The organism is Amniculibacterium aquaticum, assembly GCF_003852705.1.
GTDB classification, from domain to species: domain Bacteria; phylum Bacteroidota; class Bacteroidia; order Flavobacteriales; family Weeksellaceae; genus Amniculibacterium; species Amniculibacterium aquaticum.
On the sequence record NZ_REFA01000009.1, the window covers coordinates 1 to 55,700 of the forward strand.

A 55,700-nucleotide genomic window follows, 5' to 3' on the forward strand; every position below is an offset into this window, starting at 1 on the left:
TCTTTTGCATAGAGAAATTTGTAGTTATTTTTCCTCTAATATACTGAATACCAGTCTTTTAAACAAATAATTAACGCCTTTTTTTAAAGGTGTTTATCGATTTTTTTACTTTAAACAAGTTCATTATGAAAAATTTAGCTTTAGGACTGTTACTAACGGTCGGTACAGCAACAAGTGTGTTTGCTGGAAAAATAGAGGAAAAAGAAGTAATTAAAAGTGTGTCTATGGAAAAGGACTGTATCACATATCAACTTAAATCTTCATGTAATCCAAATGTTACGGATTATGATACGATTTGTTATGGAGGAAACACGGGGATTACAATACAACAAGCACAACAATGCATGATTGAAAATATGGATATGTATCATGAAGCAGCTTGCAGAAAGGTCAAATCTGAACTGATACAAGACATTAATTAATAATTAATCCAAAAAGAACTATTATGAAGAAGATTCAAGTTTACTTATTATTCGCATTCGTACTGATATCTGGTGTTTTGTATTCACAAAAAATAGATAGTACTTATATGGTTTGTTATTACAAAATGACTTTTCAAAAAGATTCTACCAATCCAAAGTCCAAATACGAAGAACTCACCGTATTGAAAATAGGTAAAGAATCTTCTATTTTTAGGAGCTATGTAAAAGAGAAGAGTGACTCAATTATCGCAGATCAGGTCAAAAAAGTTTTTGAAAAGGGTTCTAGCGGAGGTATCGCAACATACGATGCAGGAGCAGTTCCTCAATACGATTTTAAACCCGAAGTGTACAGAAATGGGAATAAAATTACTGTTTTTGAGAGGGTAGGAATGGATCGCTTCGCTTTTGAATCTCAAGAAAATATTAAATGGAAATTGCTAAATGAGGAACGGAAAATCTCGAATTTTATTTGCAAAAAAGCCATTGGAAAATACCGCAATAGAACTATTATTGCTTGGTATACTAATGAAATGAATATACCGGAAGGACCTTATAATTTCAAGAATTTACCAGGTCTGATTATAGAATTACAAGATGATAAAGATACGATTCATTTTACATTAGCCGGGTTGAAAAAAATGAAACTTCCCATTGAGCAGAAAATGAATGGTATTTACCTTACCACTTATGAAAAGTTTAAAAGAAATAGAGAAGAGTTTGCAAAAGACCCTATATCTAAATTAGCAAATACGCGAATGTTTAAGTTTCTTACTCATGAAGATCGAGAAAATTTGTCTAAATCTCTTAAAAGTGAAAACAACCATTTGGATTAACCCTCATCGTCATAATTATAATGTTGTGACGATTTTTTTAGGTTGAATTTTTAACCAAAAAAATCCTATATTTAACCTATAAATAAAAGGACTGTTCCATGGTTTCCATCATCAATTCCATACTCGACAACGATTTTTATAAAATCACCATGCAATGTGCAGTGGTCAAATGTTTCCCCAACGAGAGGGTGAGGTATCAATTCATCAACCGTGGGCATCATGTTTTTCCGGATGGTTTTGCCGAAAAATTGCAGGAAGCTGTAGCCGAAATGGCCAAGTTGAAAATGACCAATGAAGAAAAAAAATTCTTGCAAAAAACCTGTCCCTACTTGGATTTGCCTTACATCGATTTCTTGGAAGGTTACCGTTACGACCCGACAGAAGTGAACATTTCGCAACACGGATCCGAACTTTCGGTAGAGGTAGAAGGGCTTTGGTACAGGACCATCCTCTGGGAAGTGCCTTTGCTTTCGATCATCTCCGAAATTTATTACGATCTCACCCATCAACAACGATGCCTGGATCTGGAAGTGAAAAAAATAACGGAGAAAAAAGCCGAAATTATGGAAAAATTGGGCGTTACCTTTGCCGAATTTGGCACCAGAAGACGGCATTCCTACAAGGTTCAGGATTTGGTGCTCAGTGAGTTGAGCCAAGAGAAAAACCACTTTTTTATTGGAACTTCCAATGTTCATTTTGCCATGAAATACGGTGTGAAACCCATTGGTACTCATGCCCACGAATGGTTCATGTTTCATGCAGCCGTTTTTGGTTTCAAAATGGCCAATCAAATGGCGCTGGAAAATTGGGTCAATGTCTATCGCGGAGATCTGGGTGTGGCGCTTTCCGATACCTACACCTCGGAGGTTTTCTTTAAACAATTTGATAAAAAATTTGCAAAACTTTTTGACGGTGTCCGTCATGACAGCGGAGATCCTTTGAATTTCGCCGACCAGACCATTAGGCATTACCTTTCGCACGGCATCAATCCCATGCACAAATACATTATTTTTTCGGACGGACTCAACATTCAAAAAGTTCAGGACATCACAAAATATTGCCAAGATAAAATCGGAATTTCCTTCGGGATCGGTACGCATTTGACAAACGATGTGGGACTAAAACCCATGAACATTGTGATGAAAATGGTTGGGGTAGAGTCTCACAACGGCGGTTGCATCCCCACGGTAAAACTGTCCGATGAAAAAGAAAAATACACCGGAGATCCCAAAATGATAGAGCTTGCCAAAGTATTTTTAGGCATTAACAATTGATTTTTTAAAATGAATTTTCTGGCACATTCCTTCCTGTCCTTTTCCGACGAGCAAATCGTTGGACAGTTTCTCAACGATCATATCAAGAACAAAGATCGGTTGACCTTGCCAAAAGGGATTTTTCAAGGGGTCGTTTTGCACAGATCCATCGATTCATTTACCGATAGCCATCCGGAAATTTCTGAAGCCAAAAAGATTTTCGCGCCCTTGGTTAGGTTGTATTCCGGAGCTTTTGTCGATGTGGCAATGGATTATTTTTTAGCGAATGATCCTAAAATTTTTTCGCCTGAAGATTGGAAAAACCATGCGGAAAGGGTCTATGCAGTTTTGGAAAATTATTTGGATTTTTTTCCTGAAAACTTCAAAAACATTCTGGATAGGATGAAGTCCGACAATTGGCTGTACAATTACAGAGAAGATTGGGGAATTGAATTTAGCCTAAAAAATGTCTTGAACCGTGCGCGATACTTGGATCGAGGTCTTCCTGTTTTTAATGTTTTTTTAGAAAACAAACCTCAATTGAAAGAGCATTACGATGCTTTTTTTCCGGACTTACAAAAACACATTTTTGAGCTGAATGAAAGCTTCTAAAAATCCTTTGATAAAAAGGTTTTTGGATAGTTCAGTCTGTCGCTTTTTCTTTTCCCGTTCACGATAATGTGGATGATGTTCATCTGGTCATCGTATAAATTATAGATAAAATTGGTGCTTACTTCTACCTTTTTTGGTGGGGTAGTTGTGCTGCTTTCCATGTAGATTTCCACACTTTCCTTGTCTTCTTCATAACCCAAGTAATTTAGGCTGATGTTTTTTTGGTTCGCTTTTATCTTTAATGCATTCAGACAATAGTTTTTTAAAGCCTCGTTCATTTCTTTTTCGGTTTTTTTATTCTGAAACTGAAGGTGTTTGCCGCTTTTTTCAGACACGGCATTTTCCAGGTCATCAATAAAAAAACGACCGGTGATCTCAAACGATTTCGATTTGTTGTTGTAATTTATTTCCACAGACCCCACATGATACGGATGAGGTTGGAACGAAGTTAGCGAAAGACAGAAAAAACCAAAAATAACAATTTGAAGGAATCGGAACATGATGTGGTTATATAAAAAACAAAAATAATCATTATTTTCGTACCCGTTTAAGTAATCAGATCAATTTAAACTCGTATTTTCATCTAACATCTATTTTATGCAAGATTTCCTCATGTTTCTTCGTTTGGGTTGGGAGCACATCATTTCTATGGATGCTTTGGATCATCAACTTTTTGTTTTGGTTTTGGTGGCAGTATATTCGTTCTCCGATCTCAAAAAAATATTGATTTTGGTAACGGCTTTCACCATTGGTCACTCCATAACTTTGGCGTTGAGTGTTACCGATCTGCTAAGAATTCCAAGCGATTGGGTCGAGTTTCTCATCCCGTTAACCATTGCACTGACCGCCCTAGACAACATCTTGATGCGAAACAAACAAAACCAATTGATGAAGCTTAATTATTATTTGGCACTGCTTTTCGGGTTGATCCATGGGATGGGTTTTGCAAACACGGCAAGAATGATGCTTGCTAAAGAGCAGAGTCTTTTTACTCCGCTTTTGGGCTTTAATATTGGATTGGAGTTGGGTCAGATTTTTGTGGTGGTGATCATCTTAATTGTACTTTTTGTATTGTTAACTATTTTTAGAGTCAATAAAAAAGATTGGATCATGTTTGTATCCTCCGGAGTTTTTGCCCTGGCTTTACAAATGTGTTTGGAAAGAATTCCAGCTTAATTCATTTGAAAGAGGTGTTTTTCCTATTTTAAATAGGTTTTTTGACTGTTTTAATTAAGATGAAAGAGTAGTAATTTTGGTTGTACAAAAACCAATGTTATGAAAACAACCTTATTTATTTATGCTTTTATGGTCTTGGGATTTTTATCTTCTTGTAGAAGCGATGACCCGACACCTGTGCCTGTTGTTTATCCTGAGGAAAATTCATTATCTGGTTTAATGACCTCAACGGGATTTGATCAAAAGAACACCGATATGGGAATTGTTGGTACTTATTTTGAGTACGGAATGGTATTTTCACCATCTTATAATGGAGTTTTGAAGTCTTTTGTTATTAATATTCCAAAAGCAGAATCCAATGTACGAATTACTTTGTGGGATACAACAACCATGACCGTAGTTCATTCCTTGACAATAGCTTCGGTAGCCGCCAACACAACCACTTATGCTACACCGTCAGGACCCATTGCTTTGGCAAAAGATAAAAAATATACACTGACCATGAACACCTACTCCTATCATTATCGTGAACGGAACGATGGAGCTTCAATTACCTATCCTATTGCTGTTGGTAGTATCGTTTATCACAATTATGTTTGGGATTCTGGAAGTGCTCAAGTCTATCCGGCTTCTACGGCAAATTTCTATTACGCAGGAGATTTAAGTTTTATTTACCAAAGAACCAATTAGAGCTGTATTATAGAGAGCAAAGGCTGTTATCCCATGGGTTTAACAGCTTTTTTTATTGTTACTAAGCCAATATTTACTCATGAGATTTATCATAAATTGTGTAGTTTTGTTGTCTTAATATAATTTTATGAAAATAGCCAATCTGTTAGCAACTTTAATGTTTGTCTATTGCGGAGCGCAAAATATTCAGAACAATCCAGGGAGTAACCATGGAAATAAATTTGAACAATTGGGAATTATATTACCCACCCCAAATGTTTATCGCTCGGCTTCTGGAGCACCTGGACAAGGGTATTGGCAAAATAGAGCCGATTATTCCATAAAAGCCTATTTGGATGAAGATAAAAAAATACTGAAAGGCTCAGAAACCATAACTTATTACAACAATTCACCGGATAATTTGGACTACCTTTGGTTGCAACTGGATGAAAACCAACAGTCCAATGTTAAAAATGCCGATTTCGGTTTTTCTTCTTATCTACCAAAAGAATCCAATGTCGAAAAACTTAATGTTTCTCAGCTTCCTGCAAAAGATAACGGCTATGGAGTTAACTTGCACAAAGTCGTAGATGCCAATGGTAACAAATTGCCTTTTGTGGTCAACAAAACCATGATGAGAATTGATCTTCCAAAGTCTTTGAAGAAAGGAGATAAATATGTATTTTCTATCGATTGGAGTTATAACATCCCCAACCGTATCGAAAAAGGAGGTCGTGGAGGCTATGAACATTTTGCTGAAGATGGCAACGATCTTTTTACCATAACCCAATGGTATCCAAGGATGTGTGTGTACAGTGATTTTCAAGGTTGGCAAAATCATCAGTTTACAGGTAGGGGAGAGTTTGCTTTGGCTTTTGGAGATTTCAAGGTTGAGATGGATGTTCCTGCAGATCATTTGGTGGCCGGAACAGGGGTTTGTAAAAATTATTCGGAAGTGCTTTCTGCGGCTCAATATTCAAGATATCAGCAAGCTGAAAAATCTTCTGAACCATTGGAGATCGTAACCTTAGAAGAAGCGAATAAAGCCGAAAAATCCAAATCCAAATCCAGAAAAATATGGAAATTCGAAGCAGATGAGGTTAGAGATTTTGCATGGACTTCCTCCAGAAAATATATTTGGGATGCGATGAAGGTTGTAATCCCTGAAAACAACAATCAGGTGATGGCAATGAGTCTTTATCCAAAAGAAGCTTACGGTTTGTACAGGAAATTCTCCACTAAAGCTGTGGCACATACCATAAAAACCTATTCGGAATTTACCATTCCATATCCGTATCCTGTAGCGCAATCTATAGAAGCTGCCAACGGAATGGAGTATCCCATGATTTGTTTTAATTATGGTCGAACGGAGAAAGACGGAACCTATTCCGAAGCCATAAAAAACGGAATGATCGGAGTGATTATCCACGAAGTAGGACATAATTTTTTCCCGATGATCATCAATTCCGACGAGAGACAATGGTCGTGGATGGACGAAGGCCTCAATACTTTTGTGCAATTTTTAACCGAATACACTTGGGATCCAGAATTTCCGTCAAGAAGAGGTCCGGCTTGGGCCATTGTCGATTACATGAAACTTCCAAAAGATCAGTTGGAACCCATCATGAGCAACTCAGAAAACTTAGCACAATTTGGTCCCAATGCCTATGCAAAACCGGCTACAGGACTTAATATCCTTCGGGAAACCATTATGGGCAGAGAATTGTTCGATTCTGCATTTAAGACTTATGCCAAACGATGGGCTTTCAGACATCCAGAACCGGCAGATTTTTTCAGAACCATGGAAGATGCCAGCGGCGAAGACTTGGATTGGTTCTGGAGAGGTTGGTTTTTCGGTACCGATCCGGTCGATATTTCTATCGATAAAGTAAGCGTAGCAACACCGGATTTGGCAACCGTACCAAGGGAGGCTAGAACGATAAAATATAAAGTAGAAGGGCCACAGAGAAACAATTTCGAGGACATTTCTAAAAAAAGAAATTTGGCCGATAAAAATCTCAAATATTATGTAGATGAAAATAAAGATCTTCAGGATTTCTACTATCAATACATGAGAGGCCAGAAAAAAGTGGATGCCAACAAAGAGTATTCTTTTGAAACGGAAGCTTCTTCTCCATTGACCAAAGCAGATCAAAAAAAGTTTGAAAACATTCGTGCTTATCAGATAGACTTCACCAACAAAGGAGGGATGGTAATGCCAATTATTTTGGAATTTACTTTTGACGACGGTTCAAAACTTTATGACAAATCGTCGGCACAAATCTGGAGACACAACGAGCAGAAAGTTTCTAAAACCTATGTTTTCGATAAAAAACTGAAATCGGTGCAGTTGGATCCCATGAGGGAGACCGCAGATATTGATATCAATAATAATTTTTGGTCCAATGATGGATTGGACGAAGCCAACGCTTCGAAATTCAAACTCTTTAAGCAAAAGCAACAAAATGCTGCAAGAGGAGCTTCCAACGGAAAAATTAATCCTATGCAAGCTGGGAAATAGTAAAGATAAAACCGCTACTTTTTGATAGCGGTTTTATTATTATTAGTGGCTTAGTTCTTGAATCAGTCTTTTAAACAAAATGCTTGATTAAGGTGTATTGGGCTTAGCATATATGCGCTATCAACAACTGTTTTCATCTCCATCACCAATGTAATATTTCCACAATTTTTGGTTGTAGATGTGATGACTTTAAAATCACCATTAGTAACATTGGTGGTTCTCACGATCGATGTGGATTCTGAAGGATTAATTATTTGTGGGGCTCCATCCAATTTGAGCTCAGTAAATGTTCCTCCTGATATACCTAATGTATATTTGTACATGAAATTGTCCACTGCAGAGAATTTTCCTAAAATAGGATCTCCTTTTTTGAAGTGTACACACTCACCTTCGTCATTAATTTTCAATGAAATTGAAGGTATTGTATTGTCCATTTGAATTATTTGTGAGTCCAAACTTCCATCTTCATGTTCAATGACAATATTCAATCGATCGCTGGATCCTGGTGAGAATAATGCCAATTGACTGGTAATGTTTAGATTGTATGGTTGATAGGTGTAATAATGTGTTGTTGGATCTGGATTGATTACAGAATGAACAATATTGCCAGAGGCATCATAGCCTATAAGGTTCAGAGGATCATTGATATAATTAAATGAACCATTGGTCATGTTGATAACTTTTATTCTGTACTTCATTCCTGTAAATGGTGCAGAAACACCATGAATGGCAATTTTACCCATAAATCGGCTTCCGCTGATCACTGGATTTTGGTTGATTTCAAATTTAGCTGAAGGTAGTGTGAGTCCAGTTACGCTGTCGATATTGTCTGCAGAGATACCACCTACAAGGATAAGTTTAGGATTCTTGCCAATCCAATTTTTAGGAGAAAGTTGAATGTACGATTCTTTAAAGTTTCCCCAATATGGAGTGTCTAAACCTGTAGGTTCCACATTCCATGATAATACAGCTCTTACTTTCACTACTTTTGGATTTTGACAAACTTGCTTAAAGCTTGAAAAATCATAGGGTAAAATGGCAGAATAATTCAGCCCTTTGTGATCGGGAATGTCATGCAGGTTCACTATAGAAGTGCCAATTTTTTTCCAAGTACAATGGGTAAGTTCATCCTGAATCCAAAAGGTTACATATTCTTTACTACCATTGCTACAAAGATTTCCTCCATAACCAAAATTTTTCTTGGCTGTAAATGTAGCAATCAAAGCTTCATTATGATAGTCCAAAGCAACACAGCCTATTTCTTCGTAGGAAGTATTGCCTTTTGATGCCAGAAGATCAGTTAAGGCTTTTGTATAATCCAATTTGTTTTCTGAAAATACCAAAGAAGAATTTTTGATCAAATTGACATCTTTTGTGAAAATTGCTTCTGCCAAAAATTTGAAACCAGCTCGTTGGGGTTCTACATTTGCTTTCGCAGTTTTGTACTCCGATATGAGTTGACTAAAACTGGTTTTGTTTGCTGTTAATAAGGCATTGGCTTCTTTAAGGCTTTTGGTTGCGAGTGGATTGTTTGCTACCAAAGTTTTCAATGGAATGGTTGGGTTTAAAATGGATTTTTCAAGTATCGCTGTAATGTTCGGATTGATGGTTATCAATTTTATAGGTTTAATTTGAATTTGAGCTTCCTTAACATTGCCCCAAACATATCCAGGTTGTGCCAAATTAGGATCGTTTGCAGGAGGTATCGTTTGCCAAAGTAAGACCGCTTTCATTTTTGGTAAAAATGGTTTGGCGCAGCCTTGGTTTTTTGGGTTGATTTTTAAGCGAACTGCAAACTCAATAGGTTTCTCTATTTTTTTATCACAATCATTGGTGTCCAAGATATCGTGTACATTTACACCAATATATCCTTGATCTTGGTATCCTCCACCAAAGTCAACATAGAATCTAACATATTCTATAGATCCCTTGGTGCATAGGTTTCCACTATATCCTGATGATTTTTTAATTTTAATAATGGCTGTTAGTTCTTCAGAATTAGGATTGTAGCCTATGCAACTCAGTTCTTCATAATCTGTATTGAATTTTTGTTCGAAAAATGCAATAGGAGTTAAAAGATTTAGTTTAGTCTTGGATGCAATATTGGCCATAAACATTGGCGTCTCAATTCTTGCATCAATCAATTGTTTTTCGTTTAGTTTAGTTGGCATTGTGTTTTTCTTTTAAATGTTATGCTTGATTTGTATGTGTTTTAGCGCTCACATTTTATTTCGAGAAACAAAGTTAGTGGATTTAGAAAGGGTATAAAAAGTGTTTTTAACGGTTTTGATATCGTGAAATCACCCATTGTTAGGATTGTTTTTTTGGTATAAAAGTGAAGAAGAAATATGAAAAACTGCCAAAATTTCACTTTTGCATTTTGTTTTTCTGCCAAATAGTGTAGTAGTTTGGGACTTATTTTTATGGCATGGATTTAGAGAATTACTGCACAGAAAATTTAATTTAACAAAAAAAGATAATATATGTCAGTAAATTTTAAACCATTAGCAGATAGAGTGTTGGTAGAGCCTGTAGCTGCAGAAACGAAAACCGCTTCTGGAATCATCATTCCGGATACTGCAAAAGAAAAACCACAAGAAGGGATTGTTGTTGCGGTGGGTCCTGGTAAAAAAGACGAACCAACGACTGTGAAAGTAGGCGATAAAGTGCTTTATGGTAAATATGCAGGTTCTGAATTGAAACTCGAAGGTAAAGATTATCTGATTGTGAAAGAAGGAGACCTACTAGGAATTTTGGGATAAAATTGTACCGTGTACAAAGTGAAATGTACATTGTATTTAAGGAAAATTAAAATTTAATATAAAAAGTACTTTGTACATGATACATCGTACATTAATACAACAAAAAAAATGGCAAAAGAAATAAAATTCGATATTGAATCTAGAGATGCCCTAAAAAGAGGGGTAGATGCATTGGCAAATGCTGTAAAAGTAACTTTGGGACCTAAAGGTAGAAATGTAGTCATTGAAAAATCTTTTGGTGCTCCGCATGTTACCAAAGACGGAGTTTCTGTAGCAAAAGAAATTGAGCTGGAAGACAAAGTGGAAAACATGGGCGCCCAAATGGTGAAAGAGGTTGCTTCTAAAACCAACGACATCGCCGGTGACGGTACAACTACCGCTACGGTTTTGGCTCAAGCCATCGTAAGAGAGGGACTGAAAAATGTTGCTGCAGGTGCCAATCCAATGGATCTGAAAAGAGGAATTGACAAAGCGGTTACGGCTGTGGTTTCTAACTTGAAATCTCAATCGCAATCCGTAGGCGATTCTTCTGAAAAAATTAAACAAGTAGCGTCCATCTCTGCCAACAACGATGATACCATCGGTACTTTGATCGCTGAAGCTTTTGGGAAAGTAGGCAAAGAAGGGGTAATTACTGTTGAAGAAGCCAAAGGTACAGACACTACTGTTGATGTGGTGGAAGGTATGCAATTCGACAGAGGTTACCAATCTCCTTATTTCGTGACCAATCCTGAGAAAATGGTGGCCGATTTGGAAAATCCATACATCCTTTTGGTGGAGAAAAAAATCTCTTCCATGAAAGAATTGCTTCCGGTTCTTGAGCCTGTTGCACAACAAGGTAAAGCTTTACTCATCATCTCTGAAGAGGTTGAAGGTGAAGCGTTGGCAACTTTGGTGGTAAATAAATTGAGAGGTTCTCTAAAAATTGCTGCTGTAAAAGCGCCTGGTTTTGGCGACAGAAGAAAAGCCATGTTAGAGGATATTGCAATTCTAACAGGGGGTACAGTAATTTCAGAAGAAAGAGGATTTACCATGGAAAATGCAACCATCGATATGTTGGGTAGAGCCGAAAAAATCTCCATTGACAAAGACAATACAACCATTGTAAACGGTGCTGGAAACGAAACCGAAATCAAAGGTCGTGTAGCTCAAATTAAAGCTCAAATGGAAGCGTCAACTTCCGATTATGATAAAGAAAAACTTCAGGAAAGATTGGCTAAAATGGCCGGTGGTGTTGCGGTACTTTATGTAGGTGCAGCGTCTGAAGTGGAAATGAAAGAGAAAAAAGACCGTGTTGATGATGCCCTACATGCAACAAGAGCTGCTGTAGAAGAAGGTATTGTTGCTGGTGGAGGTGTAGCTTTGGTTAGATCCATCGCATCTTTGGATAGCCTAAACGGTGAAAACCAAGACGAAACGACCGGTATCAAAATCGTGAAAAGAGCAATTGAAGAGCCGTTAAGACAAATTGTTGCCAACGCAGGTGGCGAAGGTTCTGTAATCGTTGCTAAAGTAGCAGAAGGATCTGCCGATTTCGGTTACAATGCAAAAACCGACGAGTATGTAAACATGCTGGAAGCGGGTATTATCGACCCAACAAAAGTAACCCGAGTAGCTTTGGAAAACGCAGCTTCTGTTGCCGGGATGTTGCTTACAACGGAATGTGTGATTACCGAACTTCCAAAACCTGAGGCTGCTATGCCACCAATGGGTGGAGGTATGCCGGGGATGATGTAAAATATACCTCAAAAACAAAATAAAAAATCCGTTCTGTAACAACGGAGCGGATTTTTACCCACTTAAAAAATTTCAAAACCAATTATAAAATAATTAAAATGAGCATCGAAAACAATCATGTAGTGACCCTACACTACACTTTGAATACCGTAAACGAAAACGGAGAAAAAACCTTTATCGAAGAAACTAAAAAAGAACAACCTCTTACCTTTTTATACGGTGTGGGAATGATGTTGCCAAAATTTGAAACCGAAATAAACGGAATGGCAGCAGGTGAAAAAAAATCATTCACCGTTTCTCCAGCGGAAGGCTATGGCGAAAGAGTAGAAAACGCATTTACACAATTGCCGGTAGAAATGTTCGAACAATCCGGAATGCCACCGGTAGGGGTAATCTTGCCTTTGCAAGACCAAAACGGAAACCATGTTTCGGCAACTGTTTTGGAGGTGACGGACGCTGCAGTTACTGTAGATCTTAACCACCCAATGGCGGGTAAAACCCTTAATTTCGACATCGAAATCGTAGATCATAGACCGGCAACAGAGGAAGAACTTTCTCACGGTCATGCTCACGGAATTGATGGTCAATCGGGACACTAATTATCGCTTAATCACATTTAAAATCTGCATAAAATTTAATTTTTATGCAGATTTTTTTTATTTTATTCGGGTTATGAAATGCTTTATTCCAGCTTCATAAAGTACAAATCAATTTCGTTAGCCCAAAAATCTTTTTTTATTTCTAAGAGCTTGAATCCTTGTTTTTCATAAAATTTATATGCAAACTGAGAAGTTCTCACTGTAATTTGTTCAAGGGTATTTATAGACTTCAGCAATTGTATTCTATGGTCTAACAATTGTTTTCCCAACCCTTTTCCATGGTAATCCACTTGGATGAAGTCCCAACTTATTTTGCCAATCTTCATATCTGAAGAGAAGTTGATGCCGCCAGCACCTATTATTTTATCATCTTGTTCTATTACAAAATATTTTTCAATTTTATTGTCGAGATATTCTTTATAGTCCTCAATTTCGGTTTCGTCAAAATACTGTGGTACATTGCTTTTTAAAATGTTGATCAGGATTTCTTTATCATGAATTGTGTATTCCCGAATGAGTGCGCGGTCTTTCATAGATTTTTTAGTGTAATTTTTTTCAGAATACCGTTGTCGGATTCTAGTGGTTTTCGGTATAATTTTTAAAATTGTTCAATATGGCTTGCCAACCTTGTTGTTGTAATTCAAGACTATTTTCAGCTTCCGGGTCGAAAAGTATTTCTACAAATGTTTCAGCCCCTTGTTCTTTAAAAGTAACTGTTGCATGTCTACCACCAAACTCATACGAAAAATTTTGTTTGGGATTTACCGCTGTGTAAACCGCTTCAAAATCGAACCCAAAACTACCATCTTTGGCTTCCATTCTTGACTTATAAATACCTCCAATTTTCATATCATTTTCTGCAATTGGGCAGTGCCAGCTTGGATCGGCAAAGTTCCAATTGACTATATGTTTCGGACTGTTGTAATAGTCCCAAACCTTATCCAATCCTGCTTTTATATGGGTTTGAACTTTGATTTTATTTTCCATCTTTTTTTATTTTAGTTTGAAACCTGACCTTTGCAGTTTGGATTGTAATCTATCATCCATTCTATGCCGTATTGATCTCTAAACATTCCGAAATACGAACCCCAAGGGCTATCATCCATTGGGCATTCTATAGCACCACCGGCGGAAAGTCCGTTGAATAATCGATCGGCTTCTTCTTTACTTTCAGTAGCAAGAGAAAGTTTGCTTCGATTTTCATTTTCATTGACTGTTCCCATGAATGTAGGAACATCGTTGCCCATGAGTACATTGTGTTTTCCGATAGGCAAAGCAATGTGCATAATTTTGTCTGCTTCTTCTGGATTGCTGGGCATATCCGGATTACTGGGTAAATCTTTGAAACGAACCAGAACGGCAAATTCGCCACCAAAAACAGATTTGTAAAAATTAAATGCTTCTTCGGCATTGCCGTTGAAGTTGATGTGTGGATTGATTAAAGGCATTGTTCTATTTTTTATAGTTAATGAATATTAAGCATCCGGGATATTGGGTTCTACCAATTTTTTTAGCTTGTCTAAACACTCTTGCCAACCTAAATAGCAGAACGCAACAGGGATAGCATCAGGAATATTTTCTTGAAGAATATTAATTTCAGTTCCACAAATGACGGGATTAAAGGTTATAGTGGTGATCATTTGACCGGGAAGATTGGGATCATCAAACTGGTCAACAAATTTTATGATTTTATACTTCTCGATTTCCAAATACTCCCCATGAAATGGTTGCTTACTCCCTGTAGAGAAATTGGTGAAAGCCATTCTGAATTTTCCTCCCACTTTAAAATCCATTTCTTGTATCGTACAAATAAATCCATAAGGAGGATACCATGCAGCTAAAGCATCGGCATTACTAAATGCTTTAAAAACTTTTTCTACTGGAGAGAGAAACACTCGATGCAACTGAACTTGATTTTTCATTTTTTCATTTTTTTATTTCCGCAAAATTTTTTCCATTTTTCTTCCTTTTGCCAATTCATCAACAAGTTTGTCCAAATATCTGGCTTTTCGGGTAAGTGGATTTTCTATTTCTTCTATTCTGTATCCGCAAATGGTTCCGGTGATTAATGAGGCATTAGGATTCAATTGAGCATGGTCAAAAAAAGATTGAAATGTAAGTTTTTCATCAATCAATTCTTGAATTTTTGTGGCGTTAAACCCCGTGAGCCATTCTATCACTTCGTGCAATTCCTCAACCGTTCTGCCCTTTTTTTCTACTTTGCTTACATAATGTGGATAGACCGATGCAAAGGTCATCTTGGCAATTCTTTCGTTATGTTCCGGTGTTGTTTTCATTTTCTTTGTCGAGGTTTATTTTTTCTAATTTTCCTTTCCTCTTTACCAAATTTTTATAATCCCACTGTATGTTTTTGGATTTCTCTAACCAGCGTTGGAGTTCCTGCTCATCAATTTCATTACTATTGTTGTAGAAGATTGAGGCATCTTTAAATTTACCTGTACCCATTTTCAATTTTTCTTCTTCGAAATCTGCTCCACTCCAAAACATCAATCTGATCCCTGCTTTTTGTTTGCTATATCCCACGATAGGATTACCATTTATAAACCATACCGGGTGGGCATGCCAGATTTTAAAATCAGCCATGGTTAAGTTTTGCCGGATGATACGCTCCAATAAATTACAAAGAATTTGGTCATCATCAGATAAGTTTTCTACATAAGATTTTAGGGTATTGGACATTGGTCTAAATTTTTGAACCATTTTGCATTTTTGGGATTTCTGTGTGGGCAACCCGGCCAACAGCAAGGTTTCTTTTTGCCATCTTTCAAATCTGCTACCATTCTTTCCAGATGTTCTTCTCTGGTTTCTTGTTTTTTTACAAGGCTTACCCAACAAATCCATTCATTGCGTTGTATGGGTGTGAGCGTATTCCAAAGTTCGACTAAGGACTGGTCTTGCGAGAGCATTTCCTCAATATCTTTGGGTATTTCATGAAAAATACTTGGGGAAAGAGATCGGTTCATGATGATATATTTAATCAAAATTACTAATTAATTGCTTTATTTAACTGAATTATTTTAATAAAAGCGTCGTATTGAGAGGCTGTTTTTATATTTTTGCGATAACTAACTATAAACAAAAATTTATGAAGAAATTGTTATTTTCTGTCGGTATATTGCTGTGTGCACAAAGTAATGCTCAACAAAACAATGAAGTTGAGTCTGCCGAAAAACAAAAAATGAACATCATCAAGTCCAATGTAACTGCTTATGCTTTCAGAAATATCAATTTATCCTATGAAAGAGCGATAACCTCATGGTTTTCAGTTAATGTAGGATTTGGGACAATGCCAGAAGGGGAAATTCCGTTTTCATCATCCTTTTTAAAGGGAGAAGCCGAAAAGGAGATACAAAATGTAAAAGTTGGCCTTACCCACTTTACAGTGGAGCCTCGTTTTTACATAGGAAAAGGCTATGGAAAAGGGTTTTACTTTGCGCCATATTTTAGACATAGTAATTTTTCTACCAACGATTTTCATTTTGAATACGATTATGAAGCCGCTCCAGGAATCTCATATACTGTTCCTTTAACTGCTAAAGGAAAAGCATCAGGAAATTCAGCAGGCTTAATGGTTGGAGCACAATTTTTCCTTAATAAAAAACAAAATTTTGTATTGGATTTTTGGATCTTAGGGGCGCATTACGGTAGTGGAAATGGCGATTTTACTTTGGTGAATGCTCTAGGTCGTCCGCTAACTCCACAAGAGCAACAACAGTTGAAATCAGAGTTGGAAAATTTAGATATTCCGATGGTGAAGTATAAAGTGACCACAAATGCCAACGGTGCAGATGTCGCTTTGGATGGTCCATGGGCGGGGTTTAGATCTGGACTTTCTTTAGGGTATAGATTTTAATTCTTTTTATTAACTAATTTTAGAAAAAGCCATGAATTAATTTCGTGGTTTTTTATAATTGTGTTAATATTACTTTGTTTGCTTTTCTGAATTTGTTAACTTAGATTCATCAATTGGATTCTTTAGTACAATCATTAATTCTAAAATTATCTTCTATGAAAAGTCAAGTTGTTTTGCTTTGTTCTACCTTGGTTTGGAGCATTGCTGTACCCGCTCAAGTGCGATTAAATAATTCGAATAAGGTAGAAAGGATAAAGAATGCTAACGAAATACGATTAAGTTCACCCCAAATTACGAATCTCAAAAATCAGTTTGATGTCGGTGTTTCTGAATTTTATTTTGCCAGTCAGAGTATTTCAGACCCGGATTGTAAAGGGGCGCATTGTTGGGTTTGGAGCTATGAAACCTCTGTTTGGCGTAATCTAGATAAAGATACAAACAATAAAGACTGGACCGAGATGGTTTTTTGGAGGAAAATCCCCAAAACAGCAGTGTATGGAAAGTTCGAAATCTCTACTTCTCCTTTTTCTGGTAATGATGATACTATTGTACAATCAGGAATTGTTGAAACCAATGGGCAAAATGAACTGAAATTCAATATTCCATATTCCGTAAGTAATGAAAGGAAAAGTACTCCAAAACCCGGTGATCAGGTTACGAGAGTCAAGCCAGGAGAGAACCAAGAGATCAAGCTTTCTAATGTATATAAAAATCTTATCAAAAACAATCCGTCTCCAATAGTTAATCCCGTGTACTTTGTGAGGATAACTCCTTTGGATGCCTCTAAAAATCCTATCGGCATTAGCTCTAACAGCATCAGTCTCACTCAAGTATTATACAAGTTTTACAATCCTCCTAAAATAACCTATGATCGCTATAAAGATTATGTAATAACCGGGATTAACTATGTACCGGTACAACAGCCTAATGGGAATTTTATGGGTTGCAACATTGTGACAAGCTATAATCCGGATTATTTTGGAAATAGTCCTGTTGGTATTAATTTCGCCAGAGATTTTCAAAAAGCATTTCCTATTGGAAGTATGATATGCCCTGATCATTCCAGAGAAGAATCTTCTTGGTATGAAAAAGCATTTAATGGGGTGACGGGTTTTGCCATTAGTCTTGTCAATGGTGCAGCGGAATTTTATAACAGTTCTAAAAATTATGTAAAAGGAGAAATTGCATCTTCGGTTTGTTCTGTGGCACCTTCTGGTGTACAATCGGAATGCGAATTTGCTGCCGGTGCAGCTTTTGACGGAGCTATGATTGCTGCGGGAATTCCGCCATCTTTACCCAATACCGACGATCTTATCCAAATGGCAGAAGGACAAATTGTAGATTTGGCTTGTGACCAAATTGAACAACAATATTCATTTCCTATTCCGGAATATGCCAGAGAAAAAGTAAAGAATGAATTTCACCAAGAACTGAAAAATTCTGCCAGTAAAGGAACGGTCAATTGTGGTTTTCTAAATGTTAAACCTCATCCTGAGAGTCAATTTAGAACGGCCTATTTAGTAATAGAAGTGACCAAAGTGAGCAATCGCTTTCCAGATACTAAAAATATTGTTTTCTCAATTGAAAATCAAAGCGAAAGAAAAGATATTTATTGTGAAAATTGCAGTCCTGGATTTAGTTCTAATACTTTGAAATTCAATCAGTTCGAGGAGGCGTTTGTTAGGGTTCCAAACTTGGAGAATGTTGGGGACAAAACCAAAATTTTAGTGGTATTAAAACCACAAGAAAGTTGGGTGGATAGAGATCCTAAAACCAATAAAATACGATCGATTGGGAAACCATTGCCATATAACGAATTTGTGACTCCTGTCAGTCCTACTTATGAAGGGGCAACCCATTCTGAGGGGTTTTACACTCTCAATACCAAAAGTCAACTGACTTTCAAAATAAGTAATTTGAAAATAGCAGATGGTGTAAATACGGTTTTCAATCAACCTTAAAAAAAATAACAACCCTTTCTTTGGAGAGGGTTGTTATCTGTTGCGCTACCGTGTAGGCTTAGTTGTGTTTTTTTCTGTAAATGGTTCTGTCCAATTGCCGGTCTTGTTTTGCTATTTTAGCCCGTTCAACTCTTGTTATGTGTCCATCTTTCAAAGCTGATTTTTTAGCTTGTTTCACATCTTTAGCTTGCTTATTGATGGCCACGACTTCTTTAGGTTTTAGTTCGCCGGATTTTATCCCTTGTGCTACTCTGTGTCGTTCACCTCTCAAGTTGAGGTCTTCTTTTTGTTGAGCAAAATTCATTATCGAAGATAATAAAGCAATGCTTAAAATTAAATTTTTCATAATAGTTGATGTTTTGGTTTTCAATTAATATGATGAACGATGCAAGTTAAAGTTAAATTGTTTTAAAAAAAAAACTGAGCAAAAAGCTCAGTTTATCGTTGTGGAACAATTAGGTTAATGTCCTTGTTCATTGAAACTGATCATCCAATTGATGCCAAATTGATCGGTAAACATTCCGAAATAGTCCCCCCAAAATGTGTTTTCCATAGGCATGGTGACCAGTCCATTGGCGGAGAGTCCTGTGAAAAGTTTATCCGCTTCTTCTTTTGATTCTGCCGTTACAGAAACTGAAAAATTATTGCCTTGTACAAATTTCGGTGCCCATTCTCCTCCAGTGTCACTTCCCATTAGAATAGAAGTACCAATAGGTAAGCTTACATGCATAATCTTGTTTTGGTCCTCATCAGAGATTTTGCATTCTTCATTTTCAGGCATTTCTCCAAATTTTCCCATGAAGGTAAATTCACCACCGAAAACAGATTTGTAAAAGTTAAATGCATCTTCGCAGTTGCCATTAAAGGTTAAGTAAGTGTTAGTTGTTGCCATATTATTTGTTTTTTGATTGTTGCAGTTTTATTTAAGCTTCGGATATTCTTTTTAGTTCATCCAGTGCAAGTGGAAACGATTGATCCATGTATTCGGAATATTCGTCTAAAATCTCCATAGTGATGCAGAGTTCACAATAAGTACCATGATGGATTATTTCATATTTTTCTAGAGCATTGGTCCATTTTTCAGATTCAGAGTCTAGAGGCATTTCCTCAAAATTTTTTATTTCACCAATGTGCAAAAAAGAGACTTCTCGATTTGGAATTAAAGAATTTATGGTACTGTACATTCCGCCACCTTCAGGATTTAGAAAGTGTATTCTATTTCCCACTTCCATTGCTTTGGTTTTGTAATAGGAACCGGGGCAAAATGGAGCCGTCCATATTTTATATTTTTCTTCATCCAAAAGACAGTTCCAAATTTTTTCTGGACTTGCATTTATATTTGTTTTGTAAGTTAATGTTTTCATATTTTTTCATTTTTAGATTTTAAAAATAACATGGCAATCGCCACGGTAATTATTCCCATGCCGATTGCACCGATAGCGCCTTGTATGGCATAGTTTTTATAATTAAATTGTTCTTGTGCTGCCTCTGTTGTCGGGTAATAACCTAATTCAACCGATCGTTTGATCACATTTGGGAAGTATTCGGGACTGATTGCATAAGAGGTGAACCATTGAGTAATTGGACTTAATAAAGCAATAAATATTGAAAGTATCAAGCCGGAAACAAAGCCTTGCCTGTAAGTCATTTCTCCTTCGTAAAAATTTTTCTTTTTATCCTTCAATTCCCCAATCATCATTAAAATTGCTGGAATCGCAAATAGGTTGGTGAGGTACAAGTGATAGTCGATGTATTGATCGTGTAGGCCGGAAGCCTTCTCTAGTACCATCCAGATCAAACCCACAATAGAAAATAGTACGGCCCATTTTATTTCAATTGAGATATTTTTTAACATAGTTCTTTTAAGTGTAAAAATAGTGATAAATTAAACAGTATTTGATTTTTTTTTGATTTTTTCTGCAACACGCGTTTTCAGCAGCTTTGTTTATCGATTCATATTTTACTTCATTTTTTTTGTTTTCGGTTCGTTTATTTTATTCAAGCCTACCAATTTTAGGTGTTTTGAATGGCTTTTTGGACTTGTTGTCACAGCGTGTTATTTTTGTTTATATTATTTAAAATGATATCGAAAGCCAAAGAAAAATCGTATTCCTTGGTTTGATGCATAAACATAAGACGGGTCGAAACTTAAAGCATAAGGATTGAGTGGGGTAGAGACAATTTGTCCTTGTGCATCATAATTAACATTCTGATCAAATGGGTCTTCGCTTCTAGAAATGATGAAATCGGTATTTTTAACTTTTGCGGGTGTCCAATTTAATATGTTTTTTATCCCACTGTACACTTCAAAGTTCTTGAAGCCGTTATAAGTGAATTGTATATTTTGTACCGACCACCATGGTGAGAATTCGGGTCTAGGATCCAATTTCCCTAATAATGGCAATTGCATCGGGCTGTAGAGGTTTCCGGTGTAATCTACAGTCGTGTTGATGGCGAATATTTTATACGAAGCCGTCCAAGTTCCGGTAAATTTTTCGGTGAGAAGTGGCCTTCTTTTTTCTTTGCCTTCGGTAATGGTATTGTCCATCCAAGTAGCACCCAATATTAGTTTGATGCCACAGTTCCAATTGAGATCCAAATTTGCACTCAAGCCTTTGCTTTCGGCATGTCCAGACAGATTTGTGTAGATGATTTTGTTGGGATCTGTAGAATAATCGGGTACAATTTTATTGTTGAAGTAGGTGTAAAAAACAGTAGCATCCAGATTGATGGAACTTCCTGCTCCCAGTTGTACTTTACGAACATAGTTCAGGTTGAGGTTGTACGATTTTTCGGGTTTTAAATCTTCCAAAATAAGAACATCTCTTGATCCGGTGAGCGCCGCATGATCTTCGGTGAATAAATTCACCACCCGAAATCCTGTTCCCGCATTTAGGCGAATCATATTTTGGTTAAATTTCCATTTATAAGCCAATCGAGGAGTGAAAATGGAACCGTGATGATTGTTGTAATCGTATCGAGCGCCTAAAAGGAATTGATGATTGGGGTTGAGTTTAATTTCATCTTGAATAAAAATTCCCGGAAGCCAAGTTTTTTCGGGCTGATTTTCAAAATTTATACTTGCCGTTGCTGGACTGTTGTCATCGTAATACGAGTATCGAAGAGCGGCTCCGCCCAAAAGATCATGTTTTCCAATTGTTTTGTCCCAAGTTATTTGGTTAAATACAATTTTCTGATCGGCATCAAATACCGTAGTTCCATATCGGCTATCTTGTAGATGGTTGATGATGGAAAATCCCCAAAAAAGTTTCTCGTTGGTCGGCAGTTGATAATTTCCCAATACTTCTACACGATTGGTGTAGATGCTTTCCCCATAAATTTTATTGCCACCACGATAGGACTTGTTCCAGCGGACATCGCCTCCCCAACGATCTTCGTAGGAATAACGAGCAGCCAATGAAAATAAACGGTTTTCTTTTCGTTCAAAATTCCATTTCTGAAAAATAGAAATTCGATCTTGCAAGGTAACATCGGTGAAACGATCGTTGTTTTTATCGTAAATATTTTGAAAATTAAAATAGTTAACTCCTGTTAATACATTTATTTTTTTGTTGAATTTAAACTGAAAACCAAGATCCACATTGTATTCGCCCCAAGAAGTAGCCATAATGTCTGTAGAAATATTGTTTTTGTTACCCGGTTTTTTGGTGATGATGTTGATGAGTCCTCCCACAGCCTCGCTTCCATAGAGTGAAGATGCAGGTCCTTTTACCACCTCCACCCGTTCTATCAAAGAATTGGGTATGCCCGAAAGTCCATAGACCGATCCCAACGCCGAAACAATGGGCATCCCGTCGATCAAAACCATGGTGTACGGACCTTCCAATCCATTGATGTGTATGTCGCCTGTACTGCAAATGTTGCAGTTGAGCTGAGGTCTGACTCCGTTGATGTTTTGTAAGGCATCGAATAGGCTGGGACTTGGATTTTTTTTGAAAAATGTAGCGTTGTATATTTCTACCGGAACGGGACTGTCCAATCGTTTCACAGGTTTTAAGGTTCCTGAGATGACCACTTCATCAACTTCTGAAGTTTTTTCTTTTTTTTGAAAGTTGAAATTCTCCGTTTTTATTTCATTGGGTTTCAATACAACGGTCTTGTTGATGTTTTCAAACCCTTCCATTTCGGCTTTTAATTGATAGATTCCAGGCTCTAGATTTTCAAAACGATAAAATCCTAAACGGTCCGAAGTTGTTGAATCTACACTTGAATTTAGTGTAATTTTTACCGATCCACTTTGATCTGCTTCGGCTATTAATTGTCCCTTTATGCTTGCATTTTGTGCAAATAAAATAGAATACGCAAGTGAAATAATGAACAGAATTAATTTTTGAGAGGGTTTCATTTGTTTGTCTTTAGTTTCATTTGCAAAACTAATAAAGTTAGATAAATCTAACAAATGTTTTTTTATTGAAACTATATAAAAAAATCCGCCTCATTTCTGAAACGGATTTTGTGAATTGAATTTAGAGAAAATTAAGGTTTCCAATAGGACCATACCGAACCGTTGAATACGGCCAATCTTTTGGCGCCGTCTTTTTTAATGTACACCATCATCCCAGGTGCCGGACTGATGATGTCGTTGGTGCTTTCTACCTGAGGCAATACCATAGCTTTTGTTGATGATTCCAAAACCAGAACACCGTTGGCTGTTGTAGAGCTCGATCCAATGATGGCTCCTTTGGTTGTGGACTCAGTAATGGTGTTGGGTTGTATGTTCAACGCGGTTCCAAGATTTCCATCTCTGCCACTCAGGTCAGTCCAGCTGGTGCCGTTGTAGAATTTTACTCTGGTGTTAGAAGGGTTTCTAGCGTCCAAAGCAATGGTTCCGGCTTCCATTTTGGCATTTACCGCCGGAGCGGTCAGGTCTTCTGTGATGTAAGGCAAAATGATGCCTTTGTTTTGGTTGGCCGCAAACTCTAGCAATACCGATGTTTTGTTAGATGCCGTGCCGGTTTGATCCCCAATGATGACTTGTGAAAAAGCCATTCCGGAAATCATGAGTGATATGCTTAATATTAAATTTTTCATTTTTTTTTATTTTAAATAATAAAATGTCATTTGTATAAAGTTGAAGCACAATGTACAATGATTTTTAAATTCGGTTCTAGCTGTTGGTTGAATTGTGAAACCAACAATCAACAACCATTAAGGACAGGCTGGTGTGCTGAAACAATTCCAGCTTCCTACAGCGTCAGCATTGTTTTTAACAAAAATTTTCAAACACTTGGCTGTGGTGTCGTAGATGATCATTCCGTCTTGTGGATTGGTAATGTTGGCCAAATCTGCCGTTGCCATTCTGGTTGGCACAAAACCTTGCTTGTTGGATTCCAAAGCGATGTGACCGCCTTTTCTCACCATTGGCCAGTTTTCTCCATTTGCTCCTGATCCTGCTCTTTTTAGTAAAGTAATACCTGCTTTGGTGTCTAGCACTGTTCCGGTAGTGTTGGCTGGGTTGTAGCAGATACAAGAATTCACTGATGCGTCATTCGAAGAACCTACGCTTTGTCCAGTTGCATTGTTGTATCCTATTGGTGTCGGTGTTAGTTGAGGTACACCATTAGCGTCAACACAAGTTCCATTGGCGCAAAGATTTTGGTTGGCAGCTGTAGATCCTGTTCCTACGGTTACCGTTCCGCCTGCTGTTACCAATTGGGAATTGTCTATGGATGCTCCACCTTCGATAGCGTCGGTACAACCGTCGTTGTCAGAGTCTAGATCCAAGCTGTTTTTGATACCGTCATTGTCTTTGTCGCAGTATAGTAGAGGTGTTAAAACAATGTTGTCTATTCCAATATCATTTCCCGAACTTCCGTTAGGTTGGAAATTGTTTATTAAAATGTTAATTGCGGTAGAGGTTGCTTGGAAATTTAACATAATTCTTTTCCATACATCATCATTTTGAAGATTAAGTGCTGTGGTGTCGTATGAAGCAAGTTCGACATTGGTTGTGGCATCTTGTATCACCAATTTGAAATTTGGTTTATCTGAACAACTGTTACACAATCCAGCAACATCAATTCTGAATCGATAGTATTTTCCAGTATTTACCGCAATGTTATTTTTTCTCCAAATGGCTTTGTCGATAAAATTTGGTGAATCGATATTGATGGCTAAGTACCTTCCTGCGGTGCTTCCATTGGTTATGTCTGGATTACCTGCATCTTTATGACCTGTTAAATCGGTTTGTAACCAAGAGCCACCAAAGCTAGAAGACGATCCTACGGCATAATAACCGTCTCCTGGAGTAGGAGTTGTGTAGGTATGTCCAATTACATCTGAGTTTGTTGTAAATCCTCCGGTTCCAAAATCTTCTAAGAATAAATGGGTTCCTTCTGTCATTTCGTTTAGGGAGCAATTGTCTTCATTGGTATCCAAGATCCCATCATTGTCATCGTCCAAGTCTATGTTGTCCGGTACGCCATCACCATCGGAGTCCAAGCAATCATTAGCGGATGCGTTTTTTGCTAAACCAGCGGGTTGTCCCGTTGCTCCATCATTGTCCGCTGCTCCTCCAGGATTGACCAAATTGGGTACTCCTGTCGCATTGATGCCACCGTGTGCGTTGATGTTGATGCTTCCATCTGGGTTTAGTTGGTTGAGGCTTACATGATCATTTCCTTCGATAGCATCAAAACAACCGTCACCATCGGAGTCCAAGTCGTAAGCATCAGGATATCCGTCTTTGTCGGTGTCAAAATTGTCATTAACTCCATCGTTATTGGAATCTACAAATCCCGGAAAGTTAGGATCCGAATAGTTGGGTGTACCATCGGTGTCATCATCTCCGTCTGGGCTGTATCCGTTGTGTCCTTCATTAATATCGAGGATACCATCGTTGTCATCATCCAAATCTACGGAATCTCTTAGTCCATCGCCATCCCAATCCAGTAGGTCGTACATGAGCTCGCACCCAAAGCCATCATTGGAACCGCTTGCATTGGCTGTAAAAACTTTGTAGAAATTAACTGTGGAATTGTTGAAATTGTTTTCAATATCATCGACACGGAAGATCTCACCACTGCCGTTGTTGAAAGCGTAAAAATTACCATTTAGATCTTGCCAAGTAGCACCCCAAGCGCCGCTTATCGCAGGAGCAGTACCGCTGTGTCCGGTTAAGTTTGGGATTTTAGTAGTTACTGTTCCGGGGCTGTTGATGTTAACTCTTGTGATTGTCCCATTGGTTCCAGATACGCCATATACATTGTTTCCAACTCTGGAAAAGTCGTTTCCTAATACGGATGCCGTCAATGTAATTTGTTTGTTTGGCGAGGTGCTTACATTTAGATTATGCCTTGTTGTTGGTGTAGCAAAAGTTAACCCAGTTACATCAAACATGGTAAGCATATTTCCATTGATGAAACCAACGAAATTGTCATAAGCAAATAGGGTTTGGTTAAAGTCAACAGTTCCATTGATGGCGATCTCTCCAATTTTTGCAAAATTATTGGCAGGATCAAAAACATATAAAACTTTAGATAAGGAACCACCTCCAGGGTTAGAATACACCAATTGAGTTTTGTAATTGTATGCTGAGTTATCAGAACTTGAGTTATCTACTCCTTGCAAAGTACCTATTGTGGTAAATGTTCTCGTAAATTGATTGAATTTTCTGACATCTGTTTTAGATGTAGTCGTATTTCCAGCAGTTTGGTACAGTGTTCTCACGGGACCACAAATTGCAGGTGCATTTTGGGCTTTTGCATTGATCGCAGAAACGAGCAAGATACTCGAATAGAGAATAAGTTTCTTTTTCATTGATTATTTAAGTTATAGTTTAATTTTTTTTATTTTTTCTAGTTTATTACTTTATTTGAGATGGATATTTCCATTTCAAAAAAAACAGATTCACTCCATCAAAGAAATCACTCGGTGTTACTGAGTGTATTTTTTTTGATGTTCAATTTGTGTTTGTTATAGAAAAATTATTGAATACAGCAAGCAAACAATAGTTTTGCAAAAATAATGAATTATTATTGTTTTTTCAGTATATTAATTTTAAAAATCCACTGGAGTTCCTCTGTAAAATATTTTATAAATTTGCAAATTCACGGAAACGAACATTATGAAACCCAGTCTGGCAAAAGGAACAAGAGATTTTTCGGCTACAGAAGTTAGTAGAAGACAATACATCATCAATACATTAAAAAATAATTTCGAAATTTTTGGTTTTCAACCTTTGGAAACGCCAAGTTTTGAAAATCTTTCTACACTCACAGGGAAGTACGGAGAAGAAGGAGATCGTTTGATCTTCAAAATTCTTAATTCTGGTGACTTTTTGGATAAAATTTCTGAGCAAGAACTCATGGCCAAAAATTCCAAATCTATTACACCAAAAATTTCGGAAAAAGCCCTTCGATACGACCTTACCGTACCGTTTGCACGGTATGTAGCCATGAATCAGAACAACCTGGTTTTTCCTTTTAAAAGGTACCAAATCCAACCGGTTTGGCGTGCAGATCGCCCTCAGAAAGGAAGATACAGAGAGTTTTACCAATGCGATGCCGATGTGGTAGGTAGCGAAAGCCTTTGGCTGGAAGTAGATTTGGTACAGTTGTATATTAAATCGTTCCAAGATTTGGGAATTCCTGTTGCTTTGCACCTTAACAATAGAAAGGTGTTGTCCGGTTTGGCGGAGTTCGCCGGTATTGCAGATCAACTTATTGATTTTACTGTGGCGTTAGACAAGTTGGACAAAATTGGAAAAGAAGGGGTTGTGAAGGAATTGATTGAAAAAAACATTCCTCAATCTGCCATTGAAAAGCTTGATTTTCTTTTCCATCAATCCGATGATGCTTTGCAAAATTTAACCTTACTGAAAGAAAAATTTCAGGGCATAGAAGTGGGACAAAAAGGAGTGGAAGAGTTGGAATTCGTTATCAATCAATCTTTGGCTCTGGGAATTAATTCAGATGTTTTAAAATTTGATATCACCCTGGCTAGAGGTTTGGATTATTACACCGGAGCAATTTTCGAAGTGAAAGCTCAATCCGTACAAATGGGATCTATAGGCGGTGGCGGTAGATACGACAACCTGACGGAAGTATTCGGAGTGAAAAACATACCGGGAATTGGGATTTCTTTCGGACTGGACAGGATCTATCTCGTGATGGAAGAATTGGGGCTTTTTCCAGAAACATCGGCTTCAAAAATAGAATATTTGTTTGCCAATTATGGCGAGAAAGAAGCCTTGGCCTCCTTGAAAATTATTGCAAAACTGAGACAAAAAGGGATTAAAGCCGAGCTGTACTCAGAATCCGGAAAGATGAAAAAATTCTTCGCTTACAGCGAAAAAAGAGGAGTAGAGAATTTGGTGTTCTACGGAGAAAGCGAAATAGAAAACCAAACCATCACCATCAAAAATCAGGAAAGTGGAGAGCAAGTGAACATTCCGTTGTCCGAATTTTTAAGCTGAAAACAATAGAAATAACAAAAAATACCGTCCAAAATGGGCGGTATTTTCTGTAAAAAAACTATATGAATGTAAAACTAAAGTCTTTGTTGTCTAAGGATTTACCTTATCTTTATTTTGAAGGTCGTTCAATTTTTCTTGAGCCTGCGATGCAAGATCTTCAGCCTTCTCTTTCAAGTCATTCCCGAATTTATTCAGGTTGTCTTTCGCAGAGTTCAACTTGTCTTTTATCGCTTGTTGCTCTTCAGGAGTAGATTTTTTATATTTCCAAAATGCTAAAGCTCCTAGGCCCAATAATGCCAATAATCCTTTTGTTTTGTTTCCCATGATTTAATGTTTTAATTGTTTTATATCCACTACAATGTAAAATCTGTGCCAAAAAAACAATTGAAACCATAAACTTATGTTAAATTTTTCTTAACAGCATCACAATTCTTCCTCGTTTCACCACCCGTCCAGCTGTCCACTCTATCTTTTGCTTCCCGCCCACATCCCAAGGCGCAGCAAAAGGATGCCGTTCCCATCTGGGCTATAACATCTGGGTTTGCATCGTTTCACACTTGCCCAGCATGGCACTTTTTGCATTAACTCATTCATTTATAATAAATTTAAAAAAAATACGGATACTTTTTCAGAAATTTGTACTTTTGCAACCGAAAATTTACCTATGCAAAACATTAGAAATATTGCGATTATTGCGCATGTCGATCACGGAAAAACAACCTTGGTTGATAAAATTATCCATGCAACCAGCATTTTCAGAGAGAATCAGGAAAGTGGAGAACTGATTATGGACAACAACGATTTGGAAAGAGAAAGAGGTATTACCATCCTTTCCAAAAACATTTCCGTAACCTACAAAGACACCAAAATCAATGTTATCGACACTCCTGGTCACGCCGATTTCGGTGGAGAAGTAGAGAGAGTTTTGAAAATGGCGGATGGGGTAATCCTTTTGGTGGATGCTTTTGAAGGACCAATGCCACAGACCCGTTTCGTTTTGCACAAGGCATTGCAATTGGGACTAAAGCCGATTGTCGTTATTAACAAAGTGGACAAAGAAAACTGCCGTCCGGACGAAGTTCATGATAAAGTTTTCGACCTTTTCTTTGCTTTAGATGCTACCGAAGAACAGTTGGATTTCCCAACTTTCTACGGATCTTCTAAACAAGGTTGGTTCAATACCAGTCTAGAGCCTACAGATAGCATCTTGCCACTATTGGACGGTGTTCTACAATATGTTCCGGAACCAAAAGTGGAAGAAGGAACTTTGCAAATGCAAATTACTTCTTTGGATTTCTCTTCTTTCTTAGGAAGAATCGCAATCGGAAAAGTAACCCGAGGTACATTGAAAGAATCTCAATGGATTGGACTTGCACAAGAAGAAGGTAAAATCGTAAAAGGAAAAGTTAAAGAACTATATGTTTTTGAAGGACTTGGAAAGAAAAAAGTAACCGAAGTTGGGGCAGGAGATATCTGTGCTGTCGTTGGTTTTGATGCTTTCCAAATTGGAGATTCTTTTGTAGATCTAGAAAATCCAGAACCTTTGCCAAGAACAGCCATTGATGAGCCTACGCTGAACATGACTTTCTCCATCAACAACTCTCCTTTCTTTGGGAAAGATGGTAAATATGTTACCTCTAACCACCTGAAAGAAAGATTGACCAAAGAATTGGAAAAAAATCTTGCACTAAGAGTTCAGCAAACAGACGATGCCAATACTTTCTTGGTGTTCGGTAGAGGTATTCTTCACTTGTCGGTTTTAATTGAAACCATGAGAAGAGAAGGGTACGAAATGACCATCGGTCAGCCACAAGTAATCCTAAAAGAGGTGGATGGCGTAAGCTGCGAACCTTATGAATCTTTGGTGGTAGATGTTCCGGAAGAGTTTGCTTCCAGAGTTATCGATTTGGCAACTCAAAGAAAAGGAGATCTGCACATCATGGAAACCAAAGGAGAAATGCAACACATGGAGTTCGAAATTCCTTCAAGAGGTCTGATCGGTCTTCGTTCTCAAATGCTTACAGCAACTGCAGGAGAAGCCATCATGGCTCATAGATTCACGGAATACAAACCGTTCAAAGGAGCAATTCCTGGTAGAAACAACGGGGTGTTGGTGAGCAAAGGAACCGGACCGGCTACGGAATATTCCATCAATAAATTGCAAGACAGAGGCAAGTTCTTCGTAGATCCGGGAGAGGAAATCTACACCGGAATGATTATCGGTGAGCAAAACAAACCTGGAGATTTGGTTGTGAATATTGTTGAAGCTAAACAATTGAATAACATGAGAGCTGCAGGTAAAGATAAAGATACAGGAGTGGCACCAAAAATCTTGTTCTCACTGGAAGAATGTATGGAGTACATCCAAGGTGACGAAGCCATCGAGGTGACGCCTAACTTTATCCGTATGCGTAAAAAAATCTTATCCGAAGAGGATAGAAAAAGAGCAGAAAGAATGTTGAAAGACTAATTTCTCCTCCAATACTAATTTTAAAACCGAATGCCCAAAGCGTTCGGTTTTATTTTTTTTAGATGTATAAAAATCCCTAATTTTGGAACTTGAAAAATGGGAAATTCAACTAACAATAAAAAAGCAGAAAAAGACAAGACTTGGACTATTGTCAAACGGTTGTTTGTCATCGGGATGAAATTCAGATCTTGGTTTGTCTTTACACTATTCGTATCCATACTCTTGGCGGTCGTTTCTACCTACAGACCTATTCTGACCAAAGAAGTGGTGGATGTTGCCATTATCAAATTAGGAAGTAGGGAAGAGTTGATGCATCAGGTGTACATTTTGGTAGCACTTGTTTTTGCTGAAAGTTTTCTCAATTTTTTCTTGGTTTATTTTTCCAATTTTATTTCACAGAATGTCATCCGGGATATTCGGGAAAGGCTGTATCATAAATTGCTGTATTTCCGAACCTCCTTTTTTGATAAAACACCCATTGGACAGTTGGTGACCCGTGCCGTGGGCGATGTAGAAACCATTGCCACCGTTTATACCGACGGTTTTCTGATGGTCTTTGGAGATGTTCTTCGTGTTGGTATGGTCATTTTTGCGATGTTTCAAACGGATTTTCATCTCAGTTTGATCACTTTGGCAATCCTTCCCATCATGCTGTGGAGCACCCGGTTTTTTCAAAAAAAATTAAAAAAAGCCTTTGGCGAAGAAAGGGCTTGGGTAGCCAATCAAAATTCTTTTGTGCAAGAGCGATTGGCAGGCATGTCTTTGATACAGGTTTTTAACAGACAACAGGCCGAGTTCGAAAAGTTTGACCAAATCAACATTACTCTGAAAGCCGCATTGCTGAAGACTGTATTTGTGTTTTCATTGTTTTTTCCGGTGGTCGAGCTTATTTCCTCGGTTTTTTTAGGATTGATACTTTTTTATGCCGGATTTATCGAGGTTACTCCCGGGACTATTGTTGCCTTTGTTACATTTATTTCCATGCTTATTCGTCCTTTGCGACAGATTGCAGACCGATTCAACAACATACAAAGAGGGATTGTTGGTGCCGAAAGGGTGTTGGGTATTATGGATGAAAAAATGACCACGGAAAATGACGGTGATTTTGTGAAAAATCATTTCGATGGGAAAATTGAGTTTCAAAATGTTCATTTTTCTTATGATGAAAAACAGGAGGTGCTCAAGGGAATCGATTTTCTTGTTAACCCTGGAGAAACGGTAGCAATAGTTGGCGCAACCGGGGCAGGGAAGTCCACCATTATTTCTTTGGTCACTCGTTTGTACGAAATCAATTCCGGTAAGATTTTTATTGATGATGTCTTGTTGGAGGATTATGAATTGCATAACCTGAGGCGACATATTGGTGTGGTCTTGCAAGATGTCTTTCTTTTCCACGGCAGTATTTTCGAGAATTTGACTTTTGGAAATAAAGAGATTACCCTAAACCAAGTTCGACAGGCAGCTCAAGAAATAGAGATTGATGATTTTATAATGTCGCTTCCCGGAGGCTATGATTTTGTGGTGAGCGAGAGAGGCGCGTCCATGTCTTTGGGGCAAAGGCAGTTGTTGTCATTCCTTCGGGCGTATCTTTCCAAACCTCAAATATTAATTTTAGACGAGGCTACTTCGTCCATTGATCCGGAAAGCGAAATGCTCATACAAAAGGCAACAGAGAAAATTACAAAAGAGAGAACATCAATCGTTATTGCGCACCGACTTTCTACCGTAGAAAAAGCGGATAAGATCATTGTCATGGAAAAAGGTGAGATTGTGGAGGAAGGTGTACATGAAGAATTGTTGGAGAAAAATGGGTATTATGCCAAATTGTATAAAGTGCAATCGAAAGGGAAAATGTAACAATCGTGGGAAATAGCAATCATAAAATGAACGCAATATTATGGAGGTAAATATTCAGTCGGAATTTCAAGACTTTAAAAATGAACTTAAAAAATTAGGAATAGAAGTCCAAAAAATTGTAAAAGTTGGAAATGGGAGCATGGATTTTCATGAGGTCTTTTACAAATCCCCAAAGTACGATGAGGTAAAATCTGTTTTTGTACAAAGACATGGATTAGATGAACTTCTGAAAAAATTCAAAGAACAGTACAATTAGTTTTTAAGAATTTAATTTCAATGCAGATATAAAAAAATGTAATGTGTTTAAAATCAAAACATTAACCACATAGGCGCATAGTTATTTGTATTATATATGCTTTGAAAGTTTCATAGACCACCTTAGGTGGTATAGTTTTGTTGAGCGATATGTTTCACCAAAGGTGTAAACTATACAAAACGAATAAATAATATAAAAGCTATACACTTATGTGATTTAAAATCAGTCATTTGTGTTTTTGTTGTGTGCTAAAGAATTTAATATAAAAAACCTTGGTTATCTTATGACAACCAAGGTTTTTTTGTGAAAAGCATTTTTAAATTCAGATTTTGTAAAAGTATTTTTTTTAAATAGATACTCACAGATTCAGAAAAGTCCCGTAGGGACGGAGCTGTTAATAGAAAATGAGTGTGTGTGTAAGTTAAGCTCTGTAGGAGCGACCTCATTTTAATGCTGAACTCTTTAACAGGTCGCTCCTACGGAGCTTTCCAAAATCAACCTATCCATGCCTTTGCTCCTTCGGAGCTAAAACTAGCACTAAAAACCTTCTCAATGTGTCTCGTTTTAAGAATAAAGTGACGGAGATTTTCGTCCGTTCGAGTAGGATTTTTATGAAGTGAAACGAGATAAAAAATCTGTATCGAGAACGGTTAAACCAAAACTTCTCGATACGCATGGCTAAAGCTTTGTTGAACGGATTTGAAACTGAGAATTTATGATGTTGAATTTAATTTTCACAAAATCAATGTGTTAAAAATAGTTAAATGTTTATTTTGTTTCGTGAAAAACTTGCATAATTTTAATTTTAATTTTAGACATTAATAATAAAAATCATAATCATGAGAAGAAAAATTCTTTTTGCTTTTGCAGTATCAACATTCTTATTTTCGTGTCAAACCGAACAAAAAGTTTACAAACGAAAAACGATTTACAAATAACTTCCGGCGGAACAGATTACACATTTCTTCAAGTTTATTAATTTTTAAATTTAATATTATGAATAAATCAATTGTTACACTATTCTTTTTGTTGTTTATAAAAATGTTTCAAGCTCAAGGGAATTTTCCGTACATGCAACAATGGGGGACTTTCGTAGGTGGGGTTGGTACAAACTTATCCGATTTCCATAACAATAATGGGTTATTACTGGATTCTCAAAATAATATTTATTTAAGTGGTATTACCACTTACAATAGCCAGCTTCCCAACTCATACTATAACCAATTTATTATGGGTGGTGGGGTGGTAAACAATACCTCATCAGATCTCATTCTAGATTATATGGCAAAGTTTACTGTAATTGGCCTTATGACTTATGGCTCTTATACTTCAACCGGGATACAATTAAGCTTGGCTACGGAAAAAATAATTGGGATAGATCATTTGGACAATAAATATATTGTGAATAGTCGTCCGGGTACAGTACCTAACCTTGCTACTCCCGGTGCTTGGCTTATGCAACCACCACCACCAGATGCTACTGATCCTTTTACCTATACTCTAAGCAAATACAGTCCATCGGGTAATTTGCTTTGGACTACTTATACCCCCTTCAGCAATACATAATTTTTCATTGGATGAAAATAATAATTCTTTTTTTTCGTTTCCTGTAAAACAAGAGATCGTTGGCTTTTCAACAGCGGGAACATTTCAACCTAATTTTGTTGCACAATCTAATAATTTATTAAGTTCGGGGATAATAAAATTTTCGCCAATGGGACAGAAAATTTGGGCAACTTATTGTCTAGCAAGTGTAAGCTTATTATCATACCATAATGGAGCATTGTATTTTGCAACGGGTTACGATGCCAACGCTCCATGGGCTCCTACTACTGCCGGAACTTTTCAGCCCACAGCTCCTGCAGATACTATTATTATGAAATGGGATGCCAATACCGGACAAAGAGTTTGGAGTACTTTTTATGGCACTTACAATGTTTTTGATCTCATGGGTGTTTATGGCCTAAAAGCTACCGATAGTGGCTTGTATATTAGCGGCAGCAGTGGCAATGCTAGTTACCCCACCTATTACGCAACACCAGGAGCACATAAAACACAATTGGCCGGAGAAGAAGACCTTTTCCTTAGCAAATTCGATATGCAAACAGGACGAAGGATATGGAGTACCTATTTTGGTAGTGATGGTTACGATACCATTATGGGGAGCCAAAATATTGATGTATGGGGAGAAAGGATTGTAATAACCGGTAACCAATTTGGAGCTAATGGAAATATTGCTACCCCGGGAGCTTTTCTTACTACTCCACAGAGTACCGCTCCTCATTTGTCCAATAAATTTTTTGCTGAATTTGAAGCAGAGGGCGGTAGTTTGGTTTGGGCCTCATATTTCGGTGGGGTAACAAGTGGAGCTTCTCCGGAAGAAATAAATCCAAAGTTTTTAAACGATGGCACTCTTCTACTCTGGGGAGATACAAGTTCTATGACCGGTGTTACCACGGCAAATGGGTATTTTCCAACAAAAATTCTGTCTAGCGAAACAATAGGTTTCCTTACTCGTTTTGCATTTAATAACATGGCTACCCAAGAATCCAATGCTTCACAAGATTTACAATTGTACGACAATCCCAATAATGGTAATTTTAGTCTTGTAGGTAACGCTCTTGCCCAGAAAAATCTACAATTAAAATTGTATGATGCTTCGGGTAGATTGGTAATAACAAGAAAATTAAACAATGAGAAAAAACAATCTTTTGAGTTTCAATATCTTTTGAGCAAAGGGAATTATATCATAGAAGTCTCCCGAAATAAAACTACCCTAAAAACCTTTAAAATGATTGTAAAATAGAAAACAAAATTCTATACTTATAAAAAAAACCTTGGTTATCTTATGACAACCAAGGTTTTTTGTGAAAAGCATTTTTAAATTCAGATTTTGTAAAAGTATTTTTTTTAAATAGATACTCACAGATTCAGAAAAGTCCCGTAGGGACGGAGCTGTTAATAGAAAATGAGTGTGTGTAAGTTAAGCTCCGTAGGAGCGACCTCGTTTTAATGCTGAACTCTTTAATAGGTCGCTCCTACGGAGCTTTCCAAAATCAACCTATCCATGCCCTATTAACAGTTTGCTCCTTCGGAGCTAAACTAGCACTAAAAACCTTCTCAATGTGTCTCGTTTTAAGAACAAAGTGACGGAGATTTTCGTCAGTTCGAGTAGGATTTTTATGAAATGAAACGAAATAAAAAATCTATATCGAGAACGGTTAAACCAAAACTTTTCGATACACTTCGCTAAAGCTTTGTTGAACGGATTTGAAGCTGAGAATTTATGATGTTGAATTTAATTTTCACAAAATCAATGTGTTAAAAATAGTTAAATGTTTGTTTTGTTTCGTGAAAAACTTGCATAATTTTAATTTTAATTTTAGACATTAAACAAGTTCTATTTAAAAAAATGAAAATAAATAAAATAATCATATTCCTGTTTTTTATCTCTTTTGGGATAAAAGCTCAAGTGTTTGATAGGGTTTGGGGTACTTATTTAGGCCCTGCTGGTACTAATTTAGCATCTTCTCTTGGTTATTGGGACAATAGTTTTGATGCTGATGAAAATTTATGTTTATTAGGTCTTGTTTCAACTGAAAACAACTATAATATAGCGTATTATAATCAATTTGTAACATCTGGACCTAGTTATGATACCAGCCAAAATTCTAATTTTTTCATGACTAAAATTAGCCCAACAGGTAGTATAATAGGGTCTAATTATGACAGTCCATTGGTGTATTCCTATCCCAATATGTCGTATGATACTTTGGGTAATCGATATGAGTTTTTGTTTAATAATGCTGGAAATACCGGTAATGCTACATCGGGAACTTGGATGCCATCTACTATTGCGAATGAAAACAAGTATATGCTTTTAAAATATTCCACTAACTCTATTATGCAGTGGAAAACATATCTGCCACACTCGGAAGGTGTAGTAAATATAACGCATGATTCAACAGGTAATACCTATATTTCTGGTGATACCAAACAGCAAAGTAATTTTACCACTCCTAATGTTTTCAGAGAAAATTTTGAAATTCTTTATAATGGAAATCAATTATTGCCCAATAATTATATTGTCAAACTGGATCCTAACGGTGTTTTAATTTGGGCTACTTATTTTCCGACAGCTATTTATAAATTACAATATTATAATGGAGCTCTTTATGTTTTAGGTAGTTCGGATGATAATCAAAACGCCTCTGTTCTGGCTACAACCGGTGCTTTCGAAACACAAAAAGCTCAAGCGAGCATTACTAAATTAGATGCCAATACAGGAAATAGACTGTGGGGGACTTATTATGGATTGTCGTATTCACAAGGTAGTCAGTTTACAAGTGATTTGAAGGTAAATGCTTCGGGTATTTATGTGTTGGGTGATGTTTCAAGCTATACGAATGCAACAAATTCTTATTTTGGTACTATAGAAAGTCATCAGCCTGTAGAATCGGGAAATTACGATTTATATTTATCAAAATTTAATCATTCGGGCAATAGATTATGGAGTACTTATTTTGGTAGTCCTGGTGGTGAAATGTCTTCTTTCGCATCATCGCCAATGGCTTTGGTGGGGGATAATGTGGTGATTACATTGTTGCAATATCAAAATGTTGGGACTGCTAATCTTGCAACACCAGGTGCATTTGTGAGTACCATGCCTACTACTACCTATTTCAATGGTGGGACTAATATGATGTTTGCCGAATTCACAGAAGACGGTGTTTTGTCTTGGGCTTCATACTATGGTGGTGCTAATAATAATGATAATCAAGTGAATAACCCGTCTATTAATGTGGCGTCTCCAAATGCGAATACATTTTATTTGTTTGGCAATGTTTCAGCCGATACGGGATTTACAACGCCTGGTGCAGCCCAAACCGCAAAATTACCAAATATGCGAACGGGTTTTGTTGCAAGATTTGACAAAAAATCCCAAATGGGAACTACAGAAACGGAGCAAGACAATTCTCTTGTCTTGTACGACAATCCCAATAACGGAAATTTTAGTCTTGTAGGTAACGCTCTTGCCCAGAAAAATCTACAATTAAAATTGTACGATGCTTCGGGTAGATTGGTAATAACAAGAAAATTAAACAATGAGAAAAAACAATCTTTTGAGTTTCAAAATCTTTTGAGCAAAGGGAATTATATCATAGAAGTCTCCCGAAATAAAACTACCCTAAAAACCTTTAAAATGATTGTAAAATAGAAAACAAAATTCTATACTTATAAAAAAAACCTTGGTTATCTTATGACAACCAAGGTTTTTTTGTGAAAAGCATTTTTAAAATTCAGATTTTGTAAAAGTAATTTTTTAAAATTGATACTCACAGATTCAGAAAAGTCCCGTAGGGACGGAGCTGTTAATAGAAAATGAGTGTGTATGGAAATTAAGCTCCGTAGGAGCGACCTCATTTTAATGCTGAACTCTTTAATAGGTCGCTCCTACGGAGCTTTCCACAATCAACCTATCCATGCCCTATTAACAGTTTGCTCCTTCGGAGCTAAATCTAGCACTAAAAACTTTCTCAATGTGTCTCGTTTTAAGAACAAAGTGACGGAGATTTTCGTCCGTTCGCTTACTGCTTTTAGCCTACTGCTCATAGCCAACAGTTTAGGTTTATTTTCCAAGATATGCAGAATACATCCAAACTTCTTTTTCTTGTTCGGTAATGTAACCACTCATCAAAGAGTTGGTGCCTTCGTCACCAATTTTGTCGCTGAGATCCAATAATTCTCTTTGCAGTTCGATAACCGTTTGGAAAGAGTCTAAGATATTTTCCACACATTTTGTTCCATCGCTTACTTCTTTGCTTTCTTTTATGGAAGATGCTTTCAGGTAGTCGCTGTAGTTGTGGTTGGGTGTTGCACCAAGAGTGAGGATTCTTTCTGCAATTTCATCAATTTTCAGAACCAAGCTGTTGTATAGTTCTTCAAATTTTGGATGCAGGGTGAAGAATTGCTCTCCCTTTATGTTCCAATGTGCCCCTCTTGTGTTTTGGTAAAATATAGAATAGTTTGCCAAAAGGACATTTAGTTTTTCGGACATTTTTGCACAGTCTTCCTTTTTCAAGCCAATGATGTTGGATTTTTTCATTTTTATATATTTGTAAGTTAATTTCTTAAATAAGAATTGATTGCTGAAATCGTTTATTATTTTGTAAAATTAAGACTTATAAATCTGTATAAATAATTTTTCAGGATGACTTTTTTTATCTTTTGATTAGATGAAATCAATTGTTATTTATATCATCAATCAATATTTCAATTTCAATAGATGTTTAAATATAAAGTTTTAGCGTTTTTTATCGTGGTCGTTTACTTTTTTCAGTCTCTTTTTCTGCCTTATGGTGGGATAGGAGCGGACGGTCTTTCTTACTTTGGGATGGCTTCGGATTTTCCAAAATTAAAAACCAATCTTTTCCCTTTGATTTATCCTGCTTTGTTGAGGTTTTTTTATGAAAGTTTGGGCGATTATTTTTGGGCGTATAAGGTCGTTAACTTTTTGATGGTTGTGGTGCTCCTTATATTTTCTTGGTTTCGGAAATTTTATTTTAAAGAAACGGTGTTGTTGTTCACCGGCAAATCCTTGTTTTTTGCTATGAACGGAGCCGTGTCCGAAAGTCTGTTCATTTTTATTTTTTACTTTTTACTTTATGTCGTTCATTCTTTTTTAAGTGAAAAATTAAAAGCTGCTTCGTTTGTTTTTTGGGCATCGTTGCTTGTGGTGTTGATGTTTGGCGTTCGTTATTCCGGGATTTTCATCTATATGTCTTTGGTTCTCTTTGGGTTTTGGCTGTGGTTAGAGCGGGTGAGGGTAGAGCAATTGCGCATCTATCTTGCTTTTCTACTTCTGTCGGGGTTGGGGATTTTTGCGTACTTGGGATTTAACCAAATGTATTTCGGAAGTTTTACAGGAGAGCATTTGCGAGGTGGTAGAGGTGAGTTTCAGTTTGTTTATCTCTTCAGGGATTTTCTCGGGATGACCAATGTTGTGGATCCTTTTATCGGGATAAAACCCGCATCCAATGGCTATTTGAGTTTGATGTTTCAGGTTGTTTTGATGCTTGTTGATGTTTTTCTGTTTTTCAAATTCGTAAAATGGTATCGATCAAATAAAATTAATTTTAAAGGAAGTTTTCCTAAATTATTATGGATTGTGACGATCGTTTATACTGTTGGCTTATTTGTCTCCGGATTGTTTCAGCAAATCGAAGAGATGAATGTCAGGATGTTGGCAATCGCTAATTTTGCTTTCTTTTTCTCTGCTTTGGTGTTGTATTTTCAAGTTCAAAAAAAAGATCAGCTTGTTTTCAGAATCTCGTTTTTCTTTTTTCTTTTTTTAACCGCTTACAACTGGAAAGATGCAGGAAGTTTTCTAGATTACAAATCGCAAATGGTGCCACAATTGTCTCGTTTTAAACATAAAAAATATTTGTACAATAACGAGAAATCCATGGTGACCACAACTGTTTACGAAGTCCCAATCATTAATAAAGAAGTGAAATACCAACATACCAATAAACAAATTGGAGAACTAAAGCAAACGGTTATTGGGGCCATCAACCCGCAAATAAAATGGCTGAAGTACGATACCGTAAGGGATAAATCCCAGGTTTTGTACACTTCTCAATTGAAGCTGAAGAATTAGTTGAGGATTAAAATATTTCGTAATTCCGTGATTTACTGAAAAATATTTATAATAATTGTTTGCGTGTCAAAAATTAATTGTACTTTTGCACCCTAAATTTATATAAAGCAATCAAATGCCTACTATTCAACAATTAGTAAGAAAAGGAAGAGCCACACTTGCCAAGAAGAGCAAATCGGCTGCACTTGATTCCTGTCCACAAAGACGAGGAGTATGTACAAGAGTATATACAACCACTCCTAAGAAACCGAACTCTGCACTTAGAAAAGTTGCAAGGGTAAGACTTTCTAACGGAAAAGAAGTCAACGCTTATATCCCGGGCGAAGGACACAATCTTCAAGAGCACTCGATAGTATTGGTAAGAGGCGGAAGGGTGAAAGACCTACCGGGAGTTAGATATCACATTGTTCGTGGTGCTTTGGATACCGCAGGAGTGAACGGAAGAACTCAAAGAAGATCTAAGTACGGTGCTAAGAGACCAAAACCAGGTCAAGTAGCTGCACCTGCAAAAGGTAAGAAAAAGTAATCATTAAATTTTAAGAAACGAAACAATGAGAAAGACAAAAGCTAAAAAAAGACCTTTGTTACCGGATCCGAAATTTAATGATCAATTGGTAACAAGATTTGTAAATAACTTGATGTTGGATGGTAAAAAATCCATCGCTTTTAAGATTTTCTACGATGCATTGGATGTTGTAGAAGCTAAAAAAGGAGAGACTGAAAAGACTTCTCTTGAAATTTGGAAGGATGCTCTTACCAATGTAATGCCTCATGTAGAAGTGCGTTCTAGAAGAGTAGGTGGTGCTAACTACCAAATCCCAATGCCAATCAGAGCGGATAGAAAAATCTCTATGGCTATGAAATGGTTAATTAAATATGCCAAATTGAGAAACGATAAGTCCATGGCGTCTAAGCTTTCTGCTGAGATCATCGCTGCTTCTAGAGAAGAAGGTGCTGCTTTCAAAAAGAAATCCGATACCCACAAAATGGCTGAAGCTAACAAAGCATTCTCTCACTTTAAATTCTAATCTGAAATGGCAAGAGATCTTAAATTCACAAGAAATATCGGTATTGCTGCTCACATTGATGCAGGTAAAACCACCACTACAGAAAGAATTTTGTTTTACACAGGTAAAACACATAAAATTGGTGAAACTCACGAAGGTGCATCTCAGATGGACTGGATGGAGCAAGAAGCTGAAAGAGGGATTACCATTACCTCTGCTGCTACAACTTGTTCTTGGAATTTCCCAACAGACCAAGGTAAATCTTTACCAGATACTAAGCCGTATCACTTCAACATCATCGATACACCGGGACACGTTGACTTTACCGTAGAGGTAAACCGTTCTCTAAGAGTATTGGATGGTCTTGTTTTCTTATTCTCTGCAGTTGACGGAGTAGAGCCACAATCCGAAACCAACTGGAGATTGGCGGATAACTACAAAGTTGCCAGAATGGGATTCGTAAACAAAATGGACAGATCCGGAGCTGATTTCTTAAAGGTTGTAAACCAAGTAAAAGAAATGCTAGGTTCTAACGCAGTGCCTATCGTACTTCCTATCGGTTCTGAAGAAGACTTCAAAGGAGTGGTAGATTTGATTAAGAACAGAGCTATCGTTTGGGACGAAGCCGGTCAAGGTCAAACTTTCGAAGTAGTTCCAATCCCTGAAGATATGAAGGATGAAGTATTGGAATACAGAGAAAAATTGGTAGAAGCCGTAGCGGACTACGATGAAACTTTGATGGAGAAATTCTTCGAAGATCCAGATTCAATTTCTGAAGAAGAAATCAACGAAGCACTTAGAAAAGCAACCATCGATCTATCCATCATCCCAATGACTTGTGGTTCTTCTTTCAAAAACAAAGGAGTACAATTCATGCTAGATGCTGTATGTAAATACCTTCCTTCTCCAATGGATAAAGAAAGTATTAAAGGTACAGATCCTCATACAGATGCAGACATCGAAAGAAAACCAGATGTAAAAGAGCCTTTCTCTGCTCTTGCTTTCAAAATCGCTACTGACCCATTCGTAGGTCGTTTGGCTTTCTTTAGAGCATATTCTGGTAGACTGGATGCTGGTTCTTATGTAATGAATACAAGATCTGGAAACAAAGAAAGAATTTCTAGAATCTATCAAATGCACGCCAACAAACAAAATCCAGTTGAGTACATCGAGGCTGGAGATATCGGTGCTGCTGTAGGTTTTAAAGATATTAAAACAGGAGATACGCTTTGCGACGAGAAAAACCAAATCGTATTGGAATCTATGATCTTCCCAGATCCGGTAATCGGTATCGCAGTTGAGCCTAAAACTAAGGCCGACCAAGATAAAATGGGTAACGCTCTTGCTAAATTGGCAGAAGAAGATCCTACTTTCCAAGTGAAAACCGATGAGGCTTCTGGTCAAACCATCATCTCCGGAATGGGTGAGCTTCACTTGGACATCATCGTAGATCGTATGAGAAGAGAGTTTAAAGTAGAAGTTAACCAAGGTCAACCTCAGGTAGAGTACAAAGAAGCTCTTACTGCAGTTGCTAACCACAGAGAAGTTTACAAAAAACAATCCGGTGGTCGTGGTAAATTCGCAGACATCGTATTCGAAATCGGTCCTGCTGACGAAGGTAAAACCGGTCTTGAATTCGTGAACGAAATCAAAGGTGGTAACATTCCTAAAGAATTTATCCCTTCGGTTGAAAAAGGTTTCAAAGAATCTATGAAAAACGGTCCATTGGCTGGTTTCGAAGTAGAAGCTATGAAAGTTACCTTGAAAGATGGATCTTTCCACGCGGTGGACTCCGATCAGTTGTCTTTCGAATTGGCTGCTAAAATGGGATTCAAAGAATCCGGTAAGAAGGCCAAAGCAGTTATCATGGAACCAATCATGAAATTGGAAGTGGTAACTCCGGAAGAATACATGGGAGATATCGTAGGTGACCTTAACAGAAGAAGAGGTACCATCAACGGTATGGACGATAGAAATAACGCAAAAGTAATCAAAGCTTTTGTTCCTCTATCCGAAATGTTTGGTTATGTAACTTCACTTAGAACACTTTCTTCTGGTAGAGCTACCTCTTCCATGGAGTTTGAAAAATATGAAGCTGCACCTCAAAATGTCGCTGAAGATGTAATTACTAAAGCGAAAGGTTAATCTTTAAAATTTTAGAAATGTCACAAAGAATCAGAATAAAACTAAAATCTTACGATTACAATTTGGTAGATAAATCTGCTGAGAAAATCGTAAAAACTGTAAAGGCAACCGGAGCTGTAGTAAACGGACCAATCCCATTGCCAACCCACAAGAGAATCTTTACTGTACTAAGATCTCCGCATGTTAACAAGAAAGCAAGAGAGCAGTTCCAATTATCAGCTCACAAGAGATTGATGGACATCTACTCTTCTTCTTCCAAAACGGTTGATGCTCTAATGAAGTTAGAACTTCCTTCTGGTGTAGAAGTAGAAATCAAAGTGTGATAACCAGGGCTTAGGCCTTAACAAAGCATTTTGCTAGTATATGAACTCCCTTTTCTTAATTGAAAAGGGAATTTTTATTTTCATAAAAGTGTTAAATTCTGTTAAATTCAATTGTTTTTCACACAAAAACTTGCACAGTTTTAGTTTTAGTTTTAGTTTTAGTTTTAGTTTTAGTAGCACTAATTAAAAAAAATCGAATATGAAAAAGTTTGTTTTGTATTTTTCATTGGTGCTACTATTTATAAATTGTAGTACTAATTCTGTAGAAGAAATTTCAGATGGTATTCCAAACGAAATTTCGATGTATAGAACGATGAGTAATCAGTCTGAAAATGCTTTGAATTACGAAGTAAGCGACGAACAATTTGTTTTGAGGCTTTATTCTGATATTGATGGAAGTGAATTTAAAAGTATAGTAGAGGTTTTGTCTGTTGTTAATGATAGTGCAAAACTTTTTGAATTAGATTATACTTTTGACACTTCTGAAACCCATTGGAAAATTAAGCAAAAAGAAAGAGTTCTTGCATTAGCAGACAATTTGCGAGAAAAAAATATTGATATTGGAGTTTTAAGAGATTTGTCCGAATTTATTGATGGGTATGTTCTGGCGATATATCAAAAGTCTGTTGTTGATGGAGGAAAAAATGTTGATTTATTTTCATCTATATATTATTATCAATCAAGTATTGATGCCCTAGTGAGAGCAGAAAATTCAAATAGTCCTTTAAATGGAACCCTACACCCTGGTTTTTTAGCAGGCAAAGATTTTTTTGTGTTTCAAGAGGATCAGTTCATTGACTTAAGTTTAGTTGATTTGAGCACACTTAATAATTATATTCATAGCACTAAAGATGAAAATTTGAAAGAATTTATTAAAAGTAATAGTATGTCTAAAGTACCATTTACTGTAATAAATGAATTTTATGGTAGTGCGGCAGAATTTGAAAACTTTATTGAAAATGTTCAATACCAACCTATGGGGTGTTCCAGTTGGTGTTTTATTGGATGTGGATCAGATACGGGTTGCTGTGGAAATTATTCAGGATGTTGTGTTTATTCTTCTTTAGCGTGTTATGTTCATGATGTTCAATGTGCTTCTTGTATACCGCCTAAAGGACTTCCATCCTGGTATTGCGGACCTGGCTGTAAACCCGGTCTAGGAAAACCAGTTAAGATAATAACTAATATCATTTAAATTGATTAATAATGGAAAAGTTTCATAAAATTATCATAGTAGTAAGTTTGCTAGTTCTTATTAATATTATTTTGCAAGCGTATTATTTCTATCAAAATAAATTAGGAAATGAAATTGCAGATGCATTAATGCAAGCAATTACATTTCTTGCAAATTTTAATTTTATTACAGTTTTAATTCTACCCTTTTTATTAATGATTTATTCTATAATAGCAATGGTTCAAAAAAGAAAATATGGAATTATTTTACTCTTGATTAATATTTGTAATTGTGTGCTGATTTTTTTTACATAATTCATAAATAATAAAGCAAGAGAGCATTTCCAATTATCAGCTCACAAGAGATTGATGGACATCTACTCTTCTTCTTCCAAAACGGTTGATGCTCTAATGAAGTTAGAACTTCCATCTGGTGTAGAAGTAGAAATCAAAGTGTGATAACCAGGGCTTAGGCCTTAACAAAGCATTTTGCTAGTATATGAATTCCCTTTTCTTAATTGAAAAGGGAATTTTTATTTTCATAAAAGTGTTAAATTCTGCTAAATTCAATTGTTTCTAACACAAAAACTTGCACAGTTTTAGTTTTAGTTTTAGTTTTAGTTTTACCTCATTAACAAATAAAAACAAAAAGTTATGAGGAAATTATTTTTAGTAGCAGCCCTAGGAGTTGCTGGATTGATGAGTGCAAAAGAACAAATTGTAAAAAACATTTGTATGATAAGTTCTGAAAGCGTTATCGAATCAGAAAGCATGAATACATTGTTGGTAGAGGGGCATACTTGGATTGCAATTGATTCTGGCTGTGGACAACAGTATTTTTTGGATCTGAATCATTATTCTGATGATGTGGCAGGTTTGAAAGCATTTCAAGATGATATAGCTTTTTTTAGTGAGCAGAAATGTAGGGGAGCGCAGGCCGCCGCTAACCAACAATCCAGCAGTTTTGTTTAATTTCTGTATATCAATATATTAATAATCTAGTTTGTTTTTCATGAAATATAGTATTGTAATTTTTACTTTTATATCAACCTTATTACTTTCTCAAGAAGTCAAATTTTCTAAAGTATTTAAACTAAATAAGAATGATAATGCAAGTAAGCTGTTTGAAAACAGTGATATAAATATCTATTATGAATTCTCGAGTAATGATAAGGATAATTCATCAGGAAAAACATACAAATCCATCTGTGTTTTGCAAAAAGGACATAATTTTTCTAAGTTTGTAGATGTTGAAAAGCTTAAGTCGGACTCTCTAACCCAAGTGTTTTCGCAACAAGGTTACGCAGGTGCAAAAGAAGTTAACCAATTGCTTCGCCATAAGCCATTATGGTCTGGGATTGTTTTGAAAAAATCTAAAAATGATAGTTTAGTTAGGCAAAATTTAGTTGCAAGTAAGATTTGTCAATATGAAGAAATTCCGCCTCGTTTGGATTGGAAGCTTGTAAATGAAACAAAAGATGTTCTTGGATATCCGTGTAGAAAAGCAACAGTAACCTATCGAGGAAGGTATTATACAGCATGGTACACTAATAAACTTGCTTTAAATGACGGTCCATATATTTTTAAAGGTCTTCCTGGTTTAATTCTGGAGATTGAAGACGCAGACCAATATATTCATTTTAAAGCCATAGGAATTGATAAAAAGGCTACGATGATTTTTCTAGATAATTCCAGTATATTAATAAAAACAACAAGAGAAAAATGTCGCAAATTTCAGGAAAACTATTTTTATAATCCGGGTGCATTTACGCAGGGTAAAGCATATAATGTAGATGGTACTCTTTTTGTCCCAAGGGCAATAACGGATAAAAAATACAATCCAGTGGAATTGGAATAGAAAATTGATTTTTTTATATTTGAAAAATCTCCTTGCAGGTCGAGGAGATTTTTTCATTAAAATGTTAAACTTTGTTAAAGTCCATCGTTTTTCACACAAAAACTTGCACAGTTTTAGTTTTAGTTTTACCTCATTAACAAATAAAAACAAAAAGTTATGAGGAAATTATTTTTAGTTGCAGCCCTAGGAGTTGCTGGATTGATGAGTGCAAAAGAGAAAAGTACTTTATTGTTACCCAAAAACTTTTCGGTATCAAACACTCAATTAAAATTAAATAAATTAGCACCACCATTAGAAGGTAGATATATTCGGGTTACCATAAAAACAACATGTGGTAAAGAGTTTTCACAGATAATGTGGTTCGATACCGATCCGGATCAAGCGTATTATGAGTATTTAGGAAATATGATAAATTTTTCTCTTTGTGGTCCCGTAGATGAAGATATAGTATGGGATATCAATTAAAATATATATGTACAAAATTGTTTTATTATTTCTTTTTTTTAGTTTAAACTTTGTAGTTGGGCAGGGTTTTCAATCAGAATTTAGGGCGAATTACAGAATGACCTACATCTTAGACTCCTTAACTAGAAAGGCTAAAGTTGAAGATTTTAAACTGTTTTTTAATAGAAATCAGTCGTATTTTTTGTCCGATAAAAGTATTCTTTCAGACTTTTATGAAGTTAAAGGTGAAGTGTTAGACATGAAGCAGTTGCAAAGTAAAAGAACACTGTTTTTAGATCGGATTAGCTATGATGCTACCAAAAAAGATTTTTCAGTTTATTTGAACGAAGGTAAAACATACTATAAATATAAACAAAATGCTGAGCTGATTTGGAATATTACAAACGAAACCAAAACCATTAATAATATCGTGTGTAAAAAAGCAACCACTGCAGCTTTTGGGAGAAAATGGATTGCTTATTTTTCTACCGATTATACTTTTCCATTTGGCCCTTTCAAAATAAATGGACTTCCTGGACTTATAGTTTCTGTCGAAGACGATAGAAAAACCATTCGTTTTGTGTTGGATGAAATTGAAAAGCATCATAAGTTTATCCAAATTCCATCAAATGTCAAAGCGGTTTCCAAAGAGCAGTATTTTAAGTTGTATGATAATTTGGTATTCAATCTTAGCATTCTTAACCATGTTACTTTTGTTGAAGATCCGAGTTTTAAACAAAAATTAATCAATTCTGTCATGGAGAGAAAACGGATGATGAACAATTTCCCAATGGATCTGGATATGAAATCCATTATGAAATAATCCCCCAATCAATATTCAATATCGAGTTATGGCCATTTGTAATGAATGGTCTTTTTTTTCTTTAAACCCCTCATTTTCAAATTATTTTTCAAGAAAATTTGCAGTTTACAAAAATCTTCATATATTTGCACACTCATTTTAGGGGTATGGTGTGCCTAATTCAACCTTAGAAATCACGAATGACTTCAGAGAAATGAGCATTAAAAAGATAAATTTTATATATATTTTATAAACAATGTCAGGTATTATTGGAAAAAAAATCGGTATGACATCTTTGTTTGACGAAAACGGGAAGAATATTCCTTGTACCGTTATTCAAGCTGGTCCATGCTCGGTTTTACAGGTCAGAACCGAAGAGGTTGACGGATATGTTGCCGTACAACTAGGTTTCGATGACAAGAGTGAGAAGAATGTCGGTAAGGCATTAGCCGGTCATTTCAAAAAGGCTGGTTCAACTCCTAAAGCGAAATTGGTAGAATTCCACCACGGATTCGAAGATTTGAAATTAGGTGATGAAGTAACTGTTAATTTATTCACAGAAGGTGAGTATATTGATGTAACTGGAACTTCAAAAGGTAAAGGTTTCCAAGGGGTTGTGAAAAGACATAACTTCGGTGGGGTAATGCAAGCTACACACGGTCAGCACAACAGACTTAGAGCTCCAGGTTCTATCGGTGCAGGATCCGATCCTTCTAGAGTATTCAAAGGAATGAGAATGGCAGGAAGAATGGGTGGTAAGCAAGTTACCGTACAAAACCTTCAAGTGTTGAAAGTAGATGAGGAACAAAATCTTTTAGTAGTAAAAGGGGCTATTCCTGGGGCTAAAAATTCATATGTAATTGTAAGAAGATGGAACTAGTAGTATTAAATACCTTAGGAAAAGAAACCGGAAGAAAAGTTTCGTTAGATGCATCTGTATTCGGAATTGAGCCTAACCAACACGCGGTTTATTTAGAAGTAAAACAATTCCTTGCTGCACAAAGACAAGGGACGCATAAGTCAAAAGAAAGAAGCGAAATTACCGCTTCTACTAAAAAACTTAAGAAGCAAAAAGGATCTGGATCTGCAAGATACGGGGATATCAAATCTCCAACTTTCAGAGGTGGAGGTAGAGTTTTCGGTCCAAAGCCAAGAGACTACAGATTCAAATTGAACAAAGCGCTTAAGAGATTGGCTAAAAAATCTGTTCTTTCTCAAAAAATGAGAGACAACAGCATCAAAGTGATGGAAGATATGAGCATGAACGCTCCAAAAACCAAAGAATTCATCAGCGTATTGAACGCATTGGAACTAAACGGTAAAAAAGCGTTGTTCATCTTAGCTGAAGCCAATCAGAATGTATATCTTTCTTCAAGAAACTTGCCTAAGACAAGAGTATTGAATTATAACGAAATTTCTTCTTATGATTTGGTAAACGCAGGTGAGATCGTATTCTTCGAAGGAGCAGTAGATAAATTCACAGAAATCTTAAAAAAATAAATCATGTCAGTAATCATCAAACCGGTAATTTCAGAAAAAGCAAACTACCTTACAGATTTGAGAGGGACTTATAGCTTCTTGGTAAACACGAAAGCCAATAAAATCCAAATCAAAAATGCGGTAGAAGCAGCTTATGGTGTTAAGGTAGCGGATGTAAACACTATGGTTTATGCACCAAAGGTTTCTTCGAAATACACCAAAAAAGGACTTCAAGTTGGTAAAACAAACAAATTGAAAAAAGCAGTCGTAAAACTTAACGAAGGAGAAGTTATCGACATCTTTGCAGTATAAAAGTGCTTGGCTTTTAGTTTTTTGCTAAAAGCCATTAGCCATTATCCATTAATAACAAGTATAATATAAACAATAGTAATGTCTGTTAGAAAATTAAAACCTATCACCCCGGGACAGAGATTCAGAGTTGTAAATAACTTTGAAGAAATTACTACCAACAAACCAGAGAAATCTCTAACCGTTGGTATTAGTAAGTCAGGTGGGCGTAACCAAACTGGTAAAATGACCATGCGTTACACCGGAGGTGGACACAAAAAGAAATACAGAATCATCGACTTCAAAAGAAACAAAGCAAATGTTGAAGCGACTGTAAAAACTGTAGAGTACGATCCAAACAGAACTGCATTCATCGCATTAGTAGAGTATGCAGACGGAGAGAAGAGATACATCATCGCTCCAAACGGAATTAAAGTAGATCAGAAAATCGTTTCCGGCGATAGCGTAGAGCCGAATGTAGGAAACGCAATGAAATTGAAAAACATTCCTTTGGGTACCGTAATTTCTTGTATCGAACTAAAGCCTGGTCAAGGTGCTATCCTAGCTAGAAGTGCAGGATCTTCTGCTCAATTAACTTCTAGAGATGGTAAGTATGCGATCATTAAATTGCCTTCTGGAGAATCTAGAATGATCCTTACAGAATGTATGGCAATGATCGGATCTGTATCTAACTCTGATCACCAACTTACCGTATCCGGTAAAGCAGGTAGAAGCAGATGGTTAGGTAGAAGACCAAGAACCAGAGCCGTAGTAATGAACCCAGTAGATCACCCAATGGGTGGTGGTGAAGGTAGATCTTCAGGAGGTCACCCAAGATCCAGAAATGGTAAACCAGCAAAAGGTTACAAAACAAGAAAGAAAAACAAAGCGTCTAACCGTTATATCGTATCTAAAAGAAAATAATTATGGCAAGATCACTTAAGAAAGGACCTTTCATTCATCATTCTTTAGATAAGAAGGTTCAGGCAAATATTGCATCAGACAAAAAGACTGTTATCAAAACTTGGTCCAGAGCATCAATGATTTCTCCGGACTTCGTAGGACAAACCATCGCAGTACACAACGGGAAATCTTTTATCCCAGTTTATGTAACAGAAAACATGGTAGGTCACAAGTTAGGCGAATTTTCTCCGACAAGATCTTTCAGAGGTCACGGTGGTAACAAAAATAAAGGAAGTAGATAATTATGGGAACAAGAAAACAAGATAGCGCACTCGCTAGAAAGGAAGCAAACAGAGATGTTGTAAAAGCTAAACTTAACGATTGTCCTTCTTCTCCTAGAAAAATGAGATTGGTTGCCGATATCATCCGTGGAGAAGGTGTAGCAAAAGCTCTTTATATCCTTAAGTACTCTAAAAAAGATGCTTCTAACAAGTTAGAAAAACTTCTTCTTTCTGCTATGGCGAACTGGCAAACAAAGAACGAAGGAAAGGATATCGAAGAAGCTAACCTAATCGTTAAAGAAATTTTCGTGGATAGCGCAAGACAATTGAAGAGACTAAGACCAGCACCACAAGGTAGAGGGTACAGAATCAGAAAAAGATCTAACCACGTTACAATCATTTTAGACTCTAAAGATAACAAATAATTCAAGGTATGGGACAGAAGACAAATCCAATTGGAAACAGATTAGGAATCATCAGAGGTTGGGATTCTAACTGGTTTGGTGGAAACGATTACGGTGACCGTATCGCTGAAGACTACAAAATCAGAAGATATCTTGAAGCTAGATTATCTAAAGGAGGTATCTCAAGAATCTACATCGAGAGAACACTAAAATTAGTAACAGTAACCATCACAACTGCAAGACCTGGTTTGATCATCGGGAAAGGCGGTCAAGAGGTTGATAAATTAAAAGAAGAGTTGAAAAAACTTACTGGTAAAGAAGTTCAAATCAACATCTTCGAAATCAAAAGACCAGAACTAGACGCTATCTTAGTAGCTCAAAGTATTGCAAAGCAAATTGAAAACAGAATTTCTTACAGAAGAGCTGTTAAAATGGCAATCGCATCTACAATGAGAATGGGAGCTGAAGGGATCAAAGTAATGATCTCAGGTCGTTTGAACGGTGCTGAAATGGCAAGAAGCGAGTCTTTCAAAGAAGGAAGAATCCCATTGTCAACTTTCAGAGCTGATATCGATTACCACTGGGCAGAAGCTCATACTGCTTACGGAAGATTAGGTGTAAAAGTTTGGATTATGAAAGGAGAAGTGTACGGTAAAAGAGACCTTACTCCACTAGTAGGACAACAACAAAAAAAATCACCAGCCGGAGGTAGAAACGAAAGAAGTGGTGACAGAAAACCAAGAAGAAATAACAATAATTAATCAGAAGTTAGAAACGAGAAATTAGAAATTAGAACTTCCGTTACAAGAACTGATTTAAAATTTATCTAAACATCTAACATCTAACATCTAACATCTAAAAATTATGTTACAACCAAAAAGAGTAAAGTTTCGTCGTGTTCATAAAATGAAGATGAAAGGAAATGCGCAAAGAGGATCTCAACTTGCGTACGGTACTTTCGGAATCAAAGCGATTGACGGAGCTTGGATTACAGCAAGACAAATCGAGGCGGCTCGTATTGCTGCAACCAGATATATGAAAAGAGAAGGTCAACTATGGATCAAAATATTCCCAGATAAACCAATCACCAAAAAACCAGCCGAAGTAAGGATGGGTAAAGGTAAAGGTGCTGTAGAATATTGGGTAGCTGTAGTAAAACCTGGAAAAGTAATGTTCGAAGTAGGTGGAGTACCTTACGAAGTAGCTAAAGAAGCTCTTCGTCTTGCCGCTCAAAAACTACCAATCGTAACGAAATTTGTAGTAGCTAACGATTTTGTTAAACCTCTTTAATCTTTTATAAAATGAAACAAGCTGATATCAAAAATTTAAGCGTTGAGGATTTAAAAGTACAATTAGCTGAAGCTAAAGTAAACTATAACAAGTTGAAATTGGCTCACAAAATCAGCCCAATTGAAAATCCTATCCAAGTTAGAGATTTAAGAAGAGCAATCGCTAGACTTAATACAGAATTAACCGCAAAACAACAATAATTTCGTTTTATTATGGAAAGAAATTTAAGAAAAGAAAGAATCGGAATCGTTTCCAGCAATAAAATGGAAAAGACCATTGTTGTAAGCGAAACTACAAGAATCAAGCACCCAATGTACGGTAAGTTCGTTTTGAAAACGAAAAAATATACCGCTCACGACGAGAAAAATGAGTGCCAAGAAGGGGATAGAGTTCTTATCCAAGAAACTAGACCAATGAGTAAGAGTAAGAGATGGAGATTAGTAAGAATCATTGAAAAAGCTAAATAATAATGTTACAAACAGAATCAAGACTAAAAGTAGCTGATAACACTGGTGCTAAAGAAGTATTGGTAATCAGAGTTCTAGGAGGAACAAGAAGAAGATATGCTTCAGTAGGTGATAAAATCGTTGTAACCATCAAAGAATCATCACCATCTGGTAATGCAAAAAAAGGACAAGTTTCTAAAGCAGTAGTGGTAAGAACTAAAAAAGCAGTTAGAAGAAAAGACGGTTCTTATATCAAGTTTGATGACAATGCATGTGTATTGCTTAACGCAAACGGTGATATGAGAGGTACTCGTGTTTTCGGACCAGTTGCTCGTGAGCTTAGAGACAAAGAATACATGAAAGTCATTTCATTAGCTCCAGAAGTACTTTAATTTTTAAAATTTAGAAAAGATGACAAAAGTTAAAATAAAAAGAGGAGATAGCGTAATCGTTACTACCGGTAAAAACAAAGGAAGTAAAGGTGAAGTACTAGAAGTGATTAAAAAAGAAGGTAAAGATCCAAGAGTGATCGTAGCTGGTGTTAATGTTGTGAAAAAACACACAAAACCATCTGCTTCTAATCCTCAAGGTGGTATTGTAGAGAAAGAAGCTTCTATCCATATTTCCAATGTATCTCTTATGGATGCAAACGGAAAAGCTACTAAAGTAGGTTACCAAATGGAAGGAGACAAGAAAGTAAGAGTTGCTAAAACCACCGGAAAAACTTTATAATTTAAAAAGAACATGGAATATATAGCAAGACCCAAGAAAGACTATAAAGAAAAAGTTGTTCCTGCAATGATGGAAGAATTTGGGTACAAGTCAGTAATGCAAGTACCTAAATTGTTGAAAATCGTTATTTCCCAAGGTTTAGGAGCTGCAACTGCCGACAAAAAAATCGTTGATTACGCTGTTGAAGAATTAACAGCAATTACCGGTCAAAAAGCAGTTGGTACAATTTCTAAGAAAGACGAAGCAGCTTTCAAACTAAGAAAAGGAATGCCAGTAGGAGCAAGAGTTACTCTAAGAGACAACAAAATGTATGAATTCTTAGATCGTTTAACTTCTTCAGCTTTGCCAAGAATCAGAGATTTCTCTGGTATCAAAGCTGACGGTTTCGACGGTAGAGGTAACTATAACTTAGGTATTACAGAACAGATCATTTTCCCAGAAATCGTTATCGACAAAGTGAAAAAAATCCAAGGGATGGACATTACCTTCGTAACTTCTGCTAACACAGACAAAGAAGCTAAAGCATTATTAACTCACTTCGGTTTACCGTTCAAAAAGAACTAAGACATGGCTAAAGAATCAATGAAAGCGCGTGAGCGCAAAAGAGAAGCACTAGTTGCTAAATATGCTGCTAAAAGACAAGCTCTAAAAGAAGCTGGTGATTACGAAGCATTGCAACATTTGCCAAAAAATGCTTCTCCTGTAAGATTGCATAACAGATGCAAACTAACAGGAAGACCAAGAGGATACATGAGAACTTTCGGTATCTCCAGAGTAACTTTCCGTGAAATGGCTAACAACGGTCTTATCCCAGGAGTTAAAAAAGCAAGTTGGTAACAATTTGAATAATCGAGACAACACAGTTGCTTATAGCAGTTAGCTATACCCTATAGCTAACTGCCATTTGCAATACTAGTTGTCATTAACCAATAATAACAAAAAAGAAAAATGGTAACAGATCCAATTTCAGATTTCCTAACTAGAGTAAGGAACGCACAAAGCGCAGGCCACAAAGTGGTGGAAATTCCTGCATCGAAAATCAAAAAAGAGATTACTAAAATCCTTTTCGACCAAGGGTTTATCTTGAACTACAAGTTCGAAGATAACTCCGTACAAGGTTCAATCAAAATCGCTTTGAAATACGATAAGCAAACCAACAAACCAGCGATCAAATTGATCCAAAGAGCTTCTAAGCCAGGTTTGAGATATTATGCAGGATCAGCAGATCTTCCAAGAGTATTGAACGGTTTGGGTATCGCAATCATCTCTACATCTAAAGGTGTAATGACGGATAAGAAAGCTAGAGAAGAGAAAGTAGGTGGAGAAGTAATCTGCTATATTTATTAATTTTTAATCAAAGGAAAATGTCAAGAATTGGTAAAGCAATTATAAACATTCCTGCGGGAGTTACCATTACTGAAAAGGATGGTTTAGTTACAGTGAAAGGAGCTAAAGGCGAGCTTTCTCAACAACTAACCGAAGGAATCACTATGAATATTGAAGACAATGTACTAACCGTATCTCGTCCTTCAGATTCTAAAACACATAGAGCGTTACACGGTCTATACAGAGCTCTTATCAACAACATGATTGTTGGGACTACACAAGGTTTCGAAAAGAAACTAGAATTGGTAGGGGTAGGATACAGAGCTTCTCACGCTGGTCAGAAACTAGAATTATCTCTTGGTTTCTCTCACGGTATCGTTGTTGATCTTCCAAAAGAAATCACACTAGATACATTGACTGAAAAAGGTAAAAACCCAATTATTACTTTGTCATCTCACGACAAACAACTTCTAGGAATGGTGGTAGCAAAAATCCGTTCATTCAGAAAACCAGAGCCGTATAAAGGTAAAGGTATCAAGTTCGTAGGTGAAATATTAAGACGTAAAGCTGGTAAATCTGCTTAATAAAATTTAAGAAAATGGCATTAAATAAAGAACAAAAAAGAATTAGAATCAAAAGAAGAGTAAGAGGGAAAATCTCTGGCTCTGCTGAATTGCCAAGATTGTCCGTTTACAGAAGTA

General features: G+C 36.6%; 65 protein-coding genes and 1 pseudogene (1 of these 66 running past the window's edge). 48 read left to right on the plus strand and 18 right to left on the minus strand.

The features are described 5' to 3' along the window. Positions 1–125 precede the first annotated feature (125 nt). The 4 genes from EIY84_RS05230 to EIY84_RS05245 all read left to right on the plus strand — a co-directional run bounded on the left by EIY84_RS05230 (position 126) and on the right by EIY84_RS05245 (position 3,120). On the plus strand, positions 126–422 hold the full coding sequence (locus EIY84_RS05230; RefSeq protein ID WP_124640901.1) for a hypothetical protein: 297 nt from the start codon (positions 126–128) through the stop codon (positions 420–422). A gap of 23 nt (positions 423–445) precedes the next feature. Further along, positions 446–1,255 (plus strand): GLPGLI family protein, encoded by an 810-nt coding sequence (locus tag EIY84_RS05235; protein ID WP_124640903.1) that lies wholly within the window; start codon positions 446–448, stop codon positions 1,253–1,255. Between the two features lie 98 nt (positions 1,256–1,353). After that, positions 1,354–2,529, plus strand: a complete 1,176-nt coding sequence (pncB, locus tag EIY84_RS05240) for a nicotinate phosphoribosyltransferase (RefSeq protein WP_124640905.1) — start codon at positions 1,354–1,356, stop codon at positions 2,527–2,529. Positions 2,530–2,538: 9 nt separating this feature from the next. Next, positions 2,539–3,120, plus strand: coding sequence for an acyl carrier protein phosphodiesterase (locus tag EIY84_RS05245; protein ID WP_124640908.1), 582 nt, complete (start codon positions 2,539–2,541; stop codon positions 3,118–3,120). Here the strand turns inward: EIY84_RS05245 and EIY84_RS05250 are convergent. Next, positions 3,117–3,620: a DUF6702 family protein gene (locus EIY84_RS05250; protein ID WP_124640910.1), complete on the minus strand. Its 504-nt coding sequence runs from the start codon at positions 3,618–3,620 to the stop codon at positions 3,117–3,119. The genes EIY84_RS05245 and EIY84_RS05250 overlap by 4 nt on opposite strands. Before the next feature lie 97 nt (positions 3,621–3,717). On the opposite strand from EIY84_RS05250, the gene EIY84_RS05255 reads away from it, so the two are divergent. The 3 genes from EIY84_RS05255 to EIY84_RS05265 all read left to right on the plus strand — a co-directional run bounded on the left by EIY84_RS05255 (position 3,718) and on the right by EIY84_RS05265 (position 7,486). Beyond that, positions 3,718–4,296, plus strand: coding sequence for a HupE/UreJ family protein (locus EIY84_RS05255; protein WP_124640912.1), 579 nt, complete (start codon positions 3,718–3,720; stop codon positions 4,294–4,296). A 99-nt stretch (positions 4,297–4,395) separates the two neighbouring features. Continuing rightward, complete coding sequence (locus tag EIY84_RS05260) at positions 4,396–4,986, plus strand: DUF4082 domain-containing protein (RefSeq protein WP_124640914.1); 591 nt, start codon at positions 4,396–4,398, stop codon at positions 4,984–4,986. Positions 4,987–5,113: 127 nt separating this feature from the next. Further along, on the plus strand, positions 5,114–7,486 hold the full coding sequence (locus tag EIY84_RS05265) for a M1 family metallopeptidase (protein WP_124640916.1): 2,373 nt from the start codon (positions 5,114–5,116) through the stop codon (positions 7,484–7,486). Positions 7,487–7,548: 62 nt separating this feature from the next. Here EIY84_RS05265 and EIY84_RS05270 read toward each other — a convergent pair whose 3' ends face one another. Next, entirely contained in the window at positions 7,549–9,657 is a 2,109-nt protein-coding gene (locus EIY84_RS05270) for a hypothetical protein (RefSeq protein WP_124640918.1), read from the minus strand. Positions 9,658–9,969: 312 nt separating this feature from the next. Between EIY84_RS05270 and EIY84_RS05275 the strand changes: the two genes are divergently transcribed. The 3 genes from EIY84_RS05275 (at position 9,970) to EIY84_RS05285 (ending at position 12,584) form a co-directional block, all read left to right on the plus strand. After that, positions 9,970–10,248, plus strand: coding sequence for a co-chaperone GroES (locus EIY84_RS05275; RefSeq protein ID WP_124640920.1), 279 nt, complete (start codon positions 9,970–9,972; stop codon positions 10,246–10,248). Positions 10,249–10,356: 108 nt separating this feature from the next. Further along, the gene (groL, locus tag EIY84_RS05280) at positions 10,357–11,985 is read left to right on the plus strand and encodes a chaperonin GroEL (protein ID WP_124640922.1); all 1,629 of its coding nucleotides are present in this window, start codon (positions 10,357–10,359) and stop codon (positions 11,983–11,985) included. Between the two features lie 98 nt (positions 11,986–12,083). Further along, positions 12,084–12,584, plus strand: coding sequence for an FKBP-type peptidyl-prolyl cis-trans isomerase (locus EIY84_RS05285; protein WP_124640924.1), 501 nt, complete (start codon positions 12,084–12,086; stop codon positions 12,582–12,584). A gap of 83 nt (positions 12,585–12,667) precedes the next feature. Here EIY84_RS05285 and EIY84_RS05290 read toward each other — a convergent pair whose 3' ends face one another. From EIY84_RS05290 to EIY84_RS05320, 7 genes are read right to left on the minus strand one after another with little or no spacing between them, the layout of a single operon-like run. After that, on the minus strand, positions 12,668–13,117 hold the full coding sequence (locus EIY84_RS05290; protein WP_124640926.1) for a GNAT family N-acetyltransferase: 450 nt from the start codon (positions 13,115–13,117) through the stop codon (positions 12,668–12,670). A gap of 43 nt (positions 13,118–13,160) precedes the next feature. Beyond that, entirely contained in the window at positions 13,161–13,571 is a 411-nt protein-coding gene (locus tag EIY84_RS05295) for an SRPBCC domain-containing protein (RefSeq protein WP_124640928.1), read from the minus strand. An 11-nt stretch (positions 13,572–13,582) separates the two neighbouring features. After that, complete coding sequence (locus EIY84_RS05300; RefSeq protein ID WP_124640930.1) at positions 13,583–14,032, minus strand: VOC family protein; 450 nt, start codon at positions 14,030–14,032, stop codon at positions 13,583–13,585. Positions 14,033–14,059: 27 nt separating this feature from the next. Then, positions 14,060–14,506: an SRPBCC family protein gene (locus EIY84_RS05305; protein ID WP_124640932.1), complete on the minus strand. Its 447-nt coding sequence runs from the start codon at positions 14,504–14,506 to the stop codon at positions 14,060–14,062. A 12-nt stretch (positions 14,507–14,518) separates the two neighbouring features. Next, positions 14,519–14,881 (minus strand): DUF2200 domain-containing protein, encoded by a 363-nt coding sequence (locus tag EIY84_RS05310; RefSeq protein WP_124640934.1) that lies wholly within the window; start codon positions 14,879–14,881, stop codon positions 14,519–14,521. Next, positions 14,859–15,284: a DUF1801 domain-containing protein gene (locus tag EIY84_RS05315; RefSeq protein ID WP_124640936.1), complete on the minus strand. Its 426-nt coding sequence runs from the start codon at positions 15,282–15,284 to the stop codon at positions 14,859–14,861. Before EIY84_RS05315 ends, EIY84_RS05310 begins: the two co-directional genes overlap by 23 nt. Continuing rightward, on the minus strand, positions 15,269–15,568 hold the full coding sequence (locus EIY84_RS05320; protein WP_124640938.1) for a YdeI/OmpD-associated family protein: 300 nt from the start codon (positions 15,566–15,568) through the stop codon (positions 15,269–15,271). The genes EIY84_RS05315 and EIY84_RS05320 overlap by 16 nt, the downstream gene beginning before the upstream one ends. A gap of 122 nt (positions 15,569–15,690) precedes the next feature. Here EIY84_RS05320 and EIY84_RS05325 point away from each other — a divergent pair, with 122 nt between their 5' ends. Both EIY84_RS05325 and EIY84_RS05330 read left to right on the plus strand, forming a co-directional pair. Further along, positions 15,691–16,458: a DUF3575 domain-containing protein gene (locus EIY84_RS05325; RefSeq protein ID WP_124640939.1), complete on the plus strand. Its 768-nt coding sequence runs from the start codon at positions 15,691–15,693 to the stop codon at positions 16,456–16,458. A gap of 155 nt (positions 16,459–16,613) precedes the next feature. Beyond that, the gene (locus tag EIY84_RS05330) at positions 16,614–18,419 is read left to right on the plus strand and encodes a hypothetical protein (protein WP_124640941.1); all 1,806 of its coding nucleotides are present in this window, start codon (positions 16,614–16,616) and stop codon (positions 18,417–18,419) included. Between the two features lie 58 nt (positions 18,420–18,477). Here the strand turns inward: EIY84_RS05330 and EIY84_RS05335 are convergent, their stop codons facing one another. The 7 genes from EIY84_RS05335 to EIY84_RS05365 all read right to left on the minus strand — a co-directional run bounded on the left by EIY84_RS05335 (position 18,478) and on the right by EIY84_RS05365 (position 26,198). Then, positions 18,478–18,765 (minus strand): hypothetical protein, encoded by a 288-nt coding sequence (locus tag EIY84_RS05335; RefSeq protein WP_124640943.1) that lies wholly within the window; start codon positions 18,763–18,765, stop codon positions 18,478–18,480. 114 nt (positions 18,766–18,879) lie between these two features. Further along, a complete protein-coding gene (locus tag EIY84_RS05340; protein WP_124640945.1) occupies positions 18,880–19,311 on the minus strand; it encodes a VOC family protein in 432 nt (143 codons plus the stop codon). Between the two features lie 31 nt (positions 19,312–19,342). Further along, positions 19,343–19,783, minus strand: coding sequence for an SRPBCC family protein (locus tag EIY84_RS05345; protein WP_124640947.1), 441 nt, complete (start codon positions 19,781–19,783; stop codon positions 19,343–19,345). Next, complete coding sequence (locus EIY84_RS05350; RefSeq protein WP_124640949.1) at positions 19,780–20,274, minus strand: DUF4199 domain-containing protein; 495 nt, start codon at positions 20,272–20,274, stop codon at positions 19,780–19,782. Before EIY84_RS05350 ends, EIY84_RS05345 begins: the two co-directional genes overlap by 4 nt. A 216-nt stretch (positions 20,275–20,490) precedes the next feature. Next, the gene (locus tag EIY84_RS05355) at positions 20,491–22,785 is read right to left on the minus strand and encodes a TonB-dependent receptor (protein ID WP_124640951.1); all 2,295 of its coding nucleotides are present in this window, start codon (positions 22,783–22,785) and stop codon (positions 20,491–20,493) included. A 131-nt stretch (positions 22,786–22,916) separates the two neighbouring features. After that, complete coding sequence (locus EIY84_RS05360) at positions 22,917–23,471, minus strand: hypothetical protein (RefSeq protein ID WP_124640953.1); 555 nt, start codon at positions 23,469–23,471, stop codon at positions 22,917–22,919. Positions 23,472–23,588: 117 nt separating this feature from the next. Further along, complete coding sequence (locus EIY84_RS05365; protein ID WP_124640955.1) at positions 23,589–26,198, minus strand: DUF6923 family protein; 2,610 nt, start codon at positions 26,196–26,198, stop codon at positions 23,589–23,591. 307 nt (positions 26,199–26,505) lie between these two features. Here EIY84_RS05365 and hisS point away from each other — a divergent pair, with 307 nt between their 5' ends. Then, positions 26,506–27,855: a histidine--tRNA ligase gene (hisS, locus tag EIY84_RS05370; RefSeq protein WP_124640957.1), complete on the plus strand. Its 1,350-nt coding sequence runs from the start codon at positions 26,506–26,508 to the stop codon at positions 27,853–27,855. Between the two features lie 90 nt (positions 27,856–27,945). Here hisS and EIY84_RS05375 read toward each other — a convergent pair whose 3' ends face one another. Next, complete coding sequence (locus EIY84_RS05375) at positions 27,946–28,179, minus strand: YtxH domain-containing protein (protein ID WP_124640959.1); 234 nt, start codon at positions 28,177–28,179, stop codon at positions 27,946–27,948. Positions 28,180–28,519: 340 nt separating this feature from the next. Between EIY84_RS05375 and typA the strand changes: the two genes are divergently transcribed. From typA to EIY84_RS05405, 6 genes are all read left to right on the plus strand, one after another. Further along, on the plus strand, positions 28,520–30,325 hold the full coding sequence (gene typA / locus EIY84_RS05380; protein WP_124640961.1) for a translational GTPase TypA: 1,806 nt from the start codon (positions 28,520–28,522) through the stop codon (positions 30,323–30,325). A gap of 96 nt (positions 30,326–30,421) precedes the next feature. Next, entirely contained in the window at positions 30,422–32,182 is a 1,761-nt protein-coding gene (locus tag EIY84_RS05385) for an ABC transporter ATP-binding protein (RefSeq protein WP_124640964.1), read from the plus strand. Positions 32,183–32,222: 40 nt separating this feature from the next. Then, entirely contained in the window at positions 32,223–32,438 is a 216-nt protein-coding gene (locus EIY84_RS05390) for a hypothetical protein (RefSeq protein ID WP_124640966.1), read from the plus strand. A 996-nt stretch (positions 32,439–33,434) separates the two neighbouring features. Beyond that, positions 33,435–34,004, plus strand: a complete 570-nt coding sequence (locus tag EIY84_RS05395) for a hypothetical protein (protein ID WP_124640968.1) — start codon at positions 33,435–33,437, stop codon at positions 34,002–34,004. 148 nt (positions 34,005–34,152) lie between these two features. Further along, positions 34,153–35,244, plus strand: a complete 1,092-nt coding sequence (locus tag EIY84_RS05400) for a T9SS type A sorting domain-containing protein (protein ID WP_124640970.1) — start codon at positions 34,153–34,155, stop codon at positions 35,242–35,244. Positions 35,245–35,850: 606 nt separating this feature from the next. Beyond that, entirely contained in the window at positions 35,851–37,656 is a 1,806-nt protein-coding gene (locus EIY84_RS05405) for a T9SS type A sorting domain-containing protein (protein WP_124640972.1), read from the plus strand. 411 nt (positions 37,657–38,067) lie between these two features. Here the strand turns inward: EIY84_RS05405 and EIY84_RS05410 are convergent, their stop codons facing one another. After that, positions 38,068–38,544 carry a Dps family protein gene (locus EIY84_RS05410; RefSeq protein WP_124640974.1) on the minus strand — a complete coding sequence of 159 codons (477 nt, stop codon included), beginning with the start codon at positions 38,542–38,544 and terminating at the stop codon, positions 38,068–38,070. Between the two features lie 180 nt (positions 38,545–38,724). Between EIY84_RS05410 and EIY84_RS05415 the strand changes: the two genes are divergently transcribed. From EIY84_RS05415 to rplR, 29 genes and pseudogenes are all read left to right on the plus strand, one after another. After that, positions 38,725–40,098, plus strand: coding sequence for a hypothetical protein (locus EIY84_RS05415; protein WP_124640976.1), 1,374 nt, complete (start codon positions 38,725–38,727; stop codon positions 40,096–40,098). Between the two features lie 115 nt (positions 40,099–40,213). Next, positions 40,214–40,624: a 30S ribosomal protein S12 gene (gene rpsL, locus EIY84_RS05420; RefSeq protein WP_124640978.1), complete on the plus strand. Its 411-nt coding sequence runs from the start codon at positions 40,214–40,216 to the stop codon at positions 40,622–40,624. Between the two features lie 25 nt (positions 40,625–40,649). Then, positions 40,650–41,126: a 30S ribosomal protein S7 gene (gene rpsG / locus EIY84_RS05425; protein WP_124640980.1), complete on the plus strand. Its 477-nt coding sequence runs from the start codon at positions 40,650–40,652 to the stop codon at positions 41,124–41,126. A 6-nt stretch (positions 41,127–41,132) separates the two neighbouring features. Further along, positions 41,133–43,250, plus strand: coding sequence for an elongation factor G (gene fusA / locus EIY84_RS05430; RefSeq protein ID WP_124640982.1), 2,118 nt, complete (start codon positions 41,133–41,135; stop codon positions 43,248–43,250). A gap of 17 nt (positions 43,251–43,267) precedes the next feature. Then, positions 43,268–43,573, plus strand: coding sequence for a 30S ribosomal protein S10 (gene rpsJ / locus EIY84_RS05435; protein ID WP_124640984.1), 306 nt, complete (start codon positions 43,268–43,270; stop codon positions 43,571–43,573). A 199-nt stretch (positions 43,574–43,772) separates the two neighbouring features. Beyond that, entirely contained in the window at positions 43,773–44,768 is a 996-nt protein-coding gene (locus tag EIY84_RS05440; RefSeq protein WP_124640986.1) for a hypothetical protein, read from the plus strand. 11 nt (positions 44,769–44,779) lie between these two features. Continuing rightward, positions 44,780–45,061: a hypothetical protein gene (locus EIY84_RS05445; RefSeq protein ID WP_124640988.1), complete on the plus strand. Its 282-nt coding sequence runs from the start codon at positions 44,780–44,782 to the stop codon at positions 45,059–45,061. Continuing rightward, positions 45,062–45,205, plus strand: a pseudogene (locus EIY84_RS05450) (30S ribosomal protein S10); the annotation flags it as partial. A gap of 195 nt (positions 45,206–45,400) precedes the next feature. Next, positions 45,401–45,718 (plus strand): hypothetical protein, encoded by a 318-nt coding sequence (locus tag EIY84_RS05455; RefSeq protein ID WP_124640992.1) that lies wholly within the window; start codon positions 45,401–45,403, stop codon positions 45,716–45,718. A 40-nt stretch (positions 45,719–45,758) separates the two neighbouring features. Next, positions 45,759–46,604, plus strand: coding sequence for a GLPGLI family protein (locus EIY84_RS05460; RefSeq protein WP_124640994.1), 846 nt, complete (start codon positions 45,759–45,761; stop codon positions 46,602–46,604). A gap of 156 nt (positions 46,605–46,760) precedes the next feature. Continuing rightward, positions 46,761–47,069, plus strand: coding sequence for a hypothetical protein (locus EIY84_RS05465; protein WP_124640996.1), 309 nt, complete (start codon positions 46,761–46,763; stop codon positions 47,067–47,069). 7 nt (positions 47,070–47,076) lie between these two features. Beyond that, entirely contained in the window at positions 47,077–47,871 is a 795-nt protein-coding gene (locus tag EIY84_RS05470) for a GLPGLI family protein (RefSeq protein WP_124640998.1), read from the plus strand. Between the two features lie 235 nt (positions 47,872–48,106). Then, a complete protein-coding gene (gene rplC, locus EIY84_RS05475; RefSeq protein ID WP_124641000.1) occupies positions 48,107–48,730 on the plus strand; it encodes a 50S ribosomal protein L3 in 624 nt (207 codons plus the stop codon). Next, positions 48,721–49,350 (plus strand): 50S ribosomal protein L4, encoded by a 630-nt coding sequence (rplD, locus tag EIY84_RS05480; protein WP_124641002.1) that lies wholly within the window; start codon positions 48,721–48,723, stop codon positions 49,348–49,350. The genes rplC and rplD overlap by 10 nt, the downstream gene beginning before the upstream one ends. Positions 49,351–49,353: 3 nt before the next feature. After that, on the plus strand, positions 49,354–49,641 hold the full coding sequence (gene rplW, locus EIY84_RS05485) for a 50S ribosomal protein L23 (RefSeq protein WP_124641004.1): 288 nt from the start codon (positions 49,354–49,356) through the stop codon (positions 49,639–49,641). 78 nt (positions 49,642–49,719) lie between these two features. After that, positions 49,720–50,541, plus strand: coding sequence for a 50S ribosomal protein L2 (gene rplB, locus EIY84_RS05490; RefSeq protein WP_124641006.1), 822 nt, complete (start codon positions 49,720–49,722; stop codon positions 50,539–50,541). 2 nt (positions 50,542–50,543) lie between these two features. After that, a complete protein-coding gene (gene rpsS, locus EIY84_RS05495; protein ID WP_124641008.1) occupies positions 50,544–50,822 on the plus strand; it encodes a 30S ribosomal protein S19 in 279 nt (92 codons plus the stop codon). 2 nt (positions 50,823–50,824) lie between these two features. Beyond that, positions 50,825–51,226 (plus strand): 50S ribosomal protein L22, encoded by a 402-nt coding sequence (gene rplV, locus EIY84_RS05500; RefSeq protein ID WP_124641010.1) that lies wholly within the window; start codon positions 50,825–50,827, stop codon positions 51,224–51,226. Between the two features lie 8 nt (positions 51,227–51,234). Beyond that, a complete protein-coding gene (gene rpsC, locus EIY84_RS05505; RefSeq protein WP_124641012.1) occupies positions 51,235–51,966 on the plus strand; it encodes a 30S ribosomal protein S3 in 732 nt (243 codons plus the stop codon). 103 nt (positions 51,967–52,069) lie between these two features. Continuing rightward, positions 52,070–52,495 carry a 50S ribosomal protein L16 gene (gene rplP, locus EIY84_RS05510; protein ID WP_124641014.1) on the plus strand — a complete coding sequence of 142 codons (426 nt, stop codon included), beginning with the start codon at positions 52,070–52,072 and terminating at the stop codon, positions 52,493–52,495. A gap of 11 nt (positions 52,496–52,506) precedes the next feature. After that, positions 52,507–52,695, plus strand: a complete 189-nt coding sequence (gene rpmC, locus EIY84_RS05515; protein ID WP_124641016.1) for a 50S ribosomal protein L29 — start codon at positions 52,507–52,509, stop codon at positions 52,693–52,695. A 9-nt stretch (positions 52,696–52,704) separates the two neighbouring features. After that, positions 52,705–52,962 carry a 30S ribosomal protein S17 gene (rpsQ, locus tag EIY84_RS05520; protein ID WP_124641018.1) on the plus strand — a complete coding sequence of 86 codons (258 nt, stop codon included), beginning with the start codon at positions 52,705–52,707 and terminating at the stop codon, positions 52,960–52,962. 2 nt (positions 52,963–52,964) lie between these two features. After that, on the plus strand, positions 52,965–53,333 hold the full coding sequence (gene rplN / locus EIY84_RS05525; RefSeq protein ID WP_124641020.1) for a 50S ribosomal protein L14: 369 nt from the start codon (positions 52,965–52,967) through the stop codon (positions 53,331–53,333). 19 nt (positions 53,334–53,352) lie between these two features. Beyond that, the gene (gene rplX / locus EIY84_RS05530; RefSeq protein ID WP_124641022.1) at positions 53,353–53,673 is read left to right on the plus strand and encodes a 50S ribosomal protein L24; all 321 of its coding nucleotides are present in this window, start codon (positions 53,353–53,355) and stop codon (positions 53,671–53,673) included. 12 nt (positions 53,674–53,685) lie between these two features. Further along, positions 53,686–54,237 carry a 50S ribosomal protein L5 gene (gene rplE, locus EIY84_RS05535; RefSeq protein WP_124641024.1) on the plus strand — a complete coding sequence of 184 codons (552 nt, stop codon included), beginning with the start codon at positions 53,686–53,688 and terminating at the stop codon, positions 54,235–54,237. A 3-nt stretch (positions 54,238–54,240) separates the two neighbouring features. Then, entirely contained in the window at positions 54,241–54,510 is a 270-nt protein-coding gene (rpsN, locus tag EIY84_RS05540) for a 30S ribosomal protein S14 (RefSeq protein WP_124641026.1), read from the plus strand. A 111-nt stretch (positions 54,511–54,621) separates the two neighbouring features. Next, positions 54,622–55,020 carry a 30S ribosomal protein S8 gene (rpsH, locus tag EIY84_RS05545; protein ID WP_124641028.1) on the plus strand — a complete coding sequence of 133 codons (399 nt, stop codon included), beginning with the start codon at positions 54,622–54,624 and terminating at the stop codon, positions 55,018–55,020. A gap of 17 nt (positions 55,021–55,037) precedes the next feature. Then, complete coding sequence (gene rplF, locus EIY84_RS05550; protein ID WP_124641030.1) at positions 55,038–55,583, plus strand: 50S ribosomal protein L6; 546 nt, start codon at positions 55,038–55,040, stop codon at positions 55,581–55,583. Between the two features lie 14 nt (positions 55,584–55,597). Beyond that, a protein-coding gene (rplR, locus tag EIY84_RS05555; protein ID WP_124641033.1) for a 50S ribosomal protein L18 crosses the window boundary here: on the plus strand, positions 55,598–55,700 show its 5' portion. The gene runs 245 nt beyond the window's last position; the window shows 103 of its 348 coding nt (coding positions 1–103); its start codon is at positions 55,598–55,600; its stop codon lies off the right edge, out of view.

Excerpts from the sequence above, each read along its gene's own strand:
- rplP (WP_124641014.1), top strand. The coding sequence starts at position 52,070 with ATGTTACAACCAAAAAGAGTAAAGTTTCGTCGTGTTCATAAAATGAAG.
- EIY84_RS05405 (WP_124640972.1), top strand. The coding sequence starts at position 35,851 with ATGAAAATAAATAAAATAATCATATTCCTGTTTTTTATCTCTTTTGGG.
- rplF (WP_124641030.1), top strand. The coding sequence starts at position 55,038 with ATGTCAAGAATTGGTAAAGCAATTATAAACATTCCTGCGGGAGTTACC.
- rpsG (WP_124640980.1), top strand. The coding sequence starts at position 40,650 with ATGAGAAAGACAAAAGCTAAAAAAAGACCTTTGTTACCGGATCCGAAA.
- EIY84_RS05400 (WP_124640970.1), top strand. The coding sequence starts at position 34,153 with ATGGGACAGAAAATTTGGGCAACTTATTGTCTAGCAAGTGTAAGCTTA.
- EIY84_RS05360 (WP_124640953.1), bottom strand. The coding sequence starts at position 23,471 with ATGAAAAATTTAATATTAAGCATATCACTCATGATTTCCGGAATGGCT.
- pncB (WP_124640905.1), top strand. The coding sequence starts at position 1,354 with ATGGTTTCCATCATCAATTCCATACTCGACAACGATTTTTATAAAATC.
- EIY84_RS05365 (WP_124640955.1), bottom strand. The coding sequence starts at position 26,198 with ATGAAAAAGAAACTTATTCTCTATTCGAGTATCTTGCTCGTTTCTGCG.
- EIY84_RS05300 (WP_124640930.1), bottom strand. The coding sequence starts at position 14,032 with ATGCCTTTAATCAATCCACACATCAACTTCAACGGCAATGCCGAAGAA.
- EIY84_RS05415 (WP_124640976.1), top strand. The coding sequence starts at position 38,725 with ATGTTTAAATATAAAGTTTTAGCGTTTTTTATCGTGGTCGTTTACTTT.
- EIY84_RS05310 (WP_124640934.1), bottom strand. The coding sequence starts at position 14,881 with ATGAAAACAACACCGGAACATAACGAAAGAATTGCCAAGATGACCTTT.
- rplB (WP_124641006.1), top strand. The coding sequence starts at position 49,720 with ATGTCTGTTAGAAAATTAAAACCTATCACCCCGGGACAGAGATTCAGA.
- EIY84_RS05445 (WP_124640988.1), top strand. The coding sequence starts at position 44,780 with ATGGAAAAGTTTCATAAAATTATCATAGTAGTAAGTTTGCTAGTTCTT.
- EIY84_RS05285 (WP_124640924.1), top strand. The coding sequence starts at position 12,084 with ATGAGCATCGAAAACAATCATGTAGTGACCCTACACTACACTTTGAAT.
- EIY84_RS05345 (WP_124640947.1), bottom strand. The coding sequence starts at position 19,783 with ATGAAAACATTAACTTACAAAACAAATATAAATGCAAGTCCAGAAAAA.
- EIY84_RS05230 (WP_124640901.1), top strand. The coding sequence starts at position 126 with ATGAAAAATTTAGCTTTAGGACTGTTACTAACGGTCGGTACAGCAACA.
- EIY84_RS05375 (WP_124640959.1), bottom strand. The coding sequence starts at position 28,179 with ATGGGAAACAAAACAAAAGGATTATTGGCATTATTGGGCCTAGGAGCT.
- EIY84_RS05395 (WP_124640968.1), top strand. The coding sequence starts at position 33,435 with ATGAATAAATCAATTGTTACACTATTCTTTTTGTTGTTTATAAAAATG.
- EIY84_RS05270 (WP_124640918.1), bottom strand. The coding sequence starts at position 9,657 with ATGCCAACTAAACTAAACGAAAAACAATTGATTGATGCAAGAATTGAG.
- rplV (WP_124641010.1), top strand. The coding sequence starts at position 50,825 with ATGGGAACAAGAAAACAAGATAGCGCACTCGCTAGAAAGGAAGCAAAC.
- rplD (WP_124641002.1), top strand. The coding sequence starts at position 48,721 with ATGGAACTAGTAGTATTAAATACCTTAGGAAAAGAAACCGGAAGAAAA.
- EIY84_RS05290 (WP_124640926.1), bottom strand. The coding sequence starts at position 13,117 with ATGAAAGACCGCGCACTCATTCGGGAATACACAATTCATGATAAAGAA.
- EIY84_RS05470 (WP_124640998.1), top strand. The coding sequence starts at position 47,077 with ATGTACAAAATTGTTTTATTATTTCTTTTTTTTAGTTTAAACTTTGTA.
- hisS (WP_124640957.1), top strand. The coding sequence starts at position 26,506 with ATGAAACCCAGTCTGGCAAAAGGAACAAGAGATTTTTCGGCTACAGAA.
- EIY84_RS05330 (WP_124640941.1), top strand. The coding sequence starts at position 16,614 with ATGAAAAGTCAAGTTGTTTTGCTTTGTTCTACCTTGGTTTGGAGCATT.
- EIY84_RS05235 (WP_124640903.1), top strand. The coding sequence starts at position 446 with ATGAAGAAGATTCAAGTTTACTTATTATTCGCATTCGTACTGATATCT.
- EIY84_RS05305 (WP_124640932.1), bottom strand. The coding sequence starts at position 14,506 with ATGAAAAATCAAGTTCAGTTGCATCGAGTGTTTCTCTCTCCAGTAGAA.
- EIY84_RS05255 (WP_124640912.1), top strand. The coding sequence starts at position 3,718 with ATGCAAGATTTCCTCATGTTTCTTCGTTTGGGTTGGGAGCACATCATT.
- EIY84_RS05465 (WP_124640996.1), top strand. The coding sequence starts at position 46,761 with ATGAGGAAATTATTTTTAGTTGCAGCCCTAGGAGTTGCTGGATTGATG.
- rpmC (WP_124641016.1), top strand. The coding sequence starts at position 52,507 with ATGAAACAAGCTGATATCAAAAATTTAAGCGTTGAGGATTTAAAAGTA.
- EIY84_RS05260 (WP_124640914.1), top strand. The coding sequence starts at position 4,396 with ATGAAAACAACCTTATTTATTTATGCTTTTATGGTCTTGGGATTTTTA.
- EIY84_RS05325 (WP_124640939.1), top strand. The coding sequence starts at position 15,691 with ATGAAGAAATTGTTATTTTCTGTCGGTATATTGCTGTGTGCACAAAGT.
- rplC (WP_124641000.1), top strand. The coding sequence starts at position 48,107 with ATGTCAGGTATTATTGGAAAAAAAATCGGTATGACATCTTTGTTTGAC.
- EIY84_RS05340 (WP_124640945.1), bottom strand. The coding sequence starts at position 19,311 with ATGGCAACAACTAACACTTACTTAACCTTTAATGGCAACTGCGAAGAT.
- EIY84_RS05385 (WP_124640964.1), top strand. The coding sequence starts at position 30,422 with ATGGGAAATTCAACTAACAATAAAAAAGCAGAAAAAGACAAGACTTGG.
- typA (WP_124640961.1), top strand. The coding sequence starts at position 28,520 with ATGCAAAACATTAGAAATATTGCGATTATTGCGCATGTCGATCACGGA.
- groL (WP_124640922.1), top strand. The coding sequence starts at position 10,357 with ATGGCAAAAGAAATAAAATTCGATATTGAATCTAGAGATGCCCTAAAA.
- EIY84_RS05460 (WP_124640994.1), top strand. The coding sequence starts at position 45,759 with ATGAAATATAGTATTGTAATTTTTACTTTTATATCAACCTTATTACTT.
- EIY84_RS05355 (WP_124640951.1), bottom strand. The coding sequence starts at position 22,785 with ATGAAACCCTCTCAAAAATTAATTCTGTTCATTATTTCACTTGCGTAT.
- rpsC (WP_124641012.1), top strand. The coding sequence starts at position 51,235 with ATGGGACAGAAGACAAATCCAATTGGAAACAGATTAGGAATCATCAGA.
- EIY84_RS05410 (WP_124640974.1), bottom strand. The coding sequence starts at position 38,544 with ATGAAAAAATCCAACATCATTGGCTTGAAAAAGGAAGACTGTGCAAAA.
- EIY84_RS05390 (WP_124640966.1), top strand. The coding sequence starts at position 32,223 with ATGGAGGTAAATATTCAGTCGGAATTTCAAGACTTTAAAAATGAACTT.
- EIY84_RS05335 (WP_124640943.1), bottom strand. The coding sequence starts at position 18,765 with ATGAAAAATTTAATTTTAAGCATTGCTTTATTATCTTCGATAATGAAT.
- EIY84_RS05440 (WP_124640986.1), top strand. The coding sequence starts at position 43,773 with ATGAAAAAGTTTGTTTTGTATTTTTCATTGGTGCTACTATTTATAAAT.
- rpsS (WP_124641008.1), top strand. The coding sequence starts at position 50,544 with ATGGCAAGATCACTTAAGAAAGGACCTTTCATTCATCATTCTTTAGAT.
- EIY84_RS05245 (WP_124640908.1), top strand. The coding sequence starts at position 2,539 with ATGAATTTTCTGGCACATTCCTTCCTGTCCTTTTCCGACGAGCAAATC.
- EIY84_RS05455 (WP_124640992.1), top strand. The coding sequence starts at position 45,401 with ATGAGGAAATTATTTTTAGTAGCAGCCCTAGGAGTTGCTGGATTGATG.
- EIY84_RS05320 (WP_124640938.1), bottom strand. The coding sequence starts at position 15,568 with ATGAACCGATCTCTTTCCCCAAGTATTTTTCATGAAATACCCAAAGAT.
- fusA (WP_124640982.1), top strand. The coding sequence starts at position 41,133 with ATGGCAAGAGATCTTAAATTCACAAGAAATATCGGTATTGCTGCTCAC.
- rpsN (WP_124641026.1), top strand. The coding sequence starts at position 54,241 with ATGGCTAAAGAATCAATGAAAGCGCGTGAGCGCAAAAGAGAAGCACTA.
- EIY84_RS05350 (WP_124640949.1), bottom strand. The coding sequence starts at position 20,274 with ATGTTAAAAAATATCTCAATTGAAATAAAATGGGCCGTACTATTTTCT.
- rpsL (WP_124640978.1), top strand. The coding sequence starts at position 40,214 with ATGCCTACTATTCAACAATTAGTAAGAAAAGGAAGAGCCACACTTGCC.
- EIY84_RS05265 (WP_124640916.1), top strand. The coding sequence starts at position 5,114 with ATGAAAATAGCCAATCTGTTAGCAACTTTAATGTTTGTCTATTGCGGA.
- EIY84_RS05275 (WP_124640920.1), top strand. The coding sequence starts at position 9,970 with ATGTCAGTAAATTTTAAACCATTAGCAGATAGAGTGTTGGTAGAGCCT.
- EIY84_RS05315 (WP_124640936.1), bottom strand. The coding sequence starts at position 15,284 with ATGTCCAATACCCTAAAATCTTATGTAGAAAACTTATCTGATGATGAC.
- rplW (WP_124641004.1), top strand. The coding sequence starts at position 49,354 with ATGTCAGTAATCATCAAACCGGTAATTTCAGAAAAAGCAAACTACCTT.
- EIY84_RS05295 (WP_124640928.1), bottom strand. The coding sequence starts at position 13,571 with ATGGAAAATAAAATCAAAGTTCAAACCCATATAAAAGCAGGATTGGAT.
- EIY84_RS05250 (WP_124640910.1), bottom strand. The coding sequence starts at position 3,620 with ATGTTCCGATTCCTTCAAATTGTTATTTTTGGTTTTTTCTGTCTTTCG.
- rplX (WP_124641022.1), top strand. The coding sequence starts at position 53,353 with ATGACAAAAGTTAAAATAAAAAGAGGAGATAGCGTAATCGTTACTACC.
- rplN (WP_124641020.1), top strand. The coding sequence starts at position 52,965 with ATGTTACAAACAGAATCAAGACTAAAAGTAGCTGATAACACTGGTGCT.
- rpsJ (WP_124640984.1), top strand. The coding sequence starts at position 43,268 with ATGTCACAAAGAATCAGAATAAAACTAAAATCTTACGATTACAATTTG.
- rplE (WP_124641024.1), top strand. The coding sequence starts at position 53,686 with ATGGAATATATAGCAAGACCCAAGAAAGACTATAAAGAAAAAGTTGTT.
- rpsH (WP_124641028.1), top strand. The coding sequence starts at position 54,622 with ATGGTAACAGATCCAATTTCAGATTTCCTAACTAGAGTAAGGAACGCA.